57 protein-coding genes (1 of these 57 only partly in view) are annotated in these 55,527 nt (G+C 63.1%); 25 read left to right on the plus strand and 32 right to left on the minus strand.

Annotation, left to right across the window (positions count from 1 at the left end; translation table 11 throughout):
* The 6 genes from EOB36_RS02535 to EOB36_RS02560 all read right to left on the minus strand — a co-directional run.
* A partial coding sequence (locus EOB36_RS02535) for an ABC transporter permease (RefSeq protein ID WP_164897431.1) occupies positions 1-869 on the minus strand: 869 nt, incomplete at its 3' end.
* On the minus strand, positions 866-2,431 hold the full coding sequence (locus EOB36_RS02540; RefSeq protein WP_126103542.1) for an ATP-binding cassette domain-containing protein: 1,566 nt from the start codon (positions 2,429-2,431) through the stop codon (positions 866-868). The genes EOB36_RS02540 and EOB36_RS02535, both read right to left, overlap by 4 nt.
* 22 nt (positions 2,432-2,453) lie before the next feature.
* On the minus strand, positions 2,454-3,524 hold the full coding sequence (locus EOB36_RS02545; RefSeq protein WP_095483692.1) for a BMP family ABC transporter substrate-binding protein: 1,071 nt from the start codon (positions 3,522-3,524) through the stop codon (positions 2,454-2,456).
* A 105-nt stretch (positions 3,525-3,629) separates the two neighbouring features.
* Positions 3,630-3,950, minus strand: coding sequence for an NIPSNAP family protein (locus tag EOB36_RS02550; RefSeq protein ID WP_095483693.1), 321 nt, complete (start codon positions 3,948-3,950; stop codon positions 3,630-3,632).
* Entirely contained in the window at positions 3,947-5,578 is a 1,632-nt protein-coding gene (locus EOB36_RS02555) for a choline dehydrogenase (RefSeq protein WP_126103540.1), read from the minus strand. Before EOB36_RS02555 ends, EOB36_RS02550 begins: the two co-directional genes overlap by 4 nt.
* A 2-nt stretch (positions 5,579-5,580) precedes the next feature.
* On the minus strand, positions 5,581-6,432 hold the full coding sequence (locus EOB36_RS02560) for a uracil-DNA glycosylase (RefSeq protein WP_245329774.1): 852 nt from the start codon (positions 6,430-6,432) through the stop codon (positions 5,581-5,583).
* A gap of 225 nt (positions 6,433-6,657) precedes the next feature.
* Between EOB36_RS02560 and EOB36_RS02565 the strand changes: the two genes are divergently transcribed.
* Positions 6,658-7,335 (plus strand): TetR family transcriptional regulator C-terminal domain-containing protein, encoded by a 678-nt coding sequence (locus tag EOB36_RS02565; protein WP_095483696.1) that lies wholly within the window; start codon positions 6,658-6,660, stop codon positions 7,333-7,335.
* 74 nt (positions 7,336-7,409) lie between these two features.
* Here the strand turns inward: EOB36_RS02565 and EOB36_RS02570 are convergent, their stop codons facing one another.
* A complete protein-coding gene (locus EOB36_RS02570) occupies positions 7,410-8,306 on the minus strand; it encodes an arginase family protein (RefSeq protein ID WP_095483994.1) in 897 nt (298 codons plus the stop codon).
* A gap of 382 nt (positions 8,307-8,688) precedes the next feature.
* Positions 8,689-9,633, minus strand: a complete 945-nt coding sequence (locus tag EOB36_RS02575) for a LysR family transcriptional regulator (RefSeq protein WP_245467574.1) — start codon at positions 9,631-9,633, stop codon at positions 8,689-8,691.
* 77 nt (positions 9,634-9,710) lie between these two features.
* Between EOB36_RS02575 and EOB36_RS02580 the strand changes: the two genes are divergently transcribed.
* Entirely contained in the window at positions 9,711-10,190 is a 480-nt protein-coding gene (locus tag EOB36_RS02580; RefSeq protein WP_158302520.1) for a cupin domain-containing protein, read from the plus strand.
* Positions 10,191-10,219: 29 nt separating this feature from the next.
* Here EOB36_RS02580 and EOB36_RS02585 read toward each other — a convergent pair whose 3' ends face one another.
* The 8 genes from EOB36_RS02585 to EOB36_RS02620 all read right to left on the minus strand — a co-directional run bounded on the left by EOB36_RS02585 (position 10,220) and on the right by EOB36_RS02620 (position 19,002).
* Positions 10,220-11,296: an ABC transporter ATP-binding protein gene (locus EOB36_RS02585; protein WP_095483698.1), complete on the minus strand. Its 1,077-nt coding sequence runs from the start codon at positions 11,294-11,296 to the stop codon at positions 10,220-10,222.
* Positions 11,293-12,093, minus strand: coding sequence for an ABC transporter permease (locus EOB36_RS02590; RefSeq protein WP_095483699.1), 801 nt, complete (start codon positions 12,091-12,093; stop codon positions 11,293-11,295). The genes EOB36_RS02585 and EOB36_RS02590 overlap by 4 nt, the downstream gene beginning before the upstream one ends.
* Before the next feature lies 1 nt (position 12,094).
* Positions 12,095-12,955, minus strand: coding sequence for an ABC transporter permease (locus EOB36_RS02595; RefSeq protein ID WP_095483700.1), 861 nt, complete (start codon positions 12,953-12,955; stop codon positions 12,095-12,097).
* Between the two features lie 69 nt (positions 12,956-13,024).
* Entirely contained in the window at positions 13,025-14,029 is a 1,005-nt protein-coding gene (locus EOB36_RS02600) for an ABC transporter substrate-binding protein (protein WP_095483701.1), read from the minus strand.
* A 68-nt stretch (positions 14,030-14,097) separates the two neighbouring features.
* Complete coding sequence (locus EOB36_RS02605; RefSeq protein ID WP_095483702.1) at positions 14,098-15,573, minus strand: aldehyde dehydrogenase; 1,476 nt, start codon at positions 15,571-15,573, stop codon at positions 14,098-14,100.
* Entirely contained in the window at positions 15,570-16,622 is a 1,053-nt protein-coding gene (locus EOB36_RS02610; RefSeq protein ID WP_128284228.1) for an LLM class flavin-dependent oxidoreductase, read from the minus strand. Before EOB36_RS02610 ends, EOB36_RS02605 begins: the two co-directional genes overlap by 4 nt.
* A gap of 6 nt (positions 16,623-16,628) precedes the next feature.
* Positions 16,629-18,422 carry an alpha/beta fold hydrolase gene (locus EOB36_RS02615; protein ID WP_095483704.1) on the minus strand — a complete coding sequence of 598 codons (1,794 nt, stop codon included), beginning with the start codon at positions 18,420-18,422 and terminating at the stop codon, positions 16,629-16,631.
* On the minus strand, positions 18,415-19,002 hold the full coding sequence (locus EOB36_RS02620; protein WP_095483996.1) for an amino acid synthesis family protein: 588 nt from the start codon (positions 19,000-19,002) through the stop codon (positions 18,415-18,417). The genes EOB36_RS02615 and EOB36_RS02620 overlap by 8 nt, the downstream gene beginning before the upstream one ends.
* 147 nt (positions 19,003-19,149) lie before the next feature.
* On the opposite strand from EOB36_RS02620, the gene EOB36_RS02625 reads away from it, so the two are divergent.
* The 7 genes from EOB36_RS02625 to EOB36_RS02655 all read left to right on the plus strand — a co-directional run bounded on the left by EOB36_RS02625 (position 19,150) and on the right by EOB36_RS02655 (position 26,191).
* A complete protein-coding gene (locus tag EOB36_RS02625) occupies positions 19,150-19,821 on the plus strand; it encodes a GntR family transcriptional regulator (protein ID WP_095483705.1) in 672 nt (223 codons plus the stop codon).
* A 248-nt stretch (positions 19,822-20,069) separates the two neighbouring features.
* A complete protein-coding gene (locus EOB36_RS02630; protein ID WP_245461590.1) occupies positions 20,070-20,657 on the plus strand; it encodes a sulfocyanin-like copper-binding protein in 588 nt (195 codons plus the stop codon).
* A 264-nt stretch (positions 20,658-20,921) separates the two neighbouring features.
* Positions 20,922-21,728, plus strand: coding sequence for an SDR family oxidoreductase (locus EOB36_RS02635; RefSeq protein WP_095483997.1), 807 nt, complete (start codon positions 20,922-20,924; stop codon positions 21,726-21,728).
* A gap of 10 nt (positions 21,729-21,738) precedes the next feature.
* Positions 21,739-22,686 (plus strand): 3-hydroxyacyl-CoA dehydrogenase, encoded by a 948-nt coding sequence (locus EOB36_RS02640; RefSeq protein WP_128284229.1) that lies wholly within the window; start codon positions 21,739-21,741, stop codon positions 22,684-22,686.
* Entirely contained in the window at positions 22,683-23,645 is a 963-nt protein-coding gene (locus EOB36_RS02645) for a 3-keto-5-aminohexanoate cleavage protein (protein WP_095483707.1), read from the plus strand. Before EOB36_RS02640 ends, EOB36_RS02645 begins: the two co-directional genes overlap by 4 nt.
* Before the next feature lie 265 nt (positions 23,646-23,910).
* Positions 23,911-25,122: an acyl-CoA dehydrogenase family protein gene (locus EOB36_RS02650; RefSeq protein WP_095483708.1), complete on the plus strand. Its 1,212-nt coding sequence runs from the start codon at positions 23,911-23,913 to the stop codon at positions 25,120-25,122.
* Between the two features lie 31 nt (positions 25,123-25,153).
* Positions 25,154-26,191: a phosphotransferase family protein gene (locus tag EOB36_RS02655; RefSeq protein WP_128284230.1), complete on the plus strand. Its 1,038-nt coding sequence runs from the start codon at positions 25,154-25,156 to the stop codon at positions 26,189-26,191.
* Positions 26,192-26,218: 27 nt separating this feature from the next.
* On the opposite strand, the gene EOB36_RS02660 is transcribed toward EOB36_RS02655, so the two are convergent.
* From EOB36_RS02660 to EOB36_RS02685, 6 genes are all read right to left on the minus strand, one after another.
* Positions 26,219-26,716, minus strand: a complete 498-nt coding sequence (locus tag EOB36_RS02660) for a sarcosine oxidase subunit gamma family protein (protein WP_095483710.1) — start codon at positions 26,714-26,716, stop codon at positions 26,219-26,221.
* Entirely contained in the window at positions 26,709-29,663 is a 2,955-nt protein-coding gene (locus EOB36_RS02665) for a sarcosine oxidase subunit alpha family protein (protein WP_095483711.1), read from the minus strand. The genes EOB36_RS02660 and EOB36_RS02665 overlap by 8 nt, the downstream gene beginning before the upstream one ends.
* Positions 29,660-29,956 (minus strand): sarcosine oxidase subunit delta, encoded by a 297-nt coding sequence (locus EOB36_RS02670; RefSeq protein ID WP_095483712.1) that lies wholly within the window; start codon positions 29,954-29,956, stop codon positions 29,660-29,662. Before EOB36_RS02670 ends, EOB36_RS02665 begins: the two co-directional genes overlap by 4 nt.
* Before the next feature lie 13 nt (positions 29,957-29,969).
* Positions 29,970-31,226 (minus strand): sarcosine oxidase subunit beta family protein, encoded by a 1,257-nt coding sequence (locus tag EOB36_RS02675; protein ID WP_095483713.1) that lies wholly within the window; start codon positions 31,224-31,226, stop codon positions 29,970-29,972.
* A gap of 10 nt (positions 31,227-31,236) precedes the next feature.
* Positions 31,237-32,385: a Xaa-Pro peptidase family protein gene (locus EOB36_RS02680; protein ID WP_128241242.1), complete on the minus strand. Its 1,149-nt coding sequence runs from the start codon at positions 32,383-32,385 to the stop codon at positions 31,237-31,239.
* 75 nt (positions 32,386-32,460) lie between these two features.
* A complete protein-coding gene (locus EOB36_RS02685; RefSeq protein WP_348631783.1) occupies positions 32,461-33,693 on the minus strand; it encodes a M24 family metallopeptidase in 1,233 nt (410 codons plus the stop codon).
* Between the two features lie 199 nt (positions 33,694-33,892).
* Between EOB36_RS02685 and ehuB the strand changes: the two genes are divergently transcribed.
* The 5 genes from ehuB to EOB36_RS02710 are packed head-to-tail and all read left to right on the plus strand — an operon-like array spanning position 33,893 to position 37,696.
* Entirely contained in the window at positions 33,893-34,762 is an 870-nt protein-coding gene (gene ehuB, locus EOB36_RS02690; protein WP_095483716.1) for an ectoine/hydroxyectoine ABC transporter substrate-binding protein EhuB, read from the plus strand.
* A gap of 54 nt (positions 34,763-34,816) precedes the next feature.
* Positions 34,817-35,545: an ectoine/hydroxyectoine ABC transporter permease subunit EhuC gene (gene ehuC / locus EOB36_RS02695; RefSeq protein ID WP_128241240.1), complete on the plus strand. Its 729-nt coding sequence runs from the start codon at positions 34,817-34,819 to the stop codon at positions 35,543-35,545.
* Entirely contained in the window at positions 35,542-36,201 is a 660-nt protein-coding gene (gene ehuD, locus EOB36_RS02700; RefSeq protein ID WP_095483718.1) for an ectoine/hydroxyectoine ABC transporter permease subunit EhuD, read from the plus strand. The genes ehuC and ehuD overlap by 4 nt, the downstream gene beginning before the upstream one ends.
* Entirely contained in the window at positions 36,198-36,977 is a 780-nt protein-coding gene (ehuA, locus tag EOB36_RS02705) for an ectoine/hydroxyectoine ABC transporter ATP-binding protein EhuA (RefSeq protein WP_095483719.1), read from the plus strand. The genes ehuD and ehuA overlap by 4 nt, the downstream gene beginning before the upstream one ends.
* Entirely contained in the window at positions 36,974-37,696 is a 723-nt protein-coding gene (locus EOB36_RS02710) for a GntR family transcriptional regulator (RefSeq protein ID WP_095483720.1), read from the plus strand. The genes ehuA and EOB36_RS02710 overlap by 4 nt, the downstream gene beginning before the upstream one ends.
* A gap of 146 nt (positions 37,697-37,842) precedes the next feature.
* Here the strand turns inward: EOB36_RS02710 and EOB36_RS02715 are convergent, their stop codons facing one another.
* Both EOB36_RS02715 and EOB36_RS02720 read right to left on the minus strand, forming a co-directional pair.
* Complete coding sequence (locus EOB36_RS02715; RefSeq protein ID WP_245467579.1) at positions 37,843-38,148, minus strand: hypothetical protein; 306 nt, start codon at positions 38,146-38,148, stop codon at positions 37,843-37,845.
* Between the two features lie 7 nt (positions 38,149-38,155).
* Entirely contained in the window at positions 38,156-38,926 is a 771-nt protein-coding gene (locus tag EOB36_RS02720) for a DUF899 domain-containing protein (RefSeq protein ID WP_127289447.1), read from the minus strand.
* A gap of 124 nt (positions 38,927-39,050) precedes the next feature.
* On the opposite strand from EOB36_RS02720, the gene EOB36_RS02725 reads away from it, so the two are divergent.
* The 11 genes from EOB36_RS02725 to EOB36_RS02775 all read left to right on the plus strand — a co-directional run bounded on the left by EOB36_RS02725 (position 39,051) and on the right by EOB36_RS02775 (position 49,148).
* Positions 39,051-40,271 carry a helix-turn-helix domain-containing protein gene (locus EOB36_RS02725; protein ID WP_128284232.1) on the plus strand — a complete coding sequence of 407 codons (1,221 nt, stop codon included), beginning with the start codon at positions 39,051-39,053 and terminating at the stop codon, positions 40,269-40,271.
* Positions 40,272-40,280: 9 nt separating this feature from the next.
* Positions 40,281-40,928: a PQQ-binding-like beta-propeller repeat protein gene (locus EOB36_RS02730; protein ID WP_128241239.1), complete on the plus strand. Its 648-nt coding sequence runs from the start codon at positions 40,281-40,283 to the stop codon at positions 40,926-40,928.
* A 387-nt stretch (positions 40,929-41,315) separates the two neighbouring features.
* Positions 41,316-42,032, plus strand: coding sequence for a GntR family transcriptional regulator (locus tag EOB36_RS02735; protein ID WP_164897432.1), 717 nt, complete (start codon positions 41,316-41,318; stop codon positions 42,030-42,032).
* Positions 42,032-43,126, plus strand: coding sequence for an LLM class flavin-dependent oxidoreductase (locus EOB36_RS02740; RefSeq protein WP_127205677.1), 1,095 nt, complete (start codon positions 42,032-42,034; stop codon positions 43,124-43,126). The genes EOB36_RS02735 and EOB36_RS02740 overlap by 1 nt, the downstream gene beginning before the upstream one ends.
* Positions 43,126-43,671 carry a flavin reductase family protein gene (locus EOB36_RS02745; RefSeq protein ID WP_128284233.1) on the plus strand — a complete coding sequence of 182 codons (546 nt, stop codon included), beginning with the start codon at positions 43,126-43,128 and terminating at the stop codon, positions 43,669-43,671. Before EOB36_RS02740 ends, EOB36_RS02745 begins: the two co-directional genes overlap by 1 nt.
* Before the next feature lie 95 nt (positions 43,672-43,766).
* Positions 43,767-44,744, plus strand: a complete 978-nt coding sequence (gene dctP / locus EOB36_RS02750; RefSeq protein WP_127289455.1) for a TRAP transporter substrate-binding protein DctP — start codon at positions 43,767-43,769, stop codon at positions 44,742-44,744.
* 59 nt (positions 44,745-44,803) lie between these two features.
* Positions 44,804-45,316 carry a TRAP transporter small permease gene (locus EOB36_RS02755; RefSeq protein WP_126103513.1) on the plus strand — a complete coding sequence of 171 codons (513 nt, stop codon included), beginning with the start codon at positions 44,804-44,806 and terminating at the stop codon, positions 45,314-45,316.
* A gap of 3 nt (positions 45,317-45,319) precedes the next feature.
* Complete coding sequence (locus EOB36_RS02760; RefSeq protein WP_127289457.1) at positions 45,320-46,630, plus strand: TRAP transporter large permease subunit; 1,311 nt, start codon at positions 45,320-45,322, stop codon at positions 46,628-46,630.
* A 26-nt stretch (positions 46,631-46,656) separates the two neighbouring features.
* The gene (locus tag EOB36_RS02765; protein WP_164897433.1) at positions 46,657-47,376 is read left to right on the plus strand and encodes a hypothetical protein; all 720 of its coding nucleotides are present in this window, start codon (positions 46,657-46,659) and stop codon (positions 47,374-47,376) included.
* A gap of 44 nt (positions 47,377-47,420) precedes the next feature.
* Positions 47,421-48,176, plus strand: a complete 756-nt coding sequence (locus EOB36_RS02770; protein ID WP_128284234.1) for an aldolase/citrate lyase family protein — start codon at positions 47,421-47,423, stop codon at positions 48,174-48,176.
* A 15-nt stretch (positions 48,177-48,191) separates the two neighbouring features.
* Positions 48,192-49,148 (plus strand): C-terminal binding protein, encoded by a 957-nt coding sequence (locus tag EOB36_RS02775; RefSeq protein WP_128284235.1) that lies wholly within the window; start codon positions 48,192-48,194, stop codon positions 49,146-49,148.
* 21 nt (positions 49,149-49,169) lie between these two features.
* On the opposite strand, the gene EOB36_RS02780 is transcribed toward EOB36_RS02775, so the two are convergent.
* The 8 genes from EOB36_RS02780 to EOB36_RS02815 all read right to left on the minus strand — a co-directional run.
* Positions 49,170-49,628 (minus strand): MaoC/PaaZ C-terminal domain-containing protein, encoded by a 459-nt coding sequence (locus EOB36_RS02780; RefSeq protein ID WP_128284236.1) that lies wholly within the window; start codon positions 49,626-49,628, stop codon positions 49,170-49,172.
* Between the two features lies 1 nt (position 49,629).
* On the minus strand, positions 49,630-50,706 hold the full coding sequence (locus EOB36_RS02785; RefSeq protein ID WP_128284237.1) for a Gfo/Idh/MocA family oxidoreductase: 1,077 nt from the start codon (positions 50,704-50,706) through the stop codon (positions 49,630-49,632).
* The gene (locus EOB36_RS02790) at positions 50,699-51,028 is read right to left on the minus strand and encodes an L-rhamnose mutarotase (protein WP_128241231.1); all 330 of its coding nucleotides are present in this window, start codon (positions 51,026-51,028) and stop codon (positions 50,699-50,701) included. Before EOB36_RS02790 ends, EOB36_RS02785 begins: the two co-directional genes overlap by 8 nt.
* A 10-nt stretch (positions 51,029-51,038) precedes the next feature.
* Positions 51,039-52,151: a mandelate racemase/muconate lactonizing enzyme family protein gene (locus EOB36_RS02795; RefSeq protein WP_128284238.1), complete on the minus strand. Its 1,113-nt coding sequence runs from the start codon at positions 52,149-52,151 to the stop codon at positions 51,039-51,041.
* 4 nt (positions 52,152-52,155) lie between these two features.
* The gene (ugpC, locus tag EOB36_RS02800) at positions 52,156-53,253 is read right to left on the minus strand and encodes a sn-glycerol-3-phosphate ABC transporter ATP-binding protein UgpC (protein WP_128284239.1); all 1,098 of its coding nucleotides are present in this window, start codon (positions 53,251-53,253) and stop codon (positions 52,156-52,158) included.
* Position 53,254: 1 nt separating this feature from the next.
* A complete protein-coding gene (locus tag EOB36_RS02805; protein WP_128284240.1) occupies positions 53,255-54,121 on the minus strand; it encodes a carbohydrate ABC transporter permease in 867 nt (288 codons plus the stop codon).
* Positions 54,122-54,123: 2 nt separating this feature from the next.
* Positions 54,124-55,020: a sugar ABC transporter permease gene (locus tag EOB36_RS02810; protein WP_127206511.1), complete on the minus strand. Its 897-nt coding sequence runs from the start codon at positions 55,018-55,020 to the stop codon at positions 54,124-54,126.
* Between the two features lie 138 nt (positions 55,021-55,158).
* Positions 55,159-55,527, minus strand: the end of a protein-coding gene (locus tag EOB36_RS02815) for a sugar ABC transporter substrate-binding protein (RefSeq protein ID WP_128284241.1). The gene runs 951 nt beyond the window's last position; the window shows 369 of its 1,320 coding nt (coding positions 952-1,320); its start codon lies beyond the right edge, outside the window; its stop codon occupies positions 55,159-55,161.

The following is a 55,527-nucleotide window of genomic DNA, read 5'->3' on the forward strand; positions in this document are numbered from 1 at the left end:
ATAGCCGTGCCGACGACGGAGAAGTTGGCGACGAGTGCGATCAGGATTGCGGTGAAGCCGTGGCCCGGCAGGAAACCGCCGGTCAGTCGTCCGTTGGGGCCCATGAACTCTATCGTGCCGGCAAGACCGGCGAGCGCGCCGCTGAGCAGGAAACTTGCGAGCCCGATGCGCCATGTCTTCGCGCCCTGCCACTCGACCATCGTCGGATTGCGACCGGCAAGGCCAGAGAGCACGCCGAAGGCGGTTCTGTTGACCAGAAACCACATTGCCAGGCCGACCAGAACGGCGATGGCGATGATCGTCGGAGACAATCCGAGCGAGTCGCTGATCCGGTAAGCGCTGTCGAGCGGGCGGCTTGACGCCTGCTGCCCGGTGCCCGATGGGTCCTTGAGCGGTCCGGCCGTCACATAAAGCAGCACCAGACCGGCAATGAAATTGCCCATAAGCGTGGTGATCACCTCGTCCGCGCCGGATTTCAGCCGCAGGAGCCCGGGCCAGAAAGCCCACAACGCACCACCCGACATGCCGGCGAAGAAGCAGGCGGTCATGAGGATCGGCGCCGGTGCGCCGTCAAGCCATTCGGCCATGAACGCGGCCGCGATGGCTCCCATGTAGAACTGGCCCTGGGCGCCGATGTTGAAGTAGCCCGCCCGGAAGGAGACGGCCACGCCGACAGCCGTGATGAACAGGGGAAGCCCCCAACGAAGTGCCTGTTGCAGGGCGCCGGGTCTGAGGAAAGCGCCATCGGCGATCGACTGGAACATCAGGGGCGCCGAATAGCCGGCGGCCTGAAAGATAACCCCGCAAAGCGCAAGGGCGATCAGGATGAAGATCAGCGCGCGGAAAACGGAGACGAACCGATCGATCATCCGAGCACTCCTGTCATGGCTGCGCCGACGGCTGTGATGTCATAGGGTGGACGGAACTCGGCGACGATGCGCCCGGACAGCATGACAACGACGCGGTCCGAGATATCGAAGATCTCGTCGAGATCCGAAGAGATGAACAGCAGGCCGCAACCGCGCGCCCGCGCATCGAGCATCGATTGCCATACGAACGACGTTGCGCCGATATCGAGACCTCGCGTGGGCTGCGCCGCAAGAATAAGGCGGGCGTTTTCGTCCATCTCACGCGACAGGATCACCTTCTGGGCGTTCCCGCCCGATAGCGAGCCGGCCCGCTGACCGACATCGGAATAGCGGACATCCCATTGCTTGAGGGCGGTATCGCATTGCTTGCGCAGAGCAGAGGGGCTGATGGCGGACAGGAGCGGTCTCTGAAGGAGACCGCGCGCCGACCAGTTTTCCCAAAGAGAGCTGGTCAGGCTAAGGCCTTCGACATTCCGTTCGAAGGGAATGACGCGCAGTCCGGCCGCTCGTCGTGCAGCGAGTGGTGCGCGGGTCACGTCCATCCTGTCGATGGAGATATCGCCGCTGACGACATCAGCCAGTGCCGAGATCGCGCGCACAAGCGTTCTCTGCCCGTTGCCCTCGACGCCGGCCACGCCGACGATTTCCCCGGGGCGAACCTCGAGGCTGATCTCGTCGAGCGCCGGGCCTTCGGGATCGCGCCGCGTGGAAACGGCGCGCATCTTGAGGACCGGGGCGGCAGCATCGGTGTCCGCAACATGCTGTTCGGCATGGGTGATCACTGCTGCGCCTGTCAAAGCCGCCTTGTCGTCCGAGCTGAGGTTGCGGGCGGCGGCTGGCCCGATGATAAGCTCGGCCAGCCGATCCGCATCAATCCCGTCGCAGGACAGCGGTCCGTCGACGAGCTTTCCGCCGCGCAGAACCGTCACCGTATCCGCAATCGCCAGAACCTCCCGTATCTTGTGCAGGATGAGGATGACCGTGACGCCGCGCTCCTTGAGACGTCGGACCCGATCGAAAAGCTTCTCAGCGCCTTCGGGAGACAGGACCGCGGTCGGCTCATCCAGGATGAGGAGCTTCGCATCCGAGACGAGGGCTCTGGCGATTTCAACACTCTGCTGGGTTTCCACCGGCAGGTCGCGGATACGCTGCTTGGCCTTCACCTTCACATGGAGCGCATCGAGATGATGCTGCCACCGCTTTTCGAGGGCTGCCTTTGTGAATAGCCCTCCACCTTCCGCGCCGAACTGCATGGCTTCGGCAACCGTGAAAGAGGGGGGAAGGGCAAAACTCTGGTGGACGAGTTCGACGCCCGAACGCCGGGCATCCCTCACGTTTCCACCCGCAAGCGGGCGGCCGTCGATTTTGAGCTCGCCCGATGCAGGGCGCACGAGACCGGCCAGGACTCGGGCAAAAGTCGTCTTGCCCGCGCCGTTTTGGCCGACCACGGCGTGGATCATGCCCCGTTCGAAGACTGCTCCGACATCGGAGAGCGCGACAATGTGACCGTAGCGCACGGTCACATTGCGGCATTCAAATATGGGGGATCTGTCCTCGGTCACCGCAGCATGATCCAGTCGAAGGTCAGAGGCTCGTATTGAACGGCACCTTCAGCGACCCATCGAGGATCGCTGCGCGCGCCGCCGCTATTTCTGCCCCTGCCTCCTTGCCTTTGGCGATGATGTCAGCCGGTCCCTGCTGCGTGAAGAGGGGCGACGGAATGAAGTCGATGACGCCTGTTCCAAGGCCGGTATGCTCATGTGTGCCACCGGAAAAATCGCTGCCGAGTGCCTTCGTGACCTCGTTGTAAAGCGAGGTGCCGAAGTCGAGGCCGACGATCGAGATCACGGACTTTGGCCCCTGCGGGAACTGGGCCGGGTCGAGCACGCTCACCAGGCGGCCTTCCGCCTCGTTTGCGGCGGCGATGATGCCGAAGTCGGTTGCCGCGGCGTCGGTCTGGATGAAGTCGATACCGCTCGAGTACATCTGCGTGGCGATTTCCTGGCCCTTGGCCGGGTCCTGGAAAGAGCCCGCGAATGCAATGGCGACGGATACGTCTGGACGCACGGACTGGGCGCCTGCCTTGAACGCATTGTAGTCGGCATTGATCGGCGGAATGGAAACACCACCGATGAAGCCGAGCTTTCCTGCTTTGCTCACACGCGCGGCGAAAATGCCGGAGAGATAGCACCCCAGATAGTAATCATAGGAAACGGTGACGACATTCGGGATCGCCGGCTCGAAGGGATCTGCAAACAGCTGGATCCACTTGGTATTGGGATAGGAGGGAGCGAGCGCCTTGAAGGGTTCCGCGACCTCGTTGAAGGTCGAGACGATCACTGCCGCACCAGCATCGCCCAGCGTACGGAAAATGGTCTCGTAGGTCGCCGGGTCCTGAGCGTATACCGCGCGATACTGGAAGCCTTGCTCCTCGGAGAGCTGCTTGAGCTTGGCAATCATCGAGTCCACCGGACCGGCATCGCCTGCCGCCTGCGTGTGAACCAGCGCCACGAGGCCGCCCGAAGCGTGCGCGGCAGCTGTCAGCAGGCCGCCCGCCATTGTGAAGGCAGCCAATCCTGCCGAGGCCTTGAGGAGGCTGCGGCGGCCGACCGGCCGGTGCAGCACATTCATTTCATTTGAAGTCTTGTTGGTCATGTTCCCTTTTCCTTGCTCTAGAGGTTCGATATCTGCAACTTCTTATTGGGGTGGCTTCTTTCGCCGCCCGGTCGTCATCGGGATGCAAGGTTTGCATCCTCTTCCTCAGGCGCCGGGAGAAAACGGCGCCGGATTCATGATCATCACGTCCTGGCTCTGAATGGCGCCGAGAGACCAGACGCCGGAGATGAACGCCTGCCATTCCGGGTCGGCATACATGGCTGCCCGCCGCGTCTCGCGGTCGGCGAGGCTGTCATAACGCCACATCAGGACCGTCGTGTGCAGGCGGCCGATCTCGCTGACATAGAGTCCGAGAAAGGTGTTGAGATGCCGCTTCTGGATCGGCAGACCCTCGGTCTCGTATTTCTTCAGCCAGCCATCGACTGTTCCCGGCCGAAAGGTGTACGTGCGATGTTCCACGATCATCTGGATGCCTCGTCGAGAATGAATTCGGCGGCTCGCTCCCCGATCATGATCGACGGCGCGTTCGTGTTGCCGCTGGAAATGATTGGCATGATCGAGGCGTCCGCTACGCGCAGGCCCTCGATGCCGTGAACTTTCAGTCGGGCGTCGACCACGGCCATCGGGTCGTTGCCCATCTTGCAGGTGCCGACCGGATGGAAGGTCGTCATGGCATTGGTACGCAGCCACTTGACCATTTCGGCATCGCTTTCGACGGCCGGACCCGGGGCGAGCTCCTTGCCGCGATATTTTTCGAAAGCCTTCTGCTTGATGATGTCGCGCGTCATGCGGATCGCGTTGATCATCGTGCGAATGTCAAACTCGGTTTGCAGGTAGTTCGCGTTGATGCGCGGCCGGTCCATCGGATCGGCCGAGCGCAGCCTGATCTCGCCGCGGCTCTCGGGATTGACCGGGCCGACGCGCAACGAGAAGCCATGGTTGGCCTCCACCCGCTCTTTCTTGAACGGGTTTGGAAAATGCAGGTTCGCCGTCTTTTCGAGCGCCGGCATGAAGTGAAGCTGGATGTCAGGCGCGGCCAGATCGGTGCGCGACTTGACGAAGGCCCCGGCTTCGTAGGGGAAAGTCGTGGCGATGCCTTCACCGAACAGCATGCCCTGGATCACCGACCAGGTGAGCTTGTCGGCGCGTAGGTCCGAATAGAGCGTGACCGGCTCCCGGCATTCATAGGCCATGACGCAATCGACATGATCCTGAAGGTTCTTGCCGACACCAGGAAGATCCTGGACGACAGGGATGTCATGCTGCGCGAGCTCGTCGGCAGCGCCGATCCCCGAAAGCATGAGGATCTGCGGCGAGTTGACGACGCCGGCCGACAGGATCACCTGGCGGTCTGCATAGGCTCTCGAAATGTTGCCTTTTCGGCTGAACTCGACGCCGACAGCCTGGCCGTTCTCGATGAGGATGCGCCTCGTATGGGCGCGGGTGATGATCGTCAGATTCGGGCGTTTCTTTGCCGGCCGCAGGAACGCATAGGCTGCCGAGCAGCGTTTGCCCTTCGCGATGGTGAAGTCATAACGGCCGAAGCCTTCCTGCTCTTCGCCGTTGAAATCATCGTTGTGAGGATATCCCGCCTGTCCGCCTGCCTCGTGAAAGACATCGAGCAGGCTGTTCCAGCCGCGCGCCCGGCAGACGGTCAGTTCGCCTTCGGCGTTGTGATAGGCGCCATTGCGCTGCACATGGGTCTCCGAGCGGAGGAACGCTGGCAACACCTCATCGTAGGACCATCCTGTGGCGCCCATCTGCGCCCAGCGATCGTAGTCGTGCCGGTTTCCGCGAACATAGATCATGCCGTTGATGGTGGATGTGCCGCCGAGCACCTTGCCACGAGGCCAGTAGAGCGACCGTCCGTTCAGATGCGGCTCGGGCTCTGTGTGATAGTGCCAGTTGTAGATGCCCGAATGGAAAAGCTTGCCCATCAGCATGGGCAGCCGGAACAGCGGGTTGAGATCCCTGCCGCCGGCCTCGAGCAGAAGCACCTTGTTGGCGGGATCGGCGGACAGGCGGTTTGCCAGAACGCAGCCTGCCGAACCGGCGCCGATGATGATGAAATCGAATGTCTTCGTTGCCGCCATGGTCACCACGCGATGGGACGAGAGCCCATCTCCTCCAGGTAGCGGTTGCAAAGAATGAATGGATTGGGTCTGGAAAGGACGGCTTCGGCGCGGGCGGGATGATCGCGCAGAACGCAGCGAAGATGCCCGCCCGCGTTCTCGTCGATTCCCGCTTCTGCCAGTGCTTCCGCGGCGGCGTCGCCGAACCCGAGGAATACCAGCGGCTTTTCCCGCGAGGCAAGGGCGCGCAAGGTTTCCACGATCAGCGGACGCCAGAGCCGGAGATGGCCCTTGGACTGATGCGGATCCACATCCACCTTGAAGCGAGTGAGCGTCAGCGAGGCATTCAGTAGGAGAACGCCTTTCGAGACCCAGCGGTCCGCGATATCGGACGGCTGCTCGATGTCGGCTGCACCGCTCTCCATGGCTGCAAGTGTCTTCGGCCAATCGTCGAAGCTGCGGGTATAGGACAGGTCACCGGTGCGCGCTGCCAGGATCATCTGCATGTAGGCACGGATGCTCTTTGAAAACATCTTGTCGAGCTCGTGCCATCCCGCCAGGTTTCCAGCTTCAAATGCCCGTCCGGTGGCAAACCCGGGTTCGGGGTAGGGGTCCTGGCCCAGAACGACACAGTGAACCTCATCGGGGGCGATTCCGTCGAAAGCTCTCAGGCAATGCGCGCCCGCAGGCATTCCCGGAAAGTGCTTGCCGCGACGGACGGGAAAGATCGGTTCCCAGACCTCGAGCTCAAGTTCGGCCGCGATCCCGTCAATATCCGGCCCCGCATGCCTGATCAGTGCACGCCAGGGTCCGTTCAGATCGGCGGACCAATCTGAAAGGAATTCCTCCATGGCGGTCTTTAGCAACATTGCCATTCGCACCCTCTCCAAGGTGGTCGACTGCGGCAGCTCCTCCAGGAACCTGACCGTTTTGTCAGCTTTTCATGAAAAAACTTGACCAGATTGTCAACTTCTTTTTTAGTGGGGCTTCGATTCTCGAGGCCTCATAAAATCCGGTTGAAAGGTCTCTGAGCAAAAACGAACTGTTGACCCGGGTGATCATCCAGGCGCAAAAAATCAATGAAAATAACGGAATAACCAATGGCAGAAGAACTGAACGCGCCCCGTGCTTCCGCTGAAAAAGGGCACCCGTCGCAAGCCGCGTCGGATGAGCCGATCAGAGCGAGGAACGTGCTCAAGATCCTGACAGCGGCTGTCGAGATCTTCTCGCGGAAGGGCCTTGATGGTGCCCGCATCGTTGAGATCGCGAAGGCCTCAGGGCTGCCGAAGGGCAATGTCTACTATTACTTCTCGTCGAAAGAGGAGATCTACAATGCCGCCATCGATCGCCTCATCCATAGTTGGGACGACGCGTTTCGGCATATATCGGCCGATCGTGAGCCCGGCGAGGCAATCGAGGCTTACATTCGAGCGAAGCTGGACCATGCCCGGGAGAATGCCGCAGAGACGCGCCTTTTCGCAAACGAGATACTGCAGGGAGCTGTACATCTCTCGACCGAGGCTCGCGATCATATGCGAACCGTCACGTCCGAGAAGGCCCGGGTGATCGATATTTGGGCCATGGCCGGAAAGATAGAGAAAGTCGACGCGCGCCATCTGTTCATTCTGTTGTGGTCCGCGACGCAGTTCTATGCCGAGTTCGAGGCTCTCGCCTGCGATGCGCTACATGTCAGCCAGCTAAAGGTGGCTGACTACAATTTGGCTGCGAAGACGATCACGGAGACGGTCTTGCGGGGGCTCCTTACCCGTCCATCGTGATGGACAATACGGCAGGGAGTCCGACCTCTGCGGCGACTGATGAGTTGGCAGCTCATCGGGGCAGCCCGGCCCCCTTAAGCGGGCGCGGAAGTGCCGAGAGCTACGGCCAGGACATCAACAAGGCCACGGCCGGCGCTGCCGTCGACGTCGAGGCGCGGATTGTAGATGGCGACCTCGAGCCCGACCGCCTTGCCGCTTGCCAGGATGATCCGGAGCGCTGCCGATAGCTCGTCCCACGACAGCCCGCCCGGTACGCGGAAATCGACCGCCGGCATGATCGCATCGTCGAGACAATCGGCGTCTAAATGGATGAAGAAGCCGTCGAGCTCAGGCCGCGTCAGGTGGCCAACGGCCGCCCGGGCAGCGGCTTCGACGCCCAGGAGGCGGACGGCATGGAGATCGTAGGCCATGAGCTCCGCCGGTAAGGGCTGGCTGCCGAATTCGGCCTGGTCTTCGTGATCGCGAAAAGCGAAGGCGACAGCGTCCTCGGAGCGCACCAACGGACGGCGGCCCTCCAGGTCGGTCAGCAGCGCCGGCCCGTAGCCGGTGACGAAGGCCAGGTCCATGGACGCGCCTTCGCCGTTGGGCTCGGCCTCGGGCTGGAAGAAATCGGCGTGGCCGTCGATGAAGAACAGGCCGTAGCGGCCGCGCCGGCGCAGCGCGAGCATCGGGCCCAGCACGATCGTACAGTCGCCGCCCAGCACCACCGGGAATTCGCCTGCGTCCAGCACCTCCTCCACCGCGTTGGCGAGCTTGGGCGACCACGCCGCGATCGCGTTGGCGTTGAGCGTCAGGGTGGCAGGGTCGGGCTTCGGGTCTTTCGGCGGGACGGCCAGCCGCCCGGCATGGCGCGCATGGATTCGGTCGGCGAGGCCCAGTTCCAGCAGCCGACTGGGCAAGTCCTCCACGCCGTCGGTCGCCAGACCCAGCGCGGACGGCGCTTCAAGAATGGCATAGGGGCGGGTCGGCATCAGATGCTCCCAGGTATCGCGAGTGAGAACCGGCGCAGCGCCGGCGGTCTCTGCCACTAAGCGCTGCGCGCCCAAGGCAGCCTCGGTACGCAAGATCCCAAATTGCTCTTCAGGCCGCCACGCTCTTCGACCAGCACCGCTGACGGTATTTTTCTCGTCAATTCGATCGCGCTGTTTTCGCCGGAAATCGCACCACTCGGCCAATTGATAGCGAAAGTGGGCAAAACCGAGGAAATTTCAACCCGCCCAAGTCCCTTTTGAAGTCAAGATCGCAAGTTTTCTGACCGGTATGGAGACTGTTCCTGACTGCGTTCTGAGAGAAAGTTGCGAGGCTGGATCAATGGGTGCCGTAGCTCAAAACGATCCAAAACGGGCGCTCTTCTCAAAGGCCTTCATCCCAATACGGCATGCGCCCAATGCATCGCGCAAGGTGGTCGACGAAGGCGCGGACCTTCATCGACATGAGCCTGTTGCTGGGATAGACGGCATAAATCGTGCTGGCTGGAGGCTCCCAGGCGTCAAGCACGCGTCGCAGCGCGCCAGTACGCAGCGGCTCCGCTACCGCCCAAGTGGGCAGTAGGGCGATGCCGATGCCACCGAGCGCCGCAACGCGCAGCATCTCCGCATTATTGCTGCGAAAGCTGCCCCCCACGGCCACCCTTACCTCGCCAATTTTGCCGGCAAGGCGCCATTCATCGCCCCAAGGCAGGAGGCTGGTGCAGAGGCAGTTGTGCTTGGCAAGGTCGCCCGGCTCGCGCGGCGCTCCACGCTCCGTGAGATAAGCGGGCGCAGCACAGGCGACGAGCCGGGACGGCGCGAGCTTACGCACGACAAGCGGCGAATCCTCGATCACGCCGATGCGGATCGCCAGATCGAGCCCTTCATCGACCAGACTCACATGCGCCGGGCTCAAAGCAATATCGACGGAAAGTTCCGGATAGCGCGTCAGGAACTCGGGGACGGCCGGCGCCACATGCATCCAGCCGAAGCTGTCGGGCGCCGAAATGCGAAGGGTGCCGCGCGGCTCGCGCTGCAGCGCGCTCGCCGCCTGTTCGGCAGCTTCGGCTTCGGCGAGAATCCGCGCACAGTGGCGGTAATAGGCTGCGCCCGCTTCGGTCATCGAGAGTCGACGCGTGGTGCGGTTGAGCAGGCGAACGCCCAGGCGCTCCTCGAGCCGCTGCACATGGGCGCTAACAGCAGATTTGGAGATTTTGAGGTGCCGTGCCGCCGCTGAGAAGCTGCCGCTATCAACGACGCGAGCGAACGCAGCGATTCCATCGAGCGGATCCATCGTCGGATTGTCCTGAAATCCGGACAGCATGTCCATACAATTCCGGCTAATCGACGGGCGAGAACGGACCTATGTCTCTTGGTGAGCCACCTGAGCCACAAAGGAGATCGACGATGGATGCCAAAGTTACAGCAGCCGAACCGTTCGTTCGCGAACCGGCGACCGGATCGACGCTCAACGTTCTGGGCATCACCCATATCTACAAAGCCACCGGCGCTGAGACTGCGGGGTCCTTCTCGCTCTGGGAGTCCGTGGTTCCGCCGGGCGCGGGAACGCCACCGCACACCCATGCCCGTGAGGATGAAGCCTTCTACGTGCTGAGTGGCGAACTCGTCATCGAATTCGAGGGCGAACCGGCACCTCACCGCGTTGCGCCCGGCTGCTGTTTCTTCGGCCCGCGCGGCCGGCGCCATGCCATCCGCAATGTCGGCGACAAGCCGGCTCGCGTGCTCGTCCTTTGCGCGCCGAGTTGCGGCCTTGATCAGATGTTTGGCGAATTGGACGTCGCGACCGCCGCCGACATGCCGGAAATGGCAAAGCTCATGGCCATCGCCGCCAAATACGGCGTCACCATCGAGCCGCCGGCTGCCTGAGATCTCGTTCCAGACCGCCAGCGCGCCCGTCAGGCGGGAAACAGAAATGCGGCGGCGGGATCGAAAAAAATCTGTCTGCTCGAGGCGATGCCTTCATGTGCTTGCGCCATGTCGGATGTCGGCCTGACGTCGATCTCCTGGCCGGCGGCCGTGCGCGCGATGACTCGCCGCCGCTCGCCGAAGAAGGCGGTGTCGATGAATTCGACCGCAAGCCCGGCAGTGGCCGGGCCGGGCCTCAGCCGAAACGCTTCCGGCCGCACCATCAGCCGGGTCTTCTGGCCATGGCTGAAGTCCTGATCGATCCTGACGCCGGAGACGACCGAGCCATCGGCCAGGCGGATCGTGGCGGAGCCGTTGACGGTTTCAAGATGCTCAGCCGGCAGGAAATTGGAATTTCCGATGAAGCTGGCCACGAATTCGCTCGCAGGTCTCAGATAGAGGTCCTCACCGGTGCCGATCTGCTCGATGCGCCCGTCCCGAAACAGGGCGATGCGATCCGAAAGATGCAGCGCCTCGTCCTGATCGTGGGTGACGTAAAGGATCGTTACGCCGGTTTCGCGATGGATGCGCCGTATCTCGGCCTGGATTTCCTCGCGCAGCTTTTTGTCGAGCGCCGAAAGCGGCTCGTCCATCAGAAGGATCGGCGGATCGTAGGCCAGCGCCCGGGCAAGCGCCACGCGCTGCTGCTGTCCGCCGGAAAGCGCGCCAGGATATCGGCCGCCGAAACTCTCGAGCCGGACCAGCGACAGCATCTCGGCGACTTTTCGGTTCACCTCGGCGTCCGGCCGGCGGCGCACGCGCAACGGAAAGGCAACGTTCTCGGCGACGGTGAGATGCTGGAACAGCGTGTAGCGCTGGAACACCATGCCGATATTGCGCTTGTGCGACGGCACCGACAGCAGCGACCTGCCTTCGAGAAGAACCTCGCCGGATGTCGGCTGCTGAAAGCCGGCGACCGCGTAGAGCGTCGTCGATTTGCCGGAGCCGGAAGGGCCGAGGAAGGTCAGGAATTCGCCCTTAGGTATATCGATCGTGACATCGTGCACCGCGACGAAGCTGCCGAATGTCTTGCGCAGGTAGCGAATGGAGAGAAACGGTTCGGTCATTTCGACAGTTTCCGCCGAATGAGTGCGGTTACGATCATCAGGCTCAAGGTCAGAAGTACCAGAAGGCTGGAGGCGGCGGCGATGACCGGGCTGAGATCCTGGCGCAGGCTGCCCCAGATCTTGACCGGCAAGGTCTGCAAGGTGGGGCTGGCCATGAAGATCGCGACCACCACCTCGTCCCACGAGGCGAGGAAGGCAAAGATCGCCGCCGAAAAAATCCCGATCTTGATCGCCGGCAAGGTGACCCGGAGTTTTGCCTCGAATGGGCTTGCGCCGCAGACGATCGCCGCATCCTCGATGGATTTGTCAAAACCTTCGAGTGCCGCGGTGATGGGAATGATGGCGAAGGGGAGTGCCAGGACTGTGTGTGCGATGACGAAGCCTGCCGTGGTGCCGCCGAGCCCGATCCGCAGGAAGAATGCATAGATGGCGATGGCGAAGACCACGACCGGCAGCACCATTGGCGTCAGCAGCAGGCCGCGAAGCGTGTTGCGCCCGCGAAACTGTCCCCTGACCAGGGCGAAAGAAGCCAGGAGCCCGATGACGACGGCAAGAATCGCGACCATGGTGGCAATGCGCGCGCTGGTCAGCGCTGCTTCGAGCCAAGCCGGATCGGCGAACAGCTCCGCATACCATTTCAGCGTCCAGCCGGGCGGCGGAAAAGCCAGCCACCGCGACGATCCGAACGACAAAAGCACGATGAAGACCACCGGCAGCAGCAGAAACGCGGCAACCAGGCCGGTGAAACCCAGAAGTGCTGCGCGCAGCCAGCCCAGCCGGTCGTAGTCGAGCAGCATCTCAGATGCCTCCTGTCATGCGCTTGGCGCCGACGAGGCGCAGTTGCAGCGCGTAGAGGGCCATGGTCACCAAAAGCAGGATGAAAGCCGCCGCGCTTCCGAGCCCCCAGTTGAGCAAGGACTGGATCATCTGGGCGATCATTGCGGCGAGCATCATGTTGGAGGTGCCGCCGAGCAGCGTCGGCGTCACGAAATAGCCGAGCGACATGACGAAAACCATCAGGCCGCCTGCAGCGATTCCGGGAAGCGACAATGGCAGCAGGATGCGGCGGAAGGCGTTGAAGGGGCTCGCACCGCACAGGGCGGCGGCGCGCAGCGTCATCGGATCAATGGCGCGCAGGGTTCCGACCAGTGGCAGTATCATGAAGGGCAGCATGATGTAGACCATGCCGATGGTGACGCCGGTCAGGTTGTTGATCAGCGGCAGCGGCTCGCTGATCAGGCCAATATCCATCAGCGTCCGGTTGATGACGCCGGTGCGTTGAAGCAGCACCATCCAGGCATAGGTGCGGGTGAGCAGATTGGTCCACATCGACAGGATGATGATGCCGAAGACGATCGAGCCGAGGGCAGGCGGCATGATCGCCAGCATCCAGGCGACCGGAAACGCCACGATCACGGTGACGGCGGTGACGACGGTGGCGACCAGAAAGGTGTTGAAGAAGACCCGCGCATAAGTGCCGTCGCCAAACAGGATGGCGTAGTTCTGCAGGCCCGGTACGGGCTCGGTCACGCTGCGCAACAGCAACGCGACGACCGGCACCACGAAGAACAGGGTGATGAGGGTCAGCGCCGGCAAGGCGCCGCCGACGCCGTCTGGCCTTCGGAGGATTGGCTGTCGATGAAGCAAATTGCCCGACATGGCGATGATCCCGGCAGCTCAGGCGGGACGCCTAGCGGCGCCCCGCCGGTTCATGGGTGAGGGCGGCGGCTATTTGGCCTGCCAGGCGTACCAACGCTCCGCGATCGCGTCGCGGTTTTCAGCCCAGTAGTTCATGTCGAGGTTGATCTGCCCGTCGACATAGGCGTCCGGCAACGACTTGACGACGTCGGCCGGCATTTCGGCCTTGGCTGCCGTGTTGATCGGCGCGTAGCCGCTTGCTTCAGCAAACATTGCCTGGCTTTTCGCGCTTGTCGCTGTGGCCAGGAATTTCATCGCGCTAGCCTTGTTCTTCGAGCCCTTGGGGATGACGAGCACGTCGGCGGCAGTCATGTTCTGTTTCCAGGATGCCCCTACATCGGCGCCGTCCTGCTGGAGGGCGAAGACACGCCCGTTCCAGAGTTGCCCGAAGGCTGCCTCACCGGAGGCGATCAGCTGTTGCGACTGCGCGCCGCTGTCCCACCAGACGATTTCCGACTTGATCGTATCGAGTTTCTTGAACGCCCGGTCGAGGTCGAGCGGATAGAGCTTGTCTGCCGGCACGCCGTCGGCCAGCAATGCGATCTCGATGACGCCTGGCGCCGACCATTTATAGAACGTGCGCTTGCCGGGAAATTTCGTCAGGTCGAACATGTCGGCCCAGCTGGTTGGCTCGCCCGACACCGCCCCTTTGTTCCAGGCAAGAACGAAGGAATAGTAGAAGCTGCCGACCGCATGCTCGGTGGTGAAGCGAGGATCGAGATCGGCTTTCGGCACGACATTGAAATCGATCGGCTCCAGCAGGCCATCCTTAGCCGCCTTGATGGCGAAATCCATTTCGACATCGACGACATCCCAGGCGACGCTGCCGCCTTCCACCATGGCCTTCAGCTTGCCGTAGTCCGTCGGGCCGTCCTGCAGGACCTTGATGCCGGAATTGGCTTCGAACGGAGCAGCCCAGGATTTGGTCTGCGCCTCCTGGGTGGTTCCGCCCCAGCTGGTGAACACCATTTCATCGGCCCGTGCGGCGGTGGTTGCCAAGAGTCCGGCCAAAATGCCGGTCAAAATCAGTTTCATGTCATTCTCCTCTGTTGGTTGTTTTTGGTTTCTTGTTGTTATGAAATTGCGCGATCGCGGCGCTGCCCTCATCGCATGACGAACGGATCCGGGATCGGCTCGTCGGATATCCGTATCCAGACGGATTTCGAGCGCGTGTAATCGCGGATGGCGTCGAGCCCGCCCTCACGGCCGAGCCCTGACTGACCGTATCCGCCGAACGGCACGAGCGGCGAAACGGCGCGGTATGTGTTGACCCAGACGACACCGGCATGGATGTCGCGCGCCATGCGGTGCGCCTTGGCGAGATTGGTGGTGAACACGCCCGAGGCCAGGCCGAACGGCGTATCGTTGGCAAGCGCCAGGGCTTCGGCTTCCGTGTCGAAGGTGAGAACGCTGAGCACCGGACCGAACAATTCCTCCCGCACGCAGGGCAGCGCTGTATCCTCGGTGTCGATCATGGTCGGTGCGTAGTAGAAGCCGCGCGGATGCTCGTCGGGCCGTTTTCCGCCGGTGATCAACGTCCCACCACTGGCGAGGCTCTCGGCAACGATCCTCTCGATCCATTCCCGCTGACGTAGTGTTGCCAGTGGTCCCATTTCGGTGGCCGGATCCTGCGGATCACCGATTTTGATGGCCTCGGCCTTGTGCTTCAGCCTGTCGAGGAACTCGGCCTTTATCGAACGCTCGACCAGCAGCCGCGAGCCGGCGACACAGCTTTGTCCAGACGCCGCGAAAATCCCGGCCACGACCGCGTTTGCCGCACTGTCCAGGTCTGCGTCGGCGAAAACGACAACCGGGCTTTTCCCGCCCAGCTCCAGCGTCGTGTAGGCGAGATTTTCCGCCGTGTTGCGGATAATCGCGCGAGCGGTCGAAGGTCCGCCGGTGAAGGCGACGCGTGAAACCAGCGGATGACTTGTCAGGCGCTGGCCGCAATCGTGCCCGAACCCGGCCAGTATGTTGACGCTTCCGGCGGGAAATCCGGCCTCGTGAACGAGTTCGGCGAAGGCCAGCAACGGCGCTGGGCCGTCTTCCGAGGCTTTCAAGACGACCGTGCAGCCGGCCGCCAGTGCCGGACCGAGCTTGACGGCCGAAAGGAAGAGCTGCGAATTCCACGGCACGACGGCAGCGACGACGCCGATCGGCTCGCGCCTGATGGTGACGTCCATATCGGCCTTGTCGATAGGCAGATGCGAGCCTTCATGCTTGTCGGCAAGCCCGCCATAGTAGCGGTAATAGTCGCCGACATAGGCGATCTGGGCGCGGGTCTCGCGGATGATCTTGCCGGTGTCGCGCGTTTCCAGTTCAGCCAGGCGGCCGGCATTGGCGACGACCAGGTCGCCGAGGCGCACCAGCAGCTTGCCTCGCGCCGTCGCCGTCAGCGATGCCCACGCGGCGGAGTGCAAAGTCCGGTGCGCCGCTTCGACGGCGCGGTCGACATCGGCTTCGGTTGCAGCGGGCATCGTCGCCCAGGGCGCTCCGGTGGACGGATCGATGCTTTCGAAGGTGGCCGTCGGCGTATCGAACGCTCCATCTATGAAGTTGCTGAATGCCACGAGGGTCATTGCGGCCTCCCATGCCCGAACGCCGGCATCACCTTGTCGACAAACAGCTGCAGCGACTTCTTCTTGCGTTCGTGCGGTAGGCCGCTGTCGATCCAGATCGAATATTGGTCGTAGCCGAGCGCCTCGTATGCCTTCAGCCGGGCGATCACCTCTTCGGCTTCGCCGATAACCAGGTTCTGTCGCATTTTGTCGGGCGCGTATTGCGGCATGGCCGCGATCTCGTCGCCGGTGAGCGCTTCCAATATGCCTTGGCGAACAGGCTTCTTGTTCTGGAACCACGCCCCGAACTGGCAGTAGAACAGCGACAGGTCCTTCGTCAGCTGCTCTGCATCGGCGGCGTCTTCGGCAACGAATGTGTGCATCAGCAGCATGATCTCGGGGCGGGCGATGTCCGGATGCGCCGCGCACGCCGCGTTGAAGCGCTCCATCAGGCTGGTTACCTCATCATCGCCCGAGGCGAGCGGCGTCACCTGGACGTTGCAGCCGTTGGACACGGCGAAGTCGTACGAGTTCGGATCGCGCGCCGCCACCCAGATCGGCGGGTGCGGTTTTTGCACCGGCTTGGGCGACGAGGTGGCCGAGGGAAAAGACCAGAACTCCCCGGACATCTCGAAGTCGCCCTCCCAGAGGCCCTTGATAGCGGGGATGATCTCGCGCATGCGCTGGCCCGCGCCCCAGGCATCGAGCCCCGGGAACAGGCGCTGGTATTCGTAGCTGTAGGCGCCGCGCGCGATGCCGATGTCGAGCCGGCCAGCCGTGACGACATCGGTCATTGCTGCCTCGCCGGCGAGCTTGATCGGATGCCAGAACGGCGCGATGACCGTTCCTGTGCCGAGCCGGATGCGCTTCGTCCTGGCGCCGAGATAGGCGATGTTGATGAACGGGTTTGGCGAGATGGTGAACTCCATGCCGTGGTGCTCGCCGATCCAGGCCGTCTCGAAGCCTGCCGCCTCGGCCATCAGGACCAGTTCCTCAAGCTCGTCGATGAGCTCGGCATGCGGCTTTGCCGGGTCCGAGCGTTCCATATGGACGAAGAGCGAGAACTTCATATCTGTTCACCCCGAAGTGTTCATGGATACCGGCTTGGCGAGCGGACGGACTTCACCTTCGACCTCGTTGCCGACATAGACTCCAAACGCATCCTCCCGACATTCGCGAACGTAGCGGGCGAGCATCGAGCGCGCAGCAGCGTCGGCGATGTTCAGTCCGGCAATCCTGTCGATGTCGACGAGCCGAACCTGGCCATCGCTGGAGTGGGGCGCGTCCACCGTGCCGCGGTAATAGACATGCGTTCGCGATGGGTTTGCGGCGTCGTCCCAGACTGCAAACAGGAATCCGAGATGAGCCTCGATGGCTTTCGCAGCCAGCCGTCCCCTGAGGCTTCGCGTGTCGGCGGGCGTCCCGAGTCCTCGGCCCGCCGGCAGTTCGAAAAAGCCGTCGGCATTTTCGAAAAACAGCACGCGGCCTTCGTCTTCGAGGATAGCGCCGACCTCCATGTCCGGAGGCGCGGCCGCCAGAGCTTCCTGGCTGAGACCAGGCGAGACATACGCCCCACGGCAATAGCCGAGGGGCTGCGATGAATTGTGGGAGAATTCGCGAACGCGGCCGATGAGGATCGAATGGTCGCCGGCGTCGACCAACTGCTCCATGTCACAGTCAAACGTCGCCACCGATCCAGCGAGCAGCGGGCTGCCGGTCGGGCCGAAGCGCCACTCGACAGCCGAGAACTTGTCCTGCGATTTCGAAGCGAAGACGCCGGACGCGGCTCTCTGTTCCTCCGAGAGCACATTGATGGCAAAGCACTTCGAGGTCGAAAACACCGGATGACCCAGCGCTTTCTTGGCGATGCAGACCAGCACAAGCGGCGGATCGAGCGAAACGGATGTAAACGAATTGGCGGTGAAGCCTCGAGGCTCTCCTTCCGGCCCGATCGCGGTGACGATGGTAACGCCGGTCAGGAAGGAACCGAGCGCCCGCCTGAATTCGCCCGCGTCGAAGGCTGTGTCCATCGCCGGTCGCGCCGGTGTGCTTGCGCCGTCGTTGCTCTCGAGAAAATCGACAATGCGCCGTGTGACCGTGTCAGGCGAGGCTACGGCCATCATATGTCTTTCGCCCTCCAGAACGGCGCAGCGACCGCACGGCGCGAGGCGGGCCATCGCCGCCGACATCGCAGGCGAGGAATTCCTGTCCTGCGAGCCGGTCATGAACAGAGTCGGCATCGCTAGACCGGAAAGACGATCGCCATGCGCCGCATCCGCATGGGCGAAAAGTCGATACGTGCGCGCATAGCCTTCCGGGTTGACGCTCTGCAGTGCCGCGCGCGTTGTCCTCGCCGCCTCGGCCAGGCTGTCGGGGACGGGGTTGCCGAACCAGCGCGCGATCGTTGCGTCCGTCCCTGACGGGTTTTCCGCGCCATTCAATTCGGCGGCGCGCTCGCGCACTGCCTGCGCAAGGTCCGCCGGGCGGCGAAAGACCGCGTTGAGCGACACCATGCGGCGGACCCGTTCTGGTGCGTTGAGAGCGATTTCCTGCCCGACCAGCGCCCCCATTGAATGGCCAACGATCGAGACGGCATCCAGGCCAAGGTGATCAAGAAGCCGGATTGCCTGTCCTGCATAGTCGGCAAGGCTGGCGTCCTCGGGCGGTAGCGGCGACCGGCCATGCCCCAGCATGTCGATCGCGATCACATCCCATCTGTCCCGCATCAGCTCGATCTGGGGCCCCCAGATCGCCGCGTTCATGCCGACGCCGTGGATGAGGAGGACGGGCGCGCCGGATCCGGCCCGGATGAAGCCGGTGCCGTCAGGCGCCGTTTCGCGATGCCAGGCAGGCTCCGTCAGCTCAGCCATGCAGGTCGCCGACCTCCTTGAGATCCTGGTAGCGGTCGCCGATGCGATGATGCGGTCGTCCGCCGATCGAGGCGCCAAGCGCTACCACCAGCTCGTCCGGCGCCGGCGCGTCGCCGATCTGGAAATGCACAGTCAGGTAGTGCGAACGTCGGCCTTCATCGTACTTGTCCATGAGTGGGATCATGATCGGCGTGTTCGGCCCGCCACGCAGGTTGGTGAAGGCGAGATAGGTCTTGGCGCCGACGGCACGCCGATAGTGGTTGCCGAAATGCAGCGTGTGGATGAGCGCGGAGGCATGCTCGATCTCGCCTGATGTACCGCAGATTGCGGCCTTGCCGTAGCCTTCGATCGCTTCGCCCGATCCCGCAACTGCGAGAATTTCATGGGTCAGCATCTCCCCCAAAACCGGCGCATAGGCGCGGATCTCGGGAGAAAGGTCCTCGGTGAAACCGCGCCCGGCCCAGGGATTGTCGAGCACTGCCGCCACGCCGATCAGTCGCAGCGGCCGGGGGGCCACCTTGCCGCCTTCAATCAGCGTGTTCTCGACATAGGTGACGATCTTTCGGATGGCCGGCTTCATCGAATCCTCGGTGGTCGTTCGGCCGAGGCATCCGGAAAAGCTCCCTTCCGCCCCGGTCATCTTATGGTATACCATACTATTGAAGACCAAATCCCTTGTCAACGGATCGTCGAATCTGTTTGTTTGCGGATGCTGGGAGTAGATGAATTGGCCGACGACACACTGAGGATCGAACGATCCACCAAGACGCTGAGAACGCTGGCGCTGGAGCGCATGCGCGACGCGATCATGGGGTTTCACTTCCAGCCCGGCGAACGGCTGGTCGAGCGGCCGCTTTGCGACCAGCTCGGCGTCAGTCGCTCGGTGGTGCGCGAAGTTCTGCGGCAGTTGGAGACTGAGGGCCTTGTTCAGATGATACCAGGCCACGGACCCGCGGTGGCCAGGCCGGATCTCAGCCGCACCGATGAGATTTATGAACTCCGCGCTTTGATGGAGGGCATCGCGGCGCGCGCCTGCGCGCTGACGGCGACTGAGGACCAGATCGCTGCGCTTGAGCGCGCATTCGATGTGCTGCTCACGGCGTGGGCCTCAGCCAATCCGATCGAGGTGATGCGGGCGACGACAAAATTCTATGAAGTGCTTTTCGATGCCGCCGACAAGCGCATCGCCTGGGAAATCGTCCAGGGTCTGAACGTCCGCATCAACCAGCTGCGTTCCATGACCATCGCTTCGGTGGACCGCCGCGATGCCGCAATTGCCGAAATGACCGACATCATGAACGCGATCAAGTCGCGCAACGGCGATGACGCCGAAGCCGCGGCCCGGCGACATGTGGAGCAGGCGTGGCGAATTGCGCAACAGACCCTTCGCAACAGCTGAAGCAGAAACTTCACATTACGGAATCGCCCGTCGCTCTCGCACTGACGCACTGCAGGCAATTCCAACGCGCATCCCGATGATATAGCAGCAATGGCGTTGTTTCTGACGGCTGACGATAGCGCACTCTGGGTTTGCTGGTGTGGATGCCATTTCAAGCGTATTCTCTTCCTTAGGGAACAAGCCAGGTCGACTTCGATTGGCGGTCGCTTGCGCTCGGCCGCCCCGCTCGGGAGGAGCCTCTGATTGCGATGGCGCGCTTTGCTCACCTCGCCCTTCTCGCCGTTGCCTTGGGATTTTTGCCTGGAATTGCACTGGCTGGGGAGCCTTTCGTCCCGAGCTGGATCAAGAACGATCCTGCAGCCGAGACAGTGGCCATAGAGATTGTTGCCGATTGGAACCAAGTCGAGCGGTATCGCAGGGACAACATCCGGACCGACATTATCGACTTCAACGGTTACTGGGGCGGCAATCTTACCATCGTCGTGCCAGCAGAATGGTCGGTAAAGATCGAGTTCATCAATGGCTCCTCGTCTTTCCGGCACAGCCTGATGCTGACCAGGGTCTACGCTCAGTCAGAGATGCCCGTGAAGTTGACGGCCGAGGATGCGATCTGGGGGGTGTACACCGATCCGCCAGAGGGGATTAAAATCAATGAGAGGAGGCAACTCAACTTTGTTGCGCAGCAGGCCGGGAGCTATTTCCTCGCCTGCGGGAGGCAAACGCATCTGATGGACGGACATTGGATCGGTTTCGAGGTGAGAGACAGCATCGAGCAGGCCGTGGCAATCATAGACGAAAACAAATTTCCGCAGGAGCAGCCCCCAGGACGGCCTTAGGGGCTACGCGAGCAAGCCAGCGCCATGGCTTGGTCGTGGAGATCAATGCAAACCCAGGGCGGCTTACCGGAAATTCGAAAGTCTGGCGTGCCCGAGCAGCTGCCTTTGCTCGCCTAGCCACCAGCGGGCAATGCTTTCGCCACTATTTCAGCTGCCCTATGCCACAAGGGCAATTCTGTACGGCTTGGTCGTTCTGGGCGCTGTCATGGCGCTGCGCGAACGGCGGCTGCAATGAGAAAGGACAACACGATGAGCGCGACGGCGATGAGTAAAGGGGCACCGTCATCGGCGGACGATTTTCTGACCGGGTTGAAGGGGCAGCGCGTGCTGGTGACGGCAGGCGCCGGCGGTATAGGCTTTGCCATTGCCGACACGTTGTCGCGGCTCGGCGCGCGCATCGTCGTTTGCGACGTCTCCGACGAGGCGCTGGCCGCTGCTCCGGACAGGATAGCGCTCGTCGCCGCGGTCAAGGCCGATGTCTCGCGCGAAGACGACGTCGACCGGCTGTTCGAGACCGTCAAGGAAAAGCTCGGCGGCCTCGACGCGCTGATCAACAATGCCGGCGTTGCCGGGCCGACCGGCGGCGTCGATGAGATCGATCCGGCGGAGTGGCGGCGCTGCATCGACATCTGCCTGACCGGCCAGTTCCTCTGCGCCCGACGTGCCGTGCCGCTGATCAAGGCGGCGGGCGGCGGCTCGATCGTCTCGATGTCGTCGGCGGCCGGCCGCTACGGCTACGCTTTCCGCACACCCTATTCGGCGGCCAAGTTTGGCGTCATCGGTTTCACGCAGAGCCTCGCCAAGGAACTCGGGCCGCACGGCATAAGGGTCAACGCCATCCTGCCCGGCATCATCGAGGGACCACGCATCGACAAGGTGATCGCCGACCGGGCCAAGCAGCTCGGTGTGTCGAATGAGGCGATGACGGAGCGCTATCTCCAGAACATCTCGCTGCGCCGCATGACCAGCCCTTATGACGTCGCCTCGATGGTCGCCTTCCTGCTGTCCAATGCGGGGATCAACATTTCCGGCCAGTCGCTCGGCGTCGACGGCAACGTCGAAACGCTTTGAGGAACCGATCATGACAAAGGTCGCAATTGCCGGCAGCGGGTTCATCGGACGGGCCTGGGCGATCAGCTTCGCCCGCGCCGGCCACGATGTGCGGATGTGGGATCAGTCGCCGGCCGCGGCGGGCGGTGCGCATGATTACGTCGCCGGCGTGCTGGGTGACCTCGCCGCGAACGATCTGCTGCGCGGACAGGCAATCGATGCCGTGCGTGGCCGCATCGCCGTCGTTGCGGAGCTGGAAGAGGCGCTGGCCGATGCGGTCCATATCCAGGAGAACACGCCCGAAAGCCTCGACGTGAAGCGCGAGGTGTTCTCTCTGATTGATGCGTTGGCCGGTCCGCAAGCGGTGATCGCCAGTTCCACCTCGGCGCTGCTGCCGTCGAAATTCACCGATCATCTGCAAGGGCGGCACCGCTGCCTGGTCGTGCATCCGATCAATCCGCCCTATCTCATTCCGGCTGCGGAAGTCGTGCCGGCGCCATGGACCTCGCCCGAAACGGTCGAAAGGACCCGCGCCTTACTCGTCGCCGCAGGCCACGCGCCGCTGGTGATGAAGCACGAGCTCGACGGCTTCATCATGAACCGCCTGCAGGGCGCGCTGCTGGAGGAGGCTTTTCGCCTTGTCGCCGACGGCTATGCCAGCGTCGAGGACGTCGATATCGGCATTCGCGACGGGCTGGCGCTACGCTGGTCGTTCATGGGTCCGTTCGAGACGATCGACCTCAATGCACCGGGCGGCGTGCGCGACTATGTCGAGCGCTATCAGACGATCTATGCCAACATTTTTCCGCAGACGCTGCGCCGCGTCGACTGGGCCGGCGAGGTCATCGAGACAGTAGAGGCCGACCGCCGCAAGCGGCTGCCGCGGGAAGAGCTCGGCGAACGGCAGGTGTGGCGCGACCGCCGGCTGATGGCGCTGGCGGCGCACAAGAGAAAATCGGATCAGGAGTTCGGACGATGACGGAAACGAACCGCAAGCCCAGCGCTCAGCAGGCCAAGGGCAAGGTTATCATCACTTGTGCGGTGACGGGGGCGATCCACACGCCGACCATGTCGCCCTATCTGCCGATCACGCCGGACCAGATCGCGTCCGAGGCGATCGCGGCGGCAGAGGCGGGTGCCGCGATCCTGCACCTGCATGCCCGCGACCCTGAGACCGGCAAGCCCGACCAGACGCCGGAGGCGTTCGCGCGTTTCCTGCCGCGCGTCAAGCAAGGCACCAACGCCGCCATCAACATCACCACTGGCGGCAGCCCCTACATGAAGGTCGAGGAGCGCGTGCGCCCAGCCACTGAGTTCAAGCCGGAAGTCGCGTCGCTCAACATGGGCTCGATCAATTTCGGGCTCTATCACCTCGCGGACAAATACGAGACCTTCAAGTTCGACTGGGAAAAGCCGCATCTGGAAGCGACGCGCGACCTGGTCTTCCGCAATTCGTTCAAAGACATCGAATACATTCTTGCGACCTGCTACGACAACGGCACGCGCTTCGAGTTCGAGTGCTACGACATTGCCCATCTCTACAATCTCTCGCACTTTGCCGACCGTGGGCTGGTGAAGCCACCGTTCTTCGTGCAGTCGGTATTCGGGCTGCTCGGCGGCATCGGCACGCATCCTGAAGACGTCGCCCATATGAAGCGCACCGCCGACCGGCTGTTCGGCGACCAGTTCCGCTGGTCGGTGCTTGGTGCCGGCGCCAGCCAATTGCGCATCGCGGCGCAATCGGCAGCGCTTGGCGGCAACATCCGCGTCGGGCTCGAGGACAGTCTTTGGGCCGGCAAGGGTAAGCTTGCCAAATCGAACGTCGAACAGGTGGTGCTTGCCCGCAAGATCATCGAAGGCCTCGGCATGGAGGTGGCGACGCCCGACGAGGCGCGCGAGATCCTGTCATTGAAGGGCGGCGACAAGGTCGCGTTCTGAGGTGGATCGCGAGATCTGGGCTTATGACTATGACATCGCGACTGGTGCTGCCAGCAACCGGCGCACCTTCGCCCGCGTCGACGCCGGCCGGGGTGGCGCTGCGGCAGCCTGTTCGCAATAAACGGCCTTGGCATCAAGGGCGTTGCGGAACCACGCTTCGCCGGATGACGGCGGCTGAAAAAGGGGATAGAGGCGAATAAGGAAGCCGAGCGCTCGCTCGATTTCTAGACGATGGCGGCCACCTCGCTTCGCTGAGAGTTTGTCCATGAATTTCGACATTCCAGCCCGCACCGAAGATTACCGCGTCCGCATTGCCGACTTCGTCGAGCGTGAGATCCTGCCGCTCGAGGCCGACAAGACGTCCTATGACGCGCATGGAAATATCGCCTTGCCGCTGCTGGAGGCGCTTCGCGCCAAGGCGCGGATGGCGGGCCTGTGGTGCCTGCAGCTCAAGCCCGAAACCGGCGGCGCCGGCCTCGGCAAGATGGACATGGCGGTCTGTTATGAGGAGATGAACCGGTCGATCTTCGGACCCGTGGTGTTCAATTCGGCAGCGCCCGACGATGGCAACATGATGGTTCTGGAGGCGCTCGGCACGCCAGCACAAAAGGAAAAATGGCTGAAGCCGATCGTCGAGGGCAAGGTGCGATCGGCCTTTGCCATGACCGAACCGCACCCCGGCGGCGGCTCGGACCCTTCGATGATCATGACGCATGCGGAGCTGCGCGGCGACAAATATGTCGTGACCGGCCGCAAATGGTTCATCACCGGCGCGGAGGAGGCCAGCCATTTCATTCTGATCGCGCGAACCTCGGACGACCCGCGCCATGGGCTGTCGGCCCTGATGTTCCACAAGGACCAGCCAGGCTGGCGCATCGTGCGCCGCATCGAGATCATGGGCCCGGAGGAGCATGGCGGGCATTGCGAGCTGGAGTTCGATGGGCTCGAAATCCCTGTCGAAGACATGCTGGTCGGCGAGGGTAGGGGCATGAAGGTGACGCAGGTGCGGCTCGGCCCAGCGCGGCTTACCCACTGCATGCGATGGCTCGGACTGTCCAAGCGCTGCGTTGAGATCGCGCGCGCCTACGCCGCCGAGCGCTATGGTTTCGGCCAGCGCCTCGCCGACCGCGAAAGCGTCCAGCTGAAGCTCGGTGACCTCGCCATGCGCATCGAGATCGGCCGCATCCTGGTGATGAAGGCTGCGTGGGAGCTGGACCGCGGCGGCTTTGCCCGCAAGGAAGTATCGATGGCCAAGATCCAGGTCGCCAATGTGCTGCATGACGCAGCCGATGTGGCGATCCAGATCAATGGCGCGCGTGGCTATTCCAAGGACACGGTGCTCGAATGGATCTACCGCTATGCTCGCCAGGCGCGGCTGGTCGACGGTGCCGATGAGGTCCACAAGATGGTGCTGAACCGTTTCCTCAACGAGGAAGAGAGAGGCTTCTGGCGCTGGACGGTCGAAGGCGAGGCGTAAGCGACGCGCGGTGGCATCTCAGGAGGAAAAGATGGCGCAGCCGTCGAATGCGGATTTCGATCCTGCGGCATTGAAGGCTTTTCTCTCGAACCGCTTCGGCGACGCCGCCATGACGCTTGAGCGGATTGGCGGCGGACAGTCCAACCCAACCTACTTCGTCGACTATGGTGCGCATCGCATGGTGCTGCGCAAGAAGCCGGCCGGGCCGATCCTGCGCGGGGCGCATGCCGTCGACCGCGAATTCCGCGTGCTTGAAGCGCTTGCACCGACCGATGTGCCGGTGCCCGGGCCGGTGCTCTATCACGACGGCGTCGAGCCGCTCGGCACGCCCTTCTACCTGATGGAGCGGCTTGATGGTCGCGTCTTCCACGACTGTTCGCTGCCCGGCCTTTCGCCCGCGCAGCGACGCGGCATCTATTTCGGCATGGCCGAAGCGATGGCCAAATTGCATGCTGTCCGTCCCGACGAGGTCGGTCTCGGCGACTACGGCCGGCCCGGCAACTATTTCGAGCGCCAGATTGGCCGCTGGACCAGGCAGCTCAGGGAATCGCCGAGTGACAGAATTCCGGCACTCGAAGTGGTCGCCGACTGGCTGCCGCAGCACCTGCCCGCGGATGATGGGCGCGTGGCGATCGCCCATGGCGACTTCCGCCTCGGAAATCTGCTGTTCCATCCCGGCAAGCCGGAGGTGATCGGCATTCTCGATTGGGAGCTGTCGACGATCGGCCATCCGCTCGCCGATCTCGGCTTTTGCTCGATGACCTGGCATTCGACCCCGGACGAGTATGGCGGCATCCTCGGCCTCGATCATGCCGCACTCGGCATCCCGAGCCAGCGCGAATTCCTCGACCATTATTTCGCGCATGCCGTGCCCACTGCGCCCCTGGAACGCTTCCACCTGGTTTTTTCGCTGTTTCGTTTCGCGGTGATCTTCGTCGGCATCGCCGACCGGGCGCGGGCAGGCAGCGCGGCGTCGGCCGATGCCGCCGGGAAGTGGCCTCTCGCCGGCCGCTTTGCCGTGCGTGCCCAAGAGATCATCCAAGGAGCAAGGCCGTGGAGCGGCTCCTGAGGAGAGCGTTCGCGCCTGGTCCTTTCCCTATTTCGCGGCGTCAGCAATCCAGTCCGAGAGGCTTCGCGAAAAGCTTCGCGGCACCATGAGTTCGCACGCGGTCTCACCGGTGCGCAGGAAAAGCACGGGCACATGATGCAAGGACGTCAGCACGGCCCGGCCCGGGGCGGCCGCCGACGCGCGCCAGTCGACGGCGATGCATTTGGAGAGAACCCGCGCGATGTCAGCCCCAGCCATTCTGAAACGCACGCGACCTTCGTCGAGAGAAACTGAACAGCCGAGATCCGGGTCGACGGCAAGCGAAGGTGCCTGCGCGCCGTCGTCAAGAGCCAGCCAGAGACGGCGAGGGGCAACGCGGATGACAAGGAAACCCTTGTGGCGAACAGTCTCTCCAACCGAGGCAGGAAGCTTGGTGCCGAGCGACGTCGAGAGGCTCGATTCGAATTGCCCCAGCGTGCCGTCCCAGCCCTCGACCTGGATGAGCGGGCAATCGGCCACGGACAGGCTGAAATCCGGGCTAGCCATGTAGCCGCTCTCCCTGCGGATCGAGAAATACCGGCGAGACGATGCGGGCGCGCACCGTTTCGGTCTTCATCGGATAGACGGCCACGATCTCGCTTCCTTCGCTAGCGACATCGCCAGCAAGCAAGGCCAGCCCGACATAGCGACCGCGTTCAGGGCTGAAGGTGACGGAGGTCACGCGGCCGCGCCCGTGGCCGTAAGGTTTCTCACCCGGCAGGAACAGGATGGCGCCACCGCGAAGGCGTTTTCCCTCCTCGATGCATTCCAGCCCGACCAGGCGCTGCCGGTCTGGCGCCTGGAAGGCGGGGCGCCGTCGCAACACGTCGCCGACGAAGCCGGTGCGCTTGCCGGCCATGCGGCCGAGGCCAAGATCGTCGAGCGTCGTGCGCCCATCGATTTCAGGTCCGGCGACATGGCCCTTTTCGACGCGCAGCGCACCGAGCGCCTCGACGCCATAAGGCTTCAGATCGAACGGCCTGCCAGCTTCGAGCAGGCGGCTCCAGAGCTGTTCACCGGCGGTTGCGCCGACATAAATTTCGTAGGCGCGCTCGCCGGAATAACTGAGACGCAGGATGCGGAGCGCACGGCCTCGCCATTCGCTTTCGAGCAACCCCATATGCGCAAGTGCCGCGTCGGAAACGTCGAGAGCGGGAAACGCCGCACTCAGAATTGCGCGGCTTTTCGGTCCGGCAACCGACATCGCCGCCCATTCATCGCTCACCGAGGTCACGGCTACGCGCAAATCCGGCCAGGCCGTGTCGAGCAGGAATTCGAGACGCGACAGCACATCGGCGGCCTTGGCGGTCGAGGTGGTCATGAAGAACCGGTTCTCCGCCAGCCGCGTCGTGGTGCCGTCGTCGAAGACGATGCCGTCGTCGCGCAGCATGACGCCGTAGCGGGCGCGGCCGACCGGCAGTTTGGCAAAGCCGTTGGCGTAGACGCGATCCAGGAAAATCGCGGCATCCGGGCCTTGGACGTCGATCTTGCCGAGGGTGGAAATGTCCATCAGGCTCGCGGCCTGGCGCGCATTCCGCATTTCGGCGACGTAGGCTTCGTTCACGTCACGTCCGGACTGCTTATAGAAATAGGGCCGCATCCAGAGCCCGACCTCCAGCATCTCGGCGCCGTTCGTCATGTGCCAATCGTGCATCGGCGTGCGGCGGATCGGCTTGAAATGATGACCGATGGCGCGTCCGGCAAGCGTACCGATGGCGACCGGCGTGTAGGGCGGGCGAAAGGTCGTGGCGCCGGTCTCGGGGATCGTTGCGTTGCGCAGGGTGGCCATCGCGGCAAGCGCCGGAAAATTGCTTGTCTTGCCCTGGTCGGTGCCCATGCCGAGGGTGGTGTAGCGCTTCAGGTGCTCGACCGATTCATAGCCCTCGCGATGGGCGAGCTCGATATCCCCGGTCGTCACGTCCATCTGGAAATCGACGAAGGCCTTTCCACGCCCAGCGGGCAGGACCTCGCGAAGCTGGGCTGCGGCGGTCTCGCCAAGATCGAGTTTCGATGGAGTGGGCGCCGGTCCCGACTTGCCGCAAAACGATGCCGCCTGGGTGCCGGCGCGGTGACCGTCCTCGATGGCACCGGCGGTCGAATAAGCTCCCATCATCGAGCCGGCGCCGAACCGGTCCGCCGCAAACGCGCCCGGCACGAAGCCGCCGATGTCGTCGCGGTAGGCAGGTTTGATGCCCAGGTGCGAGGTGAGATGCACGGTTGGCGACCAGCCACCGGACACGCAGACCAGGTCGCAGGCGGCCTCGGATTGGCCGTCCGGCCCGTTGAGCGTTGCACGCCTGACGGCATGGCCGCCGCGCAGGTCGACGATGTGCGTTGCGGCCCGCACAACCACGCCGAACTGTGCGGCCTCCGCGACAAGTGCTGCGGGAAGTGATGCGCGCAGATCGGCAACCGTCACCTCTGCGCCGGCTGCGGCAAGGTCGAAGGCGGTGCGCCAGGCGCCGTCATTGCTGGTGGCGACGATGATTTTTTTGCCGGGCAGGACGGCGAAACGGTTGAGATAGGTCCGGGCGGCCGAGGCAAGCATGACGCCGGGCCGGTCGTTGTTCGAGAATACCATTGGTCGCTCGATGGCGCCGGTGGCGAAAACGATCGAGCGGGCGCGAAGCATGGTGAACGTCTGCCGCGCCTCGCCGACCGGCTGGCGATTGGTTGGGTCGCGTTGCTCGACCAGTCCGATGACATTGCCGTCATAGATACCGAAAGCGGTCGTCCGCTTCATCAAGGCGACGGTTTCGGAGCTCTCCAGCTCGGCTTCGGTCTGTCTCAACCATGCGGCCGCCGCGCTGTCGGACGGTTCCGCCAGGAGTTGGCCGCCGAGCAGGAAATCCTGCTCGATCAGCGCGACCCGCGCGCCGGCGGCCGCGGCAGCACGCGCCGCCGACAATCCCGCCGGACCGCCGCCGATGATCGCGACATCGGCAAACGCATGACGAACCTCGTAACGGTCGGGGTCAGGGTCGGTGCCGGCTCTGCCCAGCCCGGCCGCCTTGCGGATAAAATGCTCGTAGAACATCCAGGCACGGCGCGTCGGGCCCATGAAGGTCTTGTAGTAGAAGCCGGCCGAAAGGAACGGCGCCAGCAGGCCGTTGGCGCTTTGCACGTCAAAGGCAAGCGAGGGCCAGCGGTTCTGGCTCTCCGCGACCATGCCGTCTGCGAGTTCGAGTGTCGTCGCCGGCAGGTTCGGCTCGCGCCTGCCTGCGATTCCGAGCGTAACCAGCGCGTTCGGCTCCTCGGGCCCGGCGGAAAAGATGCCGCGCGGACGATGATATTTGAAGCTGCGCCCAACCAGGGTGACGCCGTTGGCGAGCAGCGCGGACGCGAGCGTGTCGCCGCGATATCCAGCCAGCTTGCGGCCGTCGAAGGTAAAATCGACCGGCTGCTCGCGGTCGATACGGCCACCCATCGACAGCCGCTTGTGGTTCGAACTCATGCCGGTGGTTTCCTGGCTGGTGATTTCCTGGCCGACAATTTCCGGGCGAGGTCGACGGATGCGATGGCGTGGTTGCGCGTGTCGCGTTCGACCACCAGCCATTGGCGGCAGCCGATCACGTGCTGCCAGAATTCGCGGTGCAGGCCCGCCGGATTTGTCCTGACATACACGTAACGGTACCAGGCCTCCGGATCGGGATCGTCGTGGGCCGGACGCGTGACGGAAGCATCGCCGCCGTAGCGGAACTCGTCATGGTCGCGCGGACCGCAGCAGGGGCATTCGATGCGCAGCATTGTCTTGCGCCTCCTATTGCAGCCAGGCGGAGGGGCCGGCGCCAGCCTCATCGAGCGTGTGGCCGGTGCGGAAACGATCGAGCCCGTAGGCCGCGATCAAGGGGTGCGGCTTGCCGGTGGCGATCGTGTGCGCGAAACACCAGCCGGAAGCCGGCGTCGCCTTGAAGCCGCCATAGCACCAGCCGCCGTTGAGATAGAGGCCCCCGATCGGCGTCGGGCAGATGATCGGGCTGGCATCGGGGGTCATGTCCATGACGCCGCCCCAATGGCGCAGCAGACGGACGCGCGAAATGCAAGGCATCAGCGCAATCGCCGCCTCCGCCACTTCGCGCACGACGCCGAGATTGCCGCGCTGAGCGTAGGAATTGTAGCCGTCGAGATTGCCGCCGAAGACCAGCCCGCCCTTGTCCGACTGGCTGACGTAGAAATGGTCGGCGCCATAGGCGACGACTTGGTCTACCAACGGCTTCAGCGGTTCGGTGACAAAGGCCTGCAGGACGTGGCTTTCGATCGGCAGTTCAAGGCCGGCCTTGGCACCGAGCACGGAGGTATGACCGGCAACAGCGAGGCCGACCTTGCCGGCGCCGATCCGGCCTTTCGTCGTTTCGACGCCGACGATACTGTCGCCGTCGCGGAGGAAGCCGGTCACCTCGCAGTTCTGGATGATGTCGACGCCATGGCCGTCGGCGGCGCGCGCATAGCCCCAGGCGACGGCGTCGTGGCGCGCCGTGCCCGCCCGGCCCTGGAAGATAGCGCCATGGATCGGAAAGCGGGCGGTGTCGGAAAAGTCGAGATAGGGCACCAGACGTCGCACCTCGTCGCGGTCGAGGATATCGGCATCGATGCCGTTCAGCCGCATGATGTTGGCGCGGTGGCTAAAGCTATCGAGCTGGTCGGCCGAATGCGCCGTGACGAGCTGGCCGCGCTGCGAGAACATGACGTTGAAATTCAGCGCCCGCGACATGTTCTCCCAGAGCTTCATCGAGAATTCGTAGAACTGGGTGTTGCCGTCGAGCAGGTAGTTGGAGCGGATGACGGTGGTGTTGCGGCCGACATTGCCGCCGCCGATATAGCCCTTTTCGAGAACAACGACATTGCGGATGCCGTGGTTCTCGGCGAGGTAGAACGCGGTAGCGAGGCCGTGTCCACCGCCGCCGATGACAATCACATCGTAGGACGGTTTTGGCTCCGCTGCCCGCCAGGCGCGTTGCCAGTTCTTCTGGCCTGACAGCGCGTTGCGGAAAATCGAGAATGCCGAGTAGCGCGCCATGCGTGCGGGCCTATCGAACGATCGGGCCGGCCGGCGTGCGGGTAAGCACTTCGGCACCCGCATCGGTCAGAAGCACCGTGTTGGAAACGAAGTCATCACCGCGACCGGTGCCCATCAGCCACGACAGGATGTGGAAGCTCATCCCGGTCTCGATCTCGAGATCGGAATCGTGCCTCAAGCCGGTCACCGAGTTGCCGCCGGTCCATGATGGCGGCTGCCCGACGCCGACGAGGTAGCCGCAGTGATGGCGGCGATAGTGAGAAAGACCGGCCTCATCGGCGACGGCTTGCCAGGCGGCGTAGAGGTCGCGCGCTCTGGCGCCGGGCCGCAGCGCCTCGACGACCGCGTTGAAGGCCTTGGCGGTCACTTCCGCCATCGCGGCATCTTCGTCGCTGATGTGGCCGATGCGAACGAGCCGGCCGAGCGGCGCGTGATAACGCGCGATGCAGCCGGACAGTTCGACGAAGACCGGCTCGCCCTTGCGATAGATCCCGTCACCCCAGGTCGTATGCTCTTCGCCCAGGCGCGCGGCCGGGCGGATGAACGGGCCGAAGCCCGGAGCATGACCGCCGGCGCGGATCATCGCCGCAACGCATTGGGCCGCGACCTCCGGTTCGGAGGCGCCGTCCGAGATCGCCGCGATCGCGGCGCCGGCGGCAGCGTCAGTCACTTGTGCCGCCTGACGCATCAGCGCCTGTTCCTCGGCGCTCTTCACCCGCCGCATTTTGTCGACCAGACCGGAGACATCGCTCCATCTGGCATCAGCCTGCGTTTGGAGTGCGATGGCAAGCCCATGGCTTAGGCCAGCCGTCCAGTATTCGAGGCCGATCCGCTCGCCGGACAGGCCGAGCTCCGCAAGCACGCGCGCGGCAAGATCGGCCGCCGTTTCGCTGTCGGAATGGCCGCGGAATTCCGCTGCGGTCACCTGTTTCTCGATCGTCACCTTTTCCATCGAGCGGGTGATCAGAACAGGTTTTCCTTCGAGCGGGACGATCAGCAGGTGAGGGGCAAAATAACCCCAGTGATCGAGCCCTGTGAGGTAGAAGACGTTCTCCGGCGACGCAAAGACCGCCGCGTCGAGCTCACGCTCGGCCAGCGCCGTGCGGACCTTGGCAAGGCGGCCGGCGATTTCGGCTTCGGAAAACGGATTACGGTCCATCAGGCGTCCTCGTGCTGGGTGCCGGTTTCGTTGCCGGCATGATCTTTCGTCAGTTCCGGGTTCCCGTCCTCATGGTCAGTCGATGACCATGAGTTCGCGCGCCACATCGCAGAGGCGTTCGCCGCCGCGATCCGTGACAACGAAGGATTCCGAGATGGCGATGCCGAAATCGTCGAGCCAAACGCCGGCCATGAAATGGAAGCACATCCCGGACTGCATCTGGGTGGTGTCGCCGGGACGGAGACTTGCGGTGCGCTCGCCCCAATCGGGCGGGTAGGCGAGCCCGACCGGATAGCCGACGCGGCTTTCCTTCTTCAGCCCGTTCCTCCGCAGGACCGCCTGCCAGGCGGCTTCCACCTCTTCGGCGGTGGTGCCGGGGCGCGCCTTCTCAAGGCCGGCGTCGACGCCCTCGACGATCGCCTTAGCCATGTCGAGGATGGCTTGCGGCGGCTTGCCGAAATGCACGGTCCGCGTCAGCGCCGCATGATAGCGCCGCCGCACCCCGGCGATCTCCAGAATGGCGAGGCCGCTGTCCGGCAACGGCGCATCGGACCACGTCAGATGCGGCGTGCTGGTGCCCTCGCCGACGGGCATCAGCGGACAGATTGCAGCATAGTCGCCGCCCGCTCCGGGCACGCCCATGATCTGCGCGTGATAGATTTCCGCAATGACGTGGTTCTGAGGCACGCCAGGTCGCATCTTTTCGATGGCGCGGTTCATGGCGTGCGTGCAGATCGCACCGGCCTCGCGGATCAGCACCAGCTCGGCTTCGGATTTGACCAGTCGCACCCAGTTGACGAGATCATGGTTGTTGGCGAAGTGCGCGTCAGGCAGCCCGCTGACGAGATGGGCGTGGCAGCGCGCGGTGTAATAATGCGCGTCCATCTCGACGCCGATGCGGGCCTTTCCCCAGCCACGCGATCGGATCAGCTGGGCGAGTTCGTCATAGGGGTGTTCGACGGGCTGCTGCACCAGCCGTTCCGAGAACGGCACGATGTTTTTCTCCGGCAGGCCGGTGGTCAGGCGTGCGCTCCTGGCGTCCTGCGCCCTGCCGAACCAGATCGGCCGGTCCTCTTCCAGATGGACGAGGACGCACTGCGGAACGTAGAACGACCATCCGTTATAACCGGTCAGCCAGCACATATTGGCGGGATCCTGACAGACGATGAGGTCGAAGCCGGCCTTCTCCATGCGTCTCTTCACGCCAGCTAGGCGCTGCGTATATTCCGCTTGCGTGAATGTCCCGAAACCGCTCGCGCTCGCCACCGAAATCCTGCCTTTACGGATGCGCTGTTTTGCCCTTTTCACACGGGCAACTTGCCTAAATTGTGCACAACTAGACAATAATTTGTCGTTTGACTGCGAATTATCGCCGAATTTCTAACGTTTTTATATCTTCACTTGCGCAATGTCTAGGGCAGTTGTATACGTCTTATCAGGCGGGTGTCGACCTCGAAGAAGGCTGCGCCCTGGGAACCATTCATCAGTTGTTCAATGGGAGAAAAGCATGTTCAAATCATCGATATCGCGCCGGATGGTCGTCAAAGCCGCCGCCTGCCTCGCGCTCGCCGCCACGTCGTTGGCGTCGTTGCCCGCTCATGCGGAAACCACTCTCGAACGGGCCAAGAAGGACGGCTACATTCGCGTCGGCTTCGCCAACGAGGCGCCGTTCGGTTTCGCCACGCCTGACGGCAAGCTGACCGGTGAGGCGCCGGAAGTCGCCAAGGCGGTGCTCGCCAAGATGGGTATCGCGCAGGTCGACGGCGTGCTCACCGAATTCGGTTCGCTCATTCCGGGTCTCAAGGCCGGCCGCTTCGACATCATCGCCGCTGGCATGTTCATCAATCCGAAGCGCTGCGCCGAGATCAATTTCTCCGAGCCGTCCTACGGCATCGGTCAGGCCATGCTGGTGGCAAAAGGCAATCCGAAGGGCGTGAAGGATTATTCCAGCATCAAGGACAATCCGGATCTCAAGCTCGCCGTGATGGCCGGCGCCGTCGAGGGCGGCTATGCCAAGGACGCCGGCGTCGCCGCAGGGCAGATTGTCGCTTTGCCCGACCAGTCCAGCCTTGTGGCCGCTGTTCAGGCTGGCCGCGCGGACGCTGCCGCACTGACCGCCCTTTCGATCGCCGACATGGCCAAGAAGGCCGACGGCGTCGAATCGACCAAGCCGTTCGGCGAGGTTGCCGGCAAGTCGGTGAAAGGCCATGGCGGCTTCGGCTTCCGCAAGGAAGATACCGATCTGCAGGAGGCGTTCAACGCCGAGCTGAAGACGTTCCTCGGTTCACCGGAGCACATCGCGCTGGTCGAGCCGCTCGGCTTCGGCAAGGACTATCTCCCCAACAAGACCACCGCGCAGCTTTGCGCGGGCGAGTAGGTTCCCAACTGCTGGCGGCGCGAAAGCGCCGCCCTTTTTTTCTAGGGGAATCGCATGGGAATCCGTACCCTTGTCACCCTGCTGATCGTCGCGCTTGGCGTGATCGCCGCCTTGGCTACGCAGGAAGCCTATAGCCTGTTTCTACCGGGGCTGCTGCAAGGCGCGGTCCTGACGATCGAGATCGCCATCCTCGGCAGCCTGCTGGCAATTGTCATGGGTGTGCTGGCAGCGCTGGCGCGGATGTACGGCCCGGCGCCGCTCAAATGGCTGGCCACGGTCTATGTCGAGATCTTCCGCGGCACGTCGGCGCTGGTGCAATTGTTCTGGTTGTTTTTCGTGCTGCCGCAATTCGGTGTCACCCTCAACGCATTTCTGGTTGCCGTTCTGGCGCTCGGCCTGAACGTTGGTGCTTACGGATCGGAAGTCGTGCGCGGCGCGATCCAGTCCGTCGCTCGCGCACAGTGGGAGGCGTGTACTGCGCTGAACATGAGCCGCCCCCAGATGCTGCGCCGGATCATACTGCCACAGGCTTTCGTCGCCATGATCCCACCTTGGGGCAATTTGTTCATCGAGCTTTTGAAATCGACGGCGCTGGTCTCGCTGATCACGCTCTCGGACCTCGCCTTCAAGGCGCAGCAGATGAACCAGAACACGTTCAAGACCATTCCGATTTTCACCCTCGTCCTGCTGATGTATTTGGCAATGTCGCTGGTTGTGACCATCGGCATGCGGCTTCTCGAAAGGCGAGCTTCGCTTGGGCTGGCGCGGGGGAAGGCAGCATGATCTGGGATTGGGCATTTGCTTTTGAAATCCTGCCGGTGCTCGCCCGCGCCGCCATCGTCTCCATCGAAGCGACGCTGATCGGCTTTGCGCTTGCCGCCTCGCTTGGCCTGGTGCTGGCGGTCGTCCGCATTGCCGTGCCTTGGACCGGCTGGACGATTTCGGTGCTGGTCGAGCTGATCCGTTCTACCCCGCTGCTGATCCAGATATTCTTTCTCTATTTCGTCTTTCCGAAATTCGGTGTCGTGCTCGACGCCTTCACCGCCGGGGTGCTTGCCATCGGCATCCACTATGCCGCCTATTGCTCCGAGGTCTATCGCGCCGGTTTCGACAACATCCATCGCGGCCAATGGGAAGCCTCGATCGCGCTCAACCTGTCGTCCTGGACGACGTTCCGCGACATCATCATCCCGCAGGCGATTCCGCCGATCGTTCCGGCGCTCGGCAACTATCTGGTCGCCTTGTTCAAGGAGACGCCATTGCTTTCCGCGATCGCCGTGATGGAACTGATGCAGACCGCCAAGATCATCGGCTCCGATACCTTCCGCTACACCGAGCCGATGACGCTGGTCGGCCTGTTCTTCCTTGCCATGAGCCTGGTTTCGGCCGTGCTCATCCGTTCCCTGGAACGCCTGCTCAACCGGAGGACCATGCGATGACGGAACAACCGATGGTCCGCTTCGACAATGTTTCGAAGCGCTACGGCGCGCTGACCGTTCTCGACGGGCTCAACCTGGAAATTGCACGCGGCGAGAAGGTCTCCATCATCGGCCCGTCGGGTTCCGGCAAGACCACGGTGCTGCGCATGCTGATGACGCTGGAGACGATCAATGACGGCGTCATCTGGGTCGAAGGTCAGCCGCTCACCCACATGGAGAGGAACGGCAAGCTTGTTCCCGCCGATCTCGCACATATCCGCAAGATCCGCGCCAAGATCGGCATGGTGTTCCAATCCTTCAACCTGTTCCCGCACATGACGGCGATGCAGAACTGCATCGAGGCCCCGATAACCGTGCTCGGCATGAAGCGGGCCGATGCCGAGGCGCGTGCGGCCGAACTGCTCGACATGGTCGGCTTGTCGGAGAAGAAGGACCACTATCCCTCGCAGCTTTCCGGCGGCCAGCAGCAGCGTGTCGCCATCGCCCGCGCTTGCGCCATGCGGCCCAAGATCATGCTGTTCGACGAAGTGACCTCGGCTCTCGACCCCGAGCTCGTCGGCGAAGTGCTTGAAGTTATCCGAAAACTCGGTAGGGAACATGACCTCACCATGCTGATGGTCACCCACCAGATGGGATTTGCCAAGGAGTTCTCCGATCGCGTCTGCTTCTTCCATGCGGGCAAGATCTGCGAGCAGGGGCCGCCAGCCGAGTTGTTCGGCGCCCCCAAGAACGAGCGGACACGGCAGTTCCTGCACGCTGTCCTGGAGGCTGGATGACGCTTGAGACAGATGCCACGCCCATAGCCGTGACCGCCGCGCCGACGCGCCCGCTCTCGGCGCGGGAGCGGTTCGAGCGTATCTACCGGATACTGCGCGACCGCATCTGCCTGCTCGACTACGCGCCGGGTAGCCATCTCTCCGAGGAAGAACTTGCCCAGGAATTCCAGATCAGCCGCACGCCGGTTCGGCGTGTCCTGGCGCGCCTCGAATCCGAGGGGCTGGTTCAGTCAGTCCATGGCGTCGGCACGATCGTCACCGACGTCGACATCGAGGAATTGCAGCAGGTCTATCACTTGCGCCTGGAACTGGCGCTCCTCGTCGGCAAGCTTTCACCGATCCCGCGCACGGCGGACGACCTCGACCGGATCCGGGCGCTCATCGCGCGCTGCGATTCCGATGTGCTCAATCCCGACCAGCGCGCTTTCCTGCGCCTCAACATGGATTTTTTCTATGAGCTCACGGCGATGACCGGTAACCAGCCGCTGCGTGAGATCAGTGAGCGCCTGTATTTTCAAGTCGCGCGCGTCGTGCTGAAGTTGATGCCGCAGTTGGGCCTTGTCGAGGAGTTCACTGCGTTCCGTCGCGAAATGGAAGAGGTCCTTGCCGCCGCCGAAATCGGCGACTGGGAGTCCATCGGGCACATAAGACGCGCTCATATCTCAATGAGCTTTCGCCGCATGATGCGTCATGCAGGCGAGGCCAACATCGCCACGTAGGGCTACGCGAGGTCGCGCGCTAGATCGGTTCATCGTTCCAGGGAAACGCCGAACCGCTCTTTGTTTTTGCGCAATTCCGGACGGAAAACCGTTTCACACTTTTCCTAGAATTGCTCTAGTTGCCGTTTGATCCGGCGAACGCCGGATCACGACCGGTGGGCAGCGCTTCGTCGGCTGGCAACCAGCTTCAGCCAAGGCGCCAAATGGAAGGCGCTCATCAGCAAGTACATGATGACCATTCCGCTCAGCGGCGAGGCATCTTCCGCAGCCGTGCAGACCATGTCCGCATCACCGGTAACGGCCGTCAGCAGCGCCATGATTGCGAAGGTTGGCGCGGCGGCCAGGGACAGCCAGTCGGCCGCGCCGCGGGCGGCGACGTTGTCGCTTGGGAAAGCGGCAGATCCGCTGCGTGCGGGCGGCGTCTTCAGCGCGTGGTCGGGGTGGAGTGTCATCGAGACGTCAGCCCTGGCCGTACTCGTCGTGGCGCCGCCACCAGACGCCCTTCTCGTTGCGCCCTCGAGGCGCGCGGTCGAGCCACTGATACATGCCCCAGAGGCCGTCCAATCCGCGCGCATAGGTGGAATAGGCGTGGTAGACGACGCCGTCCTCGAGCACGAACGTGCTCATGCCCGGCCTCTCGCGCGTGTAGGTGGCCGTGTCTGTTCCGCTCATCGCAGCGAACGTCGTGGAGCCGTCGGCAGTCGTGCGCGAGGGTATCTCGGCGAGAGGCGTCTCGCGCACATAGTTGTATTCGATGCCCTCCTCGCGTTGCTGCTCCTCGGTGAACGAGACGTCGAAGTCGAAATTGAAGTCGCTGCCGTGCGAGGACGCCCAAGGGAAAGTCCATCCCATCCGCCGCTTGTACGCCTGCAGTTTCGCCAACGGCGCCCGCGATACCGCCGAAAGCGTGACGTCGTGGTTGGCGAGGTGGACGACGAAGCCGTCGAACCCGTCCGCGATCGCCGAGCAGGCCGGACACCCCGCCGTGTAGTCGGGCCCGAACATGAAATGGTAGACGAGGAGCTGCGAGCGCCCTCTGAAAAGGTCCGCCAGTGAGGCGCTGCCTTCGTCGGTCTCAAATCGGTAGTCTTTGTCGATCCGAACCCAAGGCAGCTCTTGCCGCCGCTGCGCCAGCTCGTCACTTTGCCGCGTGAGCTCCTTCTCCGCATCGAGCAGATCAAGCCGCGCTGCCAGCCACTGCTCACGTGTTCCGGTCTTGTGTGTCGGCATCGTTCTTCTCCTCTGTATCCTGCGTCGTTCGCACCGTTTTCCATGCGGCGCGCTGGCTGTTGGTCTTGAGATAGATTAGGACCGGATATCGAATGGTGAGAGTTACAAGTGTGACGGGATTCCGATGGACTCGCTGATCACCGCTGCGGCGCGCGCCCTCGCGACGGGTGATCCCCTCGGCGCATTGAAGCGGGTCGCCCTGCGTGACGATGCGCCTGCGCTCGCGCTGCGCGGCATTGCGATGGCGCAGCTCGGCGATTTCGTTCGAGCAAAGGCTCTCCTCAAAAGTGCTGCGCGCGCCTTCGGCCCGAAAGAGGCCGTGGCCCGCGCGAGGTGCGTCGTCGCCGAAGCCGAGATCGCACTCGTCTCGCGCGACCTGGGCTGGCCGGCGAAGGCACTCGACGCCGCGCGGTCGACGCTTGAAAAGCACGGCGACCACGTCAATGCCGCGCATGCGCTCAATCTCGAGGTCCGGCGCCTGCTCCTGATCGGACGGCTCGACGAGGCCGAGCGCAGGCTCGCCGGGTTCGACCCCACACCGTTCCCACCCGCGTCGAGGGCCGCCCACGAGATGGTGGTTGCGGGAATCGCGATCCGACGCCTCCAGACCAGGGCGGCGCGCGCTGCGCTCGCTCGCGCCGAGCATGCAGCGCGCGAGGCGGATATCCCGGCACTAACGGCAGAGGTCGAAGGCACATCCCTCGTGATGAACACGCCCGCGGCGCGCCTGATCGCGCGTGGCGAGGAGCGCCCGCTTCTGCTTGAAGAGGTCGAAGCGCTGCTGGCGTCGGAGGCGCTCGTCGTGGACGCGTGCCGCAATGTCGTGCGGGGCGCCGGCATGATCGTCTCGCTCGCGACGCGCCCGGTCTTGTTCGCGCTTGCGCGCACGCTGGGCGAAGCCTGGCCCGCAGACGTGCCGAGGAGCACGCTCGTCGCCCGCGCCTTCGGCGGCAAGCACGCCGATGAATCGCATCGCGCCCGGTTGCGAGTCGAAATCGGGCGGCTTCGCGTGGAACTGCGGTCGCTGTCGGATTTGAGCGCGACCAAGCGAGGCTTTGCGCTTAAGCCGCGTCGCGCCCCCGAGATCGTCGTGTTGGCGCCGCCCGTCGAAGAGCAGCATGCGGGGATGCTCGCCTTTCTCGCGGACGGCGAGTCGTGGTCGAGCTCGGCGCTGGCGATTGCGCTCGGAGCCAGCTCGCGCACCGTGCAGCGATCGCTCGAGCAGCTTGCTGCAGCAGGCAAGGTGCAGTCGTTCGGCCGCGGGCGAGCGCGCCGTTGGATGACCCCACCGGTGCCGGGATTCCCGACAATCTTGTTACTCCCCGGTTCACTGTCGGGCTACTAGGATAGAAGCATGGAACGATCTGCAGCCGAAATCCTCCGTGAATATGGACCCTTCCCGGGTGTCGACCAGGTGGCTGGGGTTACGTTCGACGGTCAGCACGTCTGGTTTGCGTCGGGAGACAGGCTGAACGCCTTCGATCCCGCGAGCGGCGAGGCGGTACGCTCGATCGACGTCGCCGCCCACGCAGGAACGGCCTTCGACGGTCAGCACCTGTTCCAGATCGCCGAAGACCGCATCCAGAAGATCGATCCGAAGACCGGCCAGGTGCTGGCCACGATCCCGGCGCCTGGTGGCGGCGGCGACTCGGGGCTCGCCTGGGCCGAAGGGACACTTTGGGTGGGGCAGAATCGCGGTCGCAAAATCCATCAGATCGATCCCCAGACAGGGGCAGTTCTTCGCACAATCGATTCAAACCGTATCGTCACAGGGGTCACCTGGATCGACGGCGAACTCTGGCACGGCACCTGGGAAGGTGACGAGAGCGACATCAGGCGGATAGATCCTGAGACGGGAAAGGTCCTGGAGAAGCTTGATATGCCGCCTGGAACAGGCGTGTCAGGGCTCGAATCCGATGGCGGCGATCAGTTTTTCTGCGGCGGTGGAAACAGCGGCAAGGTGAGAGCCGTCCGCCGGCCCAGGCGAGGCTCCGGCTCCTAAATCCCGATCGACTCAGTGAGCAGAGTGACCGAAGCGGCCCTCGCGGGCGAGCTTCGACGAACCGTCTGCTGGGACCGCCAGCAGGTCGGTTGGCCATCGACATGGCGGACTGGATCGCGGGAGCCCTTGCCCGCCGATTGCATGTCACCGCGCCTCTGCTTTTCATCGCGGTATCGCCGTTCCGCGGCCGTCCTCCGGCTCGCCAAATCAAAACAGTATACATTATAGACTTAAAATATCTTGCCAGGTGATCCAGCCTATGCTCCACTTGGGCCGGGAACATGGCTGACAGGTCAAATTCAGCCGACATATGGCTGCACTTCAAACGGGATGACCGCGAGAGCACAGCCGCAACCATATACGAAATCTTCGCATGGGAAGGCGTGGATGGCGGAAGCGATAGAGTTCAAACGGGTTGGCGAGGGCAATCTGCGTGCCCAGGTCTATCAGCAGGTCCGCTTGACGATACAGCGCGGCGAACTGGCGCCTGGCCAGAAGCTCGTCGATGTCGATATCGCCACCCAACTCGGCATCTCCAGAATGCCTGTCCGCGACGCGTTGATGCAGTTGGTGCATGAAGGCTATCTCGTCGGCACGACACGCGGCTTCACACTGCCTACGCTTACCGCGACGGATGTCGCTGACATCTTCGAGGTCCGCCGCCTGCTCGAACCGCGGGCCGCAGCGCACGCCGCACGCACACTTGACGCCGCTGGCCTCAAGACGCTGGCAGCCGCGCTTCAGGAGGCAGAGGCAGCCGCCGCCGCCGGCGATGCCGCCCTCTTTTTCCAGGCCAATTCGGCATTCAGGAGTTGCTGGCTCGGCGCTGTCGAGAACGATCGCCTTTCCCAAACGATTGCCCGCTTCGCCGACCACGTGCTCGTCGTCCGGTTGAAGACGCTGTCGCACCAGCCGACGCAGGCCGTCATCGTGGCCGGCATGCGCGCAATCTACAAGGCGTTCGCCAAGCGCGACGCCGTCGCGGCTTACGACCGCATGACCCACTTCATTCAGAACGCCGAGGAGCGTTTCATGAAGCTGAGCCCGCCGTTGCAACAGTTCGACGACGAAGCTGCGAGCATTCCGCGCCAGGGAAAATCATGATCAGAAAGCAGCATCCGCTGAAAGGGCCGAACAGATTCAAGCTCGGCGTCTTTTCGATGAATGCCGATGGCGGCCTGGCAATGACCACCGTTCCCGAGCGCTGGCGCGCCCGCTGGGAAGACAACCTCAATTCTGCCTGCATCGCCGATCGGGCCGGCCTGGAGTTTCTGCTGCCGATCGCGCGTTGGCGCGGCTTCGGCGGTCTGACGCATGTGCGGGAGTGGTCGTTCGAGACTTTCACCTGGGCGGCGGGTCTCGCCGTCGCCACGGAGAACATCGGCCTGTTCATGACCGTGCATGTGCCGCTGGTTCATCCGCTGCAGGCTGCAAAAGCGCTGGCGACGGTCGACCACATCTCTAACGGGCGTGCCGGCTTGAACATTGTCTGCGGCTGGAACCCGGACGAGTTCGCCATGTTCGGGCAGACGGTCGGCGACCGGACCTACGATCAGGCCGAAGAATGGATCAACATCATCGAGCGTGCCTACCAGTCCAGGGAGCCGTTCGACTTTGGCGGCGAATTCTATGATCTGAAGGGGGTCGTCAGCCGTCCGCCAAGCCTGCAGGCGCCGCGCCCGGTGACCATGAACGCCGCTTTCGGCGCGCCGGGGCGCAACTATGCGGCGCGCCACTGCGACTACCTCTTTTCTACTTTTTCCGAAATTGCCGATGGCCGCGCGCATGTGGTCGACATCACCAACCGGGCAGCTGAAGTCGGACGCGAGGTCGGCGTCTACACGGTTTGCCATGTCGTCTGCCGGGAGACCCAGCAGGAAGCCGAGGATTATTACCGGCACTACGCGCTTGAATGCGCGGACGAGGGCGCGGTCGACGAGCATATGCGCAAGAAGAAGGAATTCGCGAACTCGCATGACGCAAAAGCCTTCACCGAATATCGGCAAAGGTTCGCCGGCGGTGCTGGAACGTTCCCGCTCATCGGCACACCGGAAAAGATCGTCGACGATCTCACTAAGATCATGGACCAGGGATATTCCGGCGCCGCCCTCACATTCGTCAACTACACCTACGAATTGCCCTTCTTCTGTGACCGCGTGCTGCCGCTGATGCGCCAGGCCGGGCTTCGCGTAAATTGATGCCGGCGGCCGCCATTCCGACGCCATGGGTGCATGGGCACGACGCCATCAATCCGCGCGCCTTCAAGCAGGCAATGCGGGCCGTGGCGGGCTCGGTCGCCATCCTCGCGGCGGAGCATGACGAGATCGGCTTTTGCGGCATCACGGCGACAGCCGTCTGCTCATTCAGCGCCGAGCCGCCTTCGCTGCTGGCCTGCGTCAACCGCGGCAGCACCTTTGCCTCGGCCATTCGCGAAGGCGTGCCCTTTTCCGTCAATCTTCCGGCCGGCGACCAGGAGAATGTTGCGCGTGCCTTTGGCGGCATGACCAAAGCCAAGAGCGTGGCGCGGTTCTCGTCCGGATCATGGGTGCGCGGCGGAACCGGCGCGCCCTTGCTTGTCGGCGCGCGGGCAATGTTCGAGTGCCGGGTAGCCGAAATCATCGTTCGGGCATCGCACATGATCGTCATCGGCATCGTCTCGGGGGTGGCGCTGGATCGCGCTGACCGATCGCCGGTCTTCTACGCGCATGGACGGTTCCTGACGGTAGGAGATGAGGCCAACTAGATGCCGTTCGCGCAGCGGAGCAGCGATCGCAATTTCAGATCGGCCCGATCGCGGGCCCAACATAAGCGAAGTGATCTATCAGAGGGAGTACGGCAATGCGCATTTGGAAGTCCCTTGTTCTGGCTGCACTCATGTCGGGTGTGGCGGGTCTCGCCACGGCCGAAGAAGTTGTCCTCAACGCCGTGCATTTTACGCCTACGCAGAACGGCTACGCACAGAGTTTCCTAAAATTCGTTCAGAAGGTGAACGAAAAAGGCAAGGGCGTGGTTCAGATCAATGTGCGTGGCGGGCCGGAGGTCGTTCCGCCGATTCAGCAGGGTGCGGCGCTCAAGAGCGGCCTGATCGACGTGATCGACACGCCGGCAGGTCAGTTCCTGGAGCTCGTTCCCGAAGGCGAGGTTTTCTCTGCATCGACGAAGACGCCCTGGGAGGTTCGCGAGAATGGCGGCTGGGATTTCATCAGCGGAATTTTCGAGAAGAAGGCCAATGCCCATCTGCTGGCCCACGTCGACGCGGGCTCGGGTTTCAACATCTTCACCATTGACGAACCAAAGCTCAATGATGAAGGCAGCATCGACTGGAGCAGCCTGAAGATACGTTCGTCGCCGCTCTATCGTGATTTCCTCGAATCCCTGGGCGCAACCGTCATCGTGCAAGCGCCGGGAGACGTCTACACCTCGCTTGAGCGCGGCGTCGTCAATGCCAACGCCTATACCGTGTTTGGCTATTCATCGTTCGGCTGGGACAAGTTCACCAAATACCGCGTCGACCCGCAATTCTTCAAAACCGATGTGCTGGTCTCGATCAACAAGGCGAAATGGGATGCGCTGTCGCCCGAGGCGCAGAAGCTGCTTGCCGACACGGCCGTCGAATACGAGCGAGAGAGCTACGACGCCAATCTTGCCGAGTCTGAAAAGCAGGCACAGGCGATGATCGACGGCGGGCAGAAGGTGATCAGCCTGACGGGCGCTGGCCGCGACAAATTCCTGGCGGCTGCCACGCAGGCGAGCTGGGCAAGAATGACCAAACGCGATCCCAGCAACATCGAGCAGTTGAAGAAATTCTTTCAATAGTCCGATAGGAGGGCGCCTTCGTGCGCCCTTTATCAAGGTGGGCATGAGGGCCGTCAGGAATGGACAAGTTGTTTGCAGCGATCGGGAAGCTGAGCCTTGCGCTGGCGGCGGCGGCAAAGGTGGTGCTTGGCCTCATCATTGTCGCGGTGGTCGCCGATGTATGCGTCCGCAATCTGGGCCTGAGACCGCTTGCCTGGGCGGTGTCTGCGACGGAATATGGTCTGCTCTACGCGGCATTTCTGCCGATGCCCTGGCTGGTCCACAGCAAGGGCCATGTCTTCGTCGAGTTCCTGCGCAAGGCTCTGCCTGCACGGGCCCGGGCTGTGCTTGAAAAGCTGGTCTATCTCGCCTGCATCGGCGTCTGCCTCTACCTTGGCAGCGTCGCGCTCTCTTCCCTGATAAGCGCCGTGTCGGGCGGCGAATATGAGACGCGCAGCTTCGACATGCCGAAATGGCTGGTCTTTCTGCCCATCACACTCGCCTTCTACCTCTCGGCGCTGGAATGGCTCAGATATCTGCTGGGCCATGACACGCTGTACACGCTCGATCCTCTGGAAATGGAAGGGCTCTGATCGATGGCCTGGCTGTTTCCATTCGCCGTGCTTGTTGGCGCCATCCTTGTTTTGATGGGCCTTGGGCTGCCGGTCGCCTTCGCGTTCTTCGTCACCAATGTGATCGGGCTGTATTTGTTCTTCGGCGGCTCGATCGGCGTGACGCAGATGATCGCCAACTTCTCCGACGCCGTCTCGACCTATGCGCTCGCCCCGCTGCCGATGTTCCTCGTCATGGGCAGCCTCTTCTTCCGCTCCGGTCTTGGCGAGAAAGTCATCTACGCGCTCGACCTGTGCATCGGCAATCTGCGGGGACGTCTTGCCTATGTCGTGCTCGCCGCCGGCACGATCTTTTCTGCGCTGTCAGGCTCGAGCCTCGCCAACACCGGCATGATGGGCTCGCTGATGGTGCCCGAGATGCTGAAGCGGGGCTACAAGCCGCACATGGCCTACGGACCGGTGCTTGGTGCCGGAAGCCTTGCGGTCATCATCCCGCCATCCTCGCTGGCTGTCTTGCTCGGCTCGCTGGCCCAGATCGACGTTGGCGCGCTGCTCATAGCAGGGGCTCTGCCTGGGCTGCTTCTCGTCGTCATGTACGCGATGCTGATCTTCGCACAGACGAAGATCGACCCTGACGCCGCTCCGCACTATCCGGTGCCCGCCGTTCGTGCGGCCGAGAAGGTGAGGGCGGTTGCCGTCAACATCATTCCGATGAGCGTCATCGTGTTCATGGTGGTCGGCACGATCATCCTTGGAATAGCGACGCCGACGGAGTCGGCAGGGCTCGGATGTGCCGCCGTCTTCGCGTTGTTGTTTGTATATCGAAGGTTCAGCTGGTCGGTTGTCTGGAAGTCGCTGGACGATGCGATGAAGGTCACGGGCATGACCTTCCTGATCATCTCGGCTTCGACGACGTTCTCGCAGATATTCGCCTTCTCCGGCGCGTCGAACGGCTTTATCCAGTTCATCGTGGGCTACGATCTTGGACCGTATTCCATGCTGCTCATGATGGTGCTGGTCATCCTGCTGCTCGGCATGTTCATGGATCAGGTCTCGATGATGCTGATTACGCTGCCGATCTTCCTGCCGATCGCCCAGCAATTCGGGTATGATCCCGTGTGGTTCGGGCTGATCCTGCTGCTCGCTTACGAGGTCGGCTTCACCACGCCGCCGTTTGGTCTGCTGCTGTTCATCATGATCGGCGTTGCACCGAAAGGCACGTCGCTCAAAACGGTTGCCATGTCCGCGGCGCCCTACATCGCGCTGACCCTCCTGCTGATCCTGCTGATTGTCCTCTTTCCGCAGATCGCCCTCTTCCTTCCGAATTTGATCTAGCCGAACTCGATCCAGCAGGTGTCTGCATGCGCTTTGCCTATCTTGCTTTCTTCCACGATGACCGTCAGGCAAACCCGGCCATCGCCGATGAAGACGTCGACGCTGTGCGGCGTGTGATCGCGACAACGCCGGGTCTAGCGCTTGCAAACATCTATCTGCCCGAAGTGGCGACGGACATGTTCAACAAGGATGGGCCACCGCCGGTCTTTGGCTTCCAGCTCTATTTCGACGAGCTGGCGGACATGGAGGCGGCGCTCGCGCCGTCCGGCCATCTGCAGGCGCTCACCGCACCGGCCGTGCTGTCGAGCATCGCCGGTTCGAGGCCGACGCAGCAGGCTATGTGCGTGCGTCCGTTCCCCGTCGATGAAGCTGGCGTCAGGACGTCTGGACTGCCCTGCAGCTATCTTGTCCACTATCCCGGGCCGGCCGAAGACATGAATGCCTGGCTCTACCACTATGTGACGCATCATCCGCAATTGATGCGGGGCTTCCCCGGCATTCGCCACATCGAGGTTCTGTCGCGGCTGGATTGGTGCGGCTCGCTGCCCTGGCTGCGGGTCGACCATATGCAGCGCAATCGGGTCATGTTCGACAGTCCAGCAGCGCTGACGCACGCACTGCAATCGCCGGCGCGGCTGGAGATGCGCGCCGACTACAAGACCTTCCCGCCGTTTTCAGGCGGCAGCCTGCACTTTCCGATGTCGACGGAAGCGGTGCATCCTTTGCCGCGGATCACCGCCAAGTAACCGCGAACTGTTTTTCGCCGATGCCAAAAATCTCTGGAGATTTCATGTACGACTTTCGGAAAAAATGTGTCTCTCTCGATCGCCTCATCGGTACCTTCTGCGCCATCCCGCATCCGGTGGCGGTCGAAGTGGCGGCTGCAAGCGGGGTCGATTTCCTGTGCATCGACTGGGAGCACTCGCAGATCGGTCGCGAGCGGCTTGAAGATCTGATCCGCGCCGCCGACGTTCACAAGGTTCCCGCGATGGTGCGTGTGCCCGGCCACACGCCGGAGTGGATCGCGGCCGCGCTCGACGCCGGTGCGTCAGGCGTCCTGGTGCCGCGCGTCTCCACGGCCGAGCAAGCGCGCATGGCGGTCATGGCCTGCCGTTACCCGCCTGTCGGCGCACGCGGCGTCGGTCCGGGCCGGGCCGCCGGTTATGGGTACAGGATTCCGGACTACCTCCAGTCGGCCAACGATGTCCTGACGGTCGCGATCCAGGTCGAGACGGCCGAAGGCCTCGCCAACATCGACGACATTGTCCAGGTCGACGGTGTCGACGTGATCTTCATTGGCCCCGGCGACCTGTCGGTCTCGATCGACGCCATGGGGCCGGCCGGTCAGGACAAGCTCAATGCCGCGATTGTCAGGATCGCGGCTGCGGCGCGCGCGGCACGCAAGGCCGTCGGCATCTTTCGCCCCTCGGCAGACGATATCGGCAAATGGTCGAAGCACGGCATCAGCTTCTACATGCTGGCCAGCGACACGATGTTTCTTGGCGCCGGCCTTGCCGCCGGTGCGGCCTCTGCGCGCAGCGCCTGATAGCAAGAGATTGGCATGAAGATAATCAAGACCGACGGCGTGTTGTCAGTCGAGGCAGAGCAGCTGCGCTATCTCGACGGCTTGAACGCCGAGTTTATCGAAAAGACGCTTCTCACAGAGGATGCCCTGATCGAGCAGTGCCGTGACGCCGATGCATTGATGATATTACGGGAGCCGATCACGGCTCGCGTGCTGGCCGAACTGAAGCACCTCAAGGTTGTCGGACGGTTCGGCGTAGGGCTCGACTCGATCGATATCGAGGCCGCCAGCCGTGCCGGTGTTCAGGTAACCTATGTGCCGGACGCCAACCTGGTGGAGGTCAGCACACATGCGATGGCGCTGATCCTGGCCCTGACGCGCAGGCTGAAACAGTTCGACAGCGCAGTCCGCGCCGGCCGCTGGGCCGCAATGACCGACGGCGCCGGCATCACGCGGCCGGACAGGCAGATCCTTGGCCTGATCGGCTTCGGCCAGATCGGACGTCTGACCGCCGAGCGGGCACGGGCCTTCGGCTACCATATCATCGCCTACGACCCATACATGCCGGCAGAGCGCATTACGGCCGGCGGTGCTGAACCGGTCGGTTTCGATGAGCTGCTCGCCAGGGCCGACATTGTCTCGCTGCACGTTCCAGCGACACCGGAAACCAGAAACATCATGTCGGCTGATGCCCTGTCGCGCATGAAGCAAGGGGCGATGCTCATCAACGTGTCCCGTGGCGGCCTGGTCGACGAGGTCGCGTTGGCGGATTTGATCCGGCGTCGCCATTTGGCAGGCGCCGGCATCGACACATTCGAGCAGGAGCCGCCTTCGCCCGACAATCCGCTGCTGGCGCTGGACACCGTCCTGGTCAGTCCACACGCGGCGCACTACTCGACCCAGTCCTACGCCGAGGTCCGCAACAAGGTGTTTGCCGATGTCGCATCGGTCCTGCGCGGCGGCAAGCCGGTCTATCCGGTCAACCGGATATGACTCCTCGCGGCTGCAAATAGCTTAGCCCCGCTTGGGCTTGTCGCGGCGCTCGACGATGTAGATGTGGTCGGCCGCCAGGACCACATCGCCATGCTGGTTGATCACCTCGCAGCGCTCGATGATCCGGCCCGAATCCGGTCGTTTCGGGTCGTCTTCTTTGGCCGAGATGGTGGTGCGGGTCTTGATCGTATCGCCGATGAACACCGGCTTGATGAAGCGCAACCTGTCATAGCCGTAGGAGAAGGCGACCGGGTTGATGACGCTTGCCGTCAGCCCGACCCCGACCGAGAAGACCAGCGTGCCATGGGCGATGCGCTGGCCGAACGGCGTCGTCTTCATGAACTCGGCGTCCATGTGGTGAGGGAAGAAATCGCCGGTATGGCCGGCATGGACGACAAAGTCGGTCTCGGTGATGGTGCGTCCGCTGGTCATGCGCGACGAGCCGATCTGGTAGTCCTCGAAATAGATCGTCTGCTCCATATCAGGGCCTCTCCGCGATCGGTGTTGCCGGCGCCGCGCTCGATTGGTAGGCGGCTTCGACCAGCGCCATGGTGTTCCAGCCGTCCTCGACGGAACTGACAAGCTCGGCGTCCTCGCCTGATGCGTAGCGCTGAACATTGGCCATGCGGCCGACAAAGGCGTCCGGAAACCATTCGCCGACGAGCGGCACCGTGACCCAGTCGGAGCCGCCCTTCGGATAGATTTCAAGGATGTCAGGCTCGCCGCGCGGATAGTCGAGATTGAGTCCGAGTTTGAGATAAGCGGCGCCCTCGGTGCCGCAGATGCGGAACTCGCAGGCCTGGTGCCGGCGGCCAAATTTATGATCGTGATTGATCGACAGCGCGCAGCGCACCGCGTCGCCGTAGTCGAGGATGGCACTGGTGCGCGTTTGCGCAACCTTGTGGCCGGGATGGCCGAGCGTCTTGGCGTGAACGCCCCGGGGATCGCCGAGCAATTGCCGGATCAGGTCGAGATAATGGATCGAATGCATGGCGATCTCGACGCGCGGCGCCTTCAGCAGGAACTCCCAGAGTTGCCAGGGCGTTGCCAGGGCCAGCCAAGCGTCGAAATCGACCACGTCGCCAAGCCAGCCCTTGGCGATCGCATCCTTCAGCGCCAGCATCATCGGCGCGAAACGGAGCTGGAAATTCACCGCAGCCTTCAGATCTTTGGAGCGGCAGATTTCAAGGATTTCGGTGGCCTCGGTAAGATCGCTGCCCATCGGCTTCTGGATCAGCGCTACGGCGCCGTCGGGCAACGCCCTGAGCACGCCGGCATGATGAGCCGGCGGCGTCGCCAGATCGAAGACGACATCCTCGATCGCCGCGGCTTCCTCGACCGACCGGTAAGCGGTGACGCCCCATTTTGCCGCGAGTTCTTCCGCCTTGTCGTGATCGGGATCGAAGAGTCCGGCGACCGGAAAGCCGGCTTTCGCATAGGCCGGGAAATGCGCATCGCCGACGATCGAGCCGGCGCCGAAAATCACGATCGGTCTCGGCTTCGATGGCTGCGCCCAGGCCTGGGCGAGCGAGGCAGGATCGAAAACGCCATCAGTCATGATGGAAGACTTCGTCCATCGAGGCCCACCATTCGCCGTCCTTGCGTGTCGGCAGCGGCTCCTGGCAAGGCATGCACAGCGCCCACCATTCCTGCGTCTTGGGATCGGCGGCCATTTTCGCCATGTCGGCGGCATAGTCGGTGCCGTGATATTCGAAAGTGCTGAACAACAGGTGCTCCGGCTCCTTGAGGTAGATCGAATAATTCTTGATGTTGCAGGCGGAGATCATGGCCAGCACATCGGGCCAGACGGCTGCGTGAAGCCGCACATACTCTGCGACCTTTTCCGGCTTGAGGCCGAGCACCATTCCCATCCGCTGCATGTCCGGCTCCCTATTTCGTTATGTCGGTCGTGAATTCCGCAATGCTCTTCGCTTTGACCGCGTCCCAATCCCAGTCGATGCCGATGCCGGGCTCGTCCGGCGCCAATGCGTGCCCGTTCTCGATGCGCATTTTCTTGCCGGTCAGATCGTCAAGCTGGGGAATATACTCGACATATCGGCCGTTCTGAACCGCGCAGGTCAGGCTGACATGCAGTTCCATCAGGAAATGCGGGCAGACCGGGATATCGAACGCCTCGGCCGCATGCGCCACCTTCAGCCAGGGCGTGATGCCGCCGATGCGGCCGACATCGACCTGCACGATCGAGCAGCCGCCTTTTTGCATATATTCGCGGAAATGCCGGATCGAATAGAGCGACTCGCCTATGGCAATCGGCGTCGACGTCGCATTCGACAGCCGCACATGGCCGTCTATGTCGTCTGCCGGCAGCGGCTCCTCGATCCAGGCGAGGTCGAGGTCGCGCAGCCGCTCCGCCCGACGGATCGCCTCGTCGACCGAAAAGCCCTGGTTGCAGTCGGTCATGATCTCGTAAGCATCGCCGACTGCCTGGCGCACCGCACCAAGCCTGGCAAGATCCTCGGAGCCGTGCGGCCTGCCGATCTTGACCTTGGAGCCGCGAAAACCCTTTGCCTTGGCGGCCAGCGCGTCCTCGACCAGCGCCTCGGTCTCGATATGCAGCCAGCCGCCTTCGGTCGTGTAGAGCGGGCAGCGGTCCTTGGCGCCGCCGGCCAGCTTCCACAGCGGTAGCCCCTGTTTCTTCGCCCGCAGGTCCCAAAGCGCGGTATCGATAGCCGCCAGCGCGATTGCCGTTATGGCGCCGATCGTCGTGGCGTGGGTGGCGAATTCGAGCTCGTGCCAGATCGCCTCGATCATGTCTGCATCGCGCCCGATCAGCCGCGGCGCAAGGTGATCGGCCAACAGCCGCATCACCGAGGAGCCGCCGGTGCCGATCGTGTAGCTGTAGCCGGTGCCGACCGCACCGTCGGCATCGGTGATTGTGACGATCGGCGTTTCCTGGCTGACAAAACTCTGGATCGCATCGGTGCGCTTGACCTTCGGCACCAGGTCGACCATGCGCAGTTCGACTTTCTCGATCTTGGCCATGACGTCAACCTCGCAATGTCTTGCCGGTATCGGCAGAAAACAGATGGGCCTGCGACAGGTCCAGGCTCATTTTCACCCGGTCGCCGGCCTTCAGCGGTTTCGGATTGAGCATGCGGGATACCCAGTCACTGCCGTTGAATTCGGCGAACACCAGCGTCTCGTTGCCGAGCGGCTCGGTGACGGTCACCGGCAATTCCAACTGGTGGACATCGGCGTCCTCGCCGGAACTGATGCCGTGTCCCGTCGGATAGATATCGTCGGGCCTCAAGCCGAACACCACTTTGTCGCCGGTTCCGACATTGGCTTTGAACTGGCTGGGCAGAGGCAGTCTCTCGCCACTGGCGAACAGCAGCTGTTCGTCGTCGATCGCTGCCTCATGCAGATTCATCGGCGGCGAGCCGATGAAGCCCGCCACGAAGCGCGTCTGGGGCCGGCGGAAGACCTCGTCGGGGGTGCCGACCTGCTCGATGAAACCGTCGCGCATGATGACGATGCGGTCGGCGAGCGTCATCGCCTCGACCTGGTCATGGGTGACGTAGATCACCGTCGATTTGACCTTGGCGTGCAGCTTCTTGATCTCGGTGCGCATCTGCGTCCGAAGCTTGGCGTCGAGATTGGAAAGCGGCTCGTCGAACAGGAAGACGTCGGGATCGCGCACGATGGCGCGACCCATGGCGACGCGTTGGCGCTGTCCGCCCGACAGCTGTGACGGGCGGCGGTTAAGCAATTGGTCGAGGCCGAGAATGCCTGATGCCTCGGCGACACGGCGGTCCATTTCCTCTTTCGCCGCGCCAGCGATCTTCAGCGAGAAGCCGAGGTTTTCGCGCACGGTCATGTGCGGGTAGAGCGCATAGGACTGGAACACCATCGAGATGTTGCGCGAACGCGGCGGCAGATCGTTGACCATGCGGCCGCCGATCTCGATGACGCCGTCGCTGATCGCCTCGAGGCCGGCGATCATGCGTAGGGTTGTCGACTTGCCGCAGCCGGACGGACCGACCAGCGCGATGAACTCGCGGTCGGCGACCTCGAGGTCGATGCCGTGCACGACCGCCACCGGGCCGTAGTTTTTGGTGAGTTTCTTCAGGGATACGGTTGCCATGTCAGCCTTTCACCGCGCCGGAGGTGAGACCGCCGACGAGATGTTTCTGGACGATGAAGGTAAGCGTGAGCGCCGGTATGATCATCACGACGGCCAGCGCGCACATGCCGCGCCAGTCGATGGTGAACTCGGCCGTATAGTCGAGCAGGCCGACCGGCAGCGTCTTGGAGTTGATCGAGCGCGTCAGCTGCGAGGCCAGCGCGAACTCGTTCCACGAGGTGAGGAAGGCAAAGATGCCGGCTGAGGCGATGCCAGGCCCGGCAAGCGGAAACTCGACCTGCCAGAAGGCCTGCCAGCGCGTGCAGCCGTCGATCTGCGCCGCCTCGGCGAGGTCTTTCGGGACCTGGCGGAAAAAACCGTCGATCAGCCAGATGGTGAAGGGCACGTTAAGCGCGACATAGACCAGGATCAGGCCGAAATGCGTGTCGATTATGCCGAGCCGTGCAAAGACGAAGAACAGCGGCAGCGACAGCGCGATGCCGGGCACCGTGCGTGTCAGCATCAGGCCGAGGAACATCGCCGACTTGGCACGGAAGCGGTAACGGGCAAAGGCATAGCCGCCGGCCATGCCGATGGCGATCGCGATCACCGTCGAGGTCACCGAGATGATCAGCGAATTGCGGAAATAGTCGAGCACCGGGATGCCGCCCTTGCCGACACCGCTGAACATGGCGACGTAGGCATCGAGTGAGAGCTCCTTCGGGATCCACACCGGCGGCTTGGCCATGATCTCGACAGTCGGCCGCAGCGACGACAGCACGATCCAGATGCCAGGCAGGCAGATGACCAACATGGCCAGGAACAATCCGATGCCGTGAGCGATGCCGAGCGCCTTGTTGCGGACGCGATGCAGGCTGTTCTGGTCCATCCTCACCACTCCGCCGCGATCTGCGTGCGCGCCGCGGCGAGCTTGCGGTAGAAATAAACGGTGAACAGGATCGAAAGCAGGATCGAGAAATAGGCCATGGCGTTGGCCATGCCCATCCTGGCGTCGCTGTAAGCGGTGCGGGCAACGAGCGTCCAGACGAGCTCGGTGCGGCCGGCGGGACCGCCGTCGGTCATGATCTTGACGATGTCATAGGCGCGCGCGACGTCGAGCGAGCGGATGGTCATTGCGATGAAGGCAAACGGCATGATGAACGGCCAGGTGACATAGCGGAATGTCTGCCATGGCGTGCAGCCGTCGACGCGGGCCGCCTCGACCGGCTCGCGCGGCATCGCCAGCAACCCGGCAAGGATCAGGATCGCGAACACGGAAGTCGACGACCAGATCTCGGCGGTGAGGATGGCAATAAAGGCGAGATTGCCGTCGATCAGCCACGGGATGGCGCGGTCGGTCAGGCCGAGCGCCTGCAAGGCGTTGTTCACCAGGCCGATATTGTCGTTGAACATGAATTTGAACTGGAAGCCGACCAGGATCGGCGAAAACATCATCGGAAACATCATGATGGTGCGCAGGATACGTTGTCCGCGCGACGCCTTCTCCACCAGCAGCGCCAGCCCCAGCCCGATCAGCATTTCCAGGTTGAGCGCGACCGTCAGCAGCACCACGGTGCGGGCGAAGGCAATCCAGAAATCCCCGTTGCTCAGGATGTTGACATAGTTGCGCGCGCCGATGAAGACCCAGAGTGTCTCCGGCTTGGTCAGCCGGAACGGCGTGAAGCTGGAGTAGAGCGAAAGCAGCAGCGGCAAGACCACCACCGCCGCCAGCACGATGACCGCCGGAAGCAGGAGCAGCAATGGCGGCGAGGGTCTCCAGCCTTTCATGTCGATCCGGTTCTGGTTGGTGCCCGGACACCGAAGGCCGCCATCGGCGAGCTGGGATCAAGACAAAGCGTGTTGCGCATGGTTCAAAAAAAGTCGGGGCGCCGCTCTTCGATGAGCGCAGCGCCCCGTGGAAAGATGTCAAAGTTTGCCAGCGTCTTCGAGGATCTGGGTGGCCTTGGCGGCAGCGTCGTCCAGCGCCTGCTTGGAGGTCTTGTCGCCGAGGATGGCCGCCTGCAACTCGGGATAGACGGCGTTGGAAATTTCGATCCATTCAGGTGTCTGCGGTACGGCGAATGCGTGTTTCGCTTGTTCCTGGAAAGCCGCCAGCACTTCCGTCTTGTAAGGATCGCCGGCCGCTTGCTGGATGTCCCAGTCCCACACCGCGGTGCGGGTCGGCAGTGGTCCGCTTGCTGCTTCAAGCTTCTGGCTGTCCTCGTTGGTCAGGAACCACACCAGCGACGCCGCAGCTTCCTTGCTGGCGCAGTTTTCGGTGACCGAAAATCCATG

The sequence above is a fragment of the Mesorhizobium sp. M6A.T.Cr.TU.017.01.1.1 genome (assembly GCF_004023115.1).
GTDB lineage: Bacteria > Pseudomonadota > Alphaproteobacteria > Rhizobiales > Rhizobiaceae > Mesorhizobium > Mesorhizobium mediterraneum.

What these genes read in the sequence shown, in the direction of transcription:
- EOB36_RS02595 (WP_095483700.1), bottom strand. Translation starts at nt 12,955, where the DNA reads ATGTCGGGCAATTTGCTTCATCGACAGCCAATCCTCCGAAGGCCAGAC.
- EOB36_RS02560 (WP_245329774.1), bottom strand. Translation starts at nt 6,432, where the DNA reads ATGGCAATGTTGCTAAAGACCGCCATGGAGGAATTCCTTTCAGATTGG.
- EOB36_RS02635 (WP_095483997.1), top strand. Translation starts at nt 20,922, where the DNA reads ATGAGTAAAGGGGCACCGTCATCGGCGGACGATTTTCTGACCGGGTTG.
- EOB36_RS02655 (WP_128284230.1), top strand. Translation starts at nt 25,154, where the DNA reads ATGGCGCAGCCGTCGAATGCGGATTTCGATCCTGCGGCATTGAAGGCT.
- EOB36_RS02590 (WP_095483699.1), bottom strand. Translation starts at nt 12,093, where the DNA reads ATGCTGCTCGACTACGACCGGCTGGGCTGGCTGCGCGCAGCACTTCTG.
- ugpC (WP_128284239.1), bottom strand. Translation starts at nt 53,253, where the DNA reads ATGGCAACCGTATCCCTGAAGAAACTCACCAAAAACTACGGCCCGGTG.
- EOB36_RS02600 (WP_095483701.1), bottom strand. Translation starts at nt 14,029, where the DNA reads ATGAAACTGATTTTGACCGGCATTTTGGCCGGACTCTTGGCAACCACC.
- EOB36_RS02805 (WP_128284240.1), bottom strand. Translation starts at nt 54,121, where the DNA reads ATGGACCAGAACAGCCTGCATCGCGTCCGCAACAAGGCGCTCGGCATC.
- EOB36_RS02555 (WP_126103540.1), bottom strand. Translation starts at nt 5,578, where the DNA reads ATGGCGGCAACGAAGACATTCGATTTCATCATCATCGGCGCCGGTTCG.
- dctP (WP_127289455.1), top strand. Translation starts at nt 43,767, where the DNA reads ATGCGCATTTGGAAGTCCCTTGTTCTGGCTGCACTCATGTCGGGTGTG.
- EOB36_RS02620 (WP_095483996.1), bottom strand. Translation starts at nt 19,002, where the DNA reads ATGAAGCCGGCCATCCGAAAGATCGTCACCTATGTCGAGAACACGCTG.
- EOB36_RS02720 (WP_127289447.1), bottom strand. Translation starts at nt 38,926, where the DNA reads ATGCCGACACACAAGACCGGAACACGTGAGCAGTGGCTGGCAGCGCGG.
- EOB36_RS02745 (WP_128284233.1), top strand. Translation starts at nt 43,126, where the DNA reads ATGCCGGCGGCCGCCATTCCGACGCCATGGGTGCATGGGCACGACGCC.
- EOB36_RS02650 (WP_095483708.1), top strand. Translation starts at nt 23,911, where the DNA reads ATGAATTTCGACATTCCAGCCCGCACCGAAGATTACCGCGTCCGCATT.
- EOB36_RS02795 (WP_128284238.1), bottom strand. Translation starts at nt 52,151, where the DNA reads ATGGCCAAGATCGAGAAAGTCGAACTGCGCATGGTCGACCTGGTGCCG.
- EOB36_RS02755 (WP_126103513.1), top strand. Translation starts at nt 44,804, where the DNA reads ATGGACAAGTTGTTTGCAGCGATCGGGAAGCTGAGCCTTGCGCTGGCG.
- ehuC (WP_128241240.1), top strand. Translation starts at nt 34,817, where the DNA reads ATGGGAATCCGTACCCTTGTCACCCTGCTGATCGTCGCGCTTGGCGTG.
- EOB36_RS02715 (WP_245467579.1), bottom strand. Translation starts at nt 38,148, where the DNA reads ATGACACTCCACCCCGACCACGCGCTGAAGACGCCGCCCGCACGCAGC.
- EOB36_RS02610 (WP_128284228.1), bottom strand. Translation starts at nt 16,622, where the DNA reads ATGAAGTTCTCGCTCTTCGTCCATATGGAACGCTCGGACCCGGCAAAG.
- EOB36_RS02760 (WP_127289457.1), top strand. Translation starts at nt 45,320, where the DNA reads ATGGCCTGGCTGTTTCCATTCGCCGTGCTTGTTGGCGCCATCCTTGTT.
- ehuA (WP_095483719.1), top strand. Translation starts at nt 36,198, where the DNA reads ATGACGGAACAACCGATGGTCCGCTTCGACAATGTTTCGAAGCGCTAC.
- EOB36_RS02605 (WP_095483702.1), bottom strand. Translation starts at nt 15,573, where the DNA reads ATGACCCTCGTGGCATTCAGCAACTTCATAGATGGAGCGTTCGATACG.
- ehuB (WP_095483716.1), top strand. Translation starts at nt 33,893, where the DNA reads ATGTTCAAATCATCGATATCGCGCCGGATGGTCGTCAAAGCCGCCGCC.
- EOB36_RS02630 (WP_245461590.1), top strand. Translation starts at nt 20,070, where the DNA reads ATGGCGCGCTTTGCTCACCTCGCCCTTCTCGCCGTTGCCTTGGGATTT.
- EOB36_RS02710 (WP_095483720.1), top strand. Translation starts at nt 36,974, where the DNA reads ATGACGCTTGAGACAGATGCCACGCCCATAGCCGTGACCGCCGCGCCG.
- EOB36_RS02725 (WP_128284232.1), top strand. Translation starts at nt 39,051, where the DNA reads ATGGACTCGCTGATCACCGCTGCGGCGCGCGCCCTCGCGACGGGTGAT.
- EOB36_RS02790 (WP_128241231.1), bottom strand. Translation starts at nt 51,028, where the DNA reads ATGCAGCGGATGGGAATGGTGCTCGGCCTCAAGCCGGAAAAGGTCGCA.
- EOB36_RS02775 (WP_128284235.1), top strand. Translation starts at nt 48,192, where the DNA reads ATGAAGATAATCAAGACCGACGGCGTGTTGTCAGTCGAGGCAGAGCAG.
- EOB36_RS02575 (WP_245467574.1), bottom strand. Translation starts at nt 9,633, where the DNA reads ATGGACATGCTGTCCGGATTTCAGGACAATCCGACGATGGATCCGCTC.
- EOB36_RS02645 (WP_095483707.1), top strand. Translation starts at nt 22,683, where the DNA reads ATGACGGAAACGAACCGCAAGCCCAGCGCTCAGCAGGCCAAGGGCAAG.
- EOB36_RS02735 (WP_164897432.1), top strand. Translation starts at nt 41,316, where the DNA reads ATGGCGGAAGCGATAGAGTTCAAACGGGTTGGCGAGGGCAATCTGCGT.
- ehuD (WP_095483718.1), top strand. Translation starts at nt 35,542, where the DNA reads ATGATCTGGGATTGGGCATTTGCTTTTGAAATCCTGCCGGTGCTCGCC.
- EOB36_RS02580 (WP_158302520.1), top strand. Translation starts at nt 9,711, where the DNA reads ATGGATGCCAAAGTTACAGCAGCCGAACCGTTCGTTCGCGAACCGGCG.
- EOB36_RS02550 (WP_095483693.1), bottom strand. Translation starts at nt 3,950, where the DNA reads ATGATCGTGGAACATCGCACGTACACCTTTCGGCCGGGAACAGTCGAT.
- EOB36_RS02765 (WP_164897433.1), top strand. Translation starts at nt 46,657, where the DNA reads ATGCGCTTTGCCTATCTTGCTTTCTTCCACGATGACCGTCAGGCAAAC.
- EOB36_RS02730 (WP_128241239.1), top strand. Translation starts at nt 40,281, where the DNA reads ATGGAACGATCTGCAGCCGAAATCCTCCGTGAATATGGACCCTTCCCG.
- EOB36_RS02570 (WP_095483994.1), bottom strand. Translation starts at nt 8,306, where the DNA reads ATGCCGACCCGCCCCTATGCCATTCTTGAAGCGCCGTCCGCGCTGGGT.
- EOB36_RS02565 (WP_095483696.1), top strand. Translation starts at nt 6,658, where the DNA reads ATGGCAGAAGAACTGAACGCGCCCCGTGCTTCCGCTGAAAAAGGGCAC.
- EOB36_RS02545 (WP_095483692.1), bottom strand. Translation starts at nt 3,524, where the DNA reads ATGACCAACAAGACTTCAAATGAAATGAATGTGCTGCACCGGCCGGTC.
- EOB36_RS02640 (WP_128284229.1), top strand. Translation starts at nt 21,739, where the DNA reads ATGACAAAGGTCGCAATTGCCGGCAGCGGGTTCATCGGACGGGCCTGG.
- EOB36_RS02780 (WP_128284236.1), bottom strand. Translation starts at nt 49,628, where the DNA reads ATGGAGCAGACGATCTATTTCGAGGACTACCAGATCGGCTCGTCGCGC.
- EOB36_RS02675 (WP_095483713.1), bottom strand. Translation starts at nt 31,226, where the DNA reads ATGGCGCGCTACTCGGCATTCTCGATTTTCCGCAACGCGCTGTCAGGC.
- EOB36_RS02670 (WP_095483712.1), bottom strand. Translation starts at nt 29,956, where the DNA reads ATGCTGCGCATCGAATGCCCCTGCTGCGGTCCGCGCGACCATGACGAG.
- EOB36_RS02665 (WP_095483711.1), bottom strand. Translation starts at nt 29,663, where the DNA reads ATGAGTTCGAACCACAAGCGGCTGTCGATGGGTGGCCGTATCGACCGC.
- EOB36_RS02660 (WP_095483710.1), bottom strand. Translation starts at nt 26,716, where the DNA reads ATGGCTAGCCCGGATTTCAGCCTGTCCGTGGCCGATTGCCCGCTCATC.
- EOB36_RS02585 (WP_095483698.1), bottom strand. Translation starts at nt 11,296, where the DNA reads ATGACCGAACCGTTTCTCTCCATTCGCTACCTGCGCAAGACATTCGGC.
- EOB36_RS02770 (WP_128284234.1), top strand. Translation starts at nt 47,421, where the DNA reads ATGTACGACTTTCGGAAAAAATGTGTCTCTCTCGATCGCCTCATCGGT.
- EOB36_RS02810 (WP_127206511.1), bottom strand. Translation starts at nt 55,020, where the DNA reads ATGAAAGGCTGGAGACCCTCGCCGCCATTGCTGCTCCTGCTTCCGGCG.
- EOB36_RS02615 (WP_095483704.1), bottom strand. Translation starts at nt 18,422, where the DNA reads ATGGCTGAGCTGACGGAGCCTGCCTGGCATCGCGAAACGGCGCCTGAC.
- EOB36_RS02680 (WP_128241242.1), bottom strand. Translation starts at nt 32,385, where the DNA reads ATGGACCGTAATCCGTTTTCCGAAGCCGAAATCGCCGGCCGCCTTGCC.
- EOB36_RS02785 (WP_128284237.1), bottom strand. Translation starts at nt 50,706, where the DNA reads ATGACTGATGGCGTTTTCGATCCTGCCTCGCTCGCCCAGGCCTGGGCG.